Origin of the sequence: Mycoplana sp. MJR14 (assembly GCF_029210525.1) — a bacterium.
GTDB lineage: Bacteria > Pseudomonadota > Alphaproteobacteria > Rhizobiales > Rhizobiaceae > Mycoplana.
Map to the genome: position 1 here is coordinate 500234 of NZ_JARGEO010000002.1, position 56880 is coordinate 557113.

The 56880-nt window shown below is 67.5% G+C and carries 50 protein-coding genes, 1 pseudogene and 1 riboswitch (2 of these 52 only partly in view); of the genes and pseudogenes, 29 read left to right on the top strand and 22 right to left on the bottom strand.

The features are described from left to right. The 5 genes from P0086_RS06690 to coxB all read right to left on the bottom strand — a co-directional run. Positions 1 to 381, bottom strand: the 5' portion of a protein-coding gene (locus P0086_RS06690) for a cytochrome c oxidase assembly protein (RefSeq protein WP_112615304.1). Its footprint begins 222 nt before the window's first position; only the first 381 of its 603 coding nucleotides appear in the window; it begins with the start codon at positions 379 to 381; the stop codon falls past the left edge of the window. Positions 382 to 384: 3 nt separating this feature from the next. Further along, complete coding sequence (locus P0086_RS06695; protein ID WP_275783794.1) at positions 385 to 525, bottom strand: hypothetical protein; 141 nt, start codon at positions 523 to 525, stop codon at positions 385 to 387. Beyond that, positions 525 to 1469 (bottom strand): heme o synthase, encoded by a 945-nt coding sequence (locus P0086_RS06700; RefSeq protein ID WP_148151776.1) that lies wholly within the window; start codon positions 1467 to 1469, stop codon positions 525 to 527. Before P0086_RS06700 ends, P0086_RS06695 begins: the two co-directional genes overlap by 1 nt. Positions 1470 to 1556: 87 nt before the next feature. Then, positions 1557 to 3221: a cytochrome c oxidase subunit I gene (ctaD, locus tag P0086_RS06705; RefSeq protein WP_112606204.1), complete on the bottom strand. Its 1665-nt coding sequence runs from the start codon at positions 3219 to 3221 to the stop codon at positions 1557 to 1559. A gap of 18 nt (positions 3222 to 3239) precedes the next feature. Further along, positions 3240 to 4124, bottom strand: coding sequence for a cytochrome c oxidase subunit II (gene coxB / locus P0086_RS06710; RefSeq protein WP_112606207.1), 885 nt, complete (start codon positions 4122 to 4124; stop codon positions 3240 to 3242). 386 nt (positions 4125 to 4510) lie between these two features. Here coxB and P0086_RS06715 point away from each other — a divergent pair, with 386 nt between their 5' ends. After that, on the top strand, positions 4511 to 5044 hold the full coding sequence (locus tag P0086_RS06715) for an invasion associated locus B family protein (RefSeq protein WP_112593474.1): 534 nt from the start codon (positions 4511 to 4513) through the stop codon (positions 5042 to 5044). Between the two features lie 80 nt (positions 5045 to 5124). Here P0086_RS06715 and P0086_RS06720 read toward each other — a convergent pair whose 3' ends face one another. Continuing rightward, a complete protein-coding gene (locus tag P0086_RS06720) occupies positions 5125 to 6168 on the bottom strand; it encodes an aldo/keto reductase (RefSeq protein WP_275783801.1) in 1044 nt (347 codons plus the stop codon). Between the two features lie 130 nt (positions 6169 to 6298). Between P0086_RS06720 and P0086_RS06725 the strand changes: the two genes are divergently transcribed. From P0086_RS06725 to P0086_RS06735, 3 genes are all read left to right on the top strand, one after another. Continuing rightward, positions 6299 to 6853 carry a TetR family transcriptional regulator gene (locus P0086_RS06725; protein ID WP_275783804.1) on the top strand — a complete coding sequence of 185 codons (555 nt, stop codon included), beginning with the start codon at positions 6299 to 6301 and terminating at the stop codon, positions 6851 to 6853. A gap of 118 nt (positions 6854 to 6971) precedes the next feature. Then, the gene (tldD, locus tag P0086_RS06730; RefSeq protein WP_275783807.1) at positions 6972 to 8387 is read left to right on the top strand and encodes a metalloprotease TldD; all 1416 of its coding nucleotides are present in this window, start codon (positions 6972 to 6974) and stop codon (positions 8385 to 8387) included. Between the two features lie 123 nt (positions 8388 to 8510). Next, positions 8511 to 9545 carry a polysaccharide deacetylase family protein gene (locus tag P0086_RS06735; protein WP_275783810.1) on the top strand — a complete coding sequence of 345 codons (1035 nt, stop codon included), beginning with the start codon at positions 8511 to 8513 and terminating at the stop codon, positions 9543 to 9545. 45 nt (positions 9546 to 9590) lie between these two features. Here the strand turns inward: P0086_RS06735 and P0086_RS06740 are convergent, their stop codons facing one another. The 3 genes from P0086_RS06740 to pdxH all read right to left on the bottom strand — a co-directional run bounded on the left by P0086_RS06740 (position 9591) and on the right by pdxH (position 12242). Continuing rightward, on the bottom strand, positions 9591 to 10088 hold the full coding sequence (locus P0086_RS06740; RefSeq protein WP_112606218.1) for a hypothetical protein: 498 nt from the start codon (positions 10086 to 10088) through the stop codon (positions 9591 to 9593). 90 nt (positions 10089 to 10178) lie between these two features. After that, complete coding sequence (locus tag P0086_RS06745; RefSeq protein ID WP_162715013.1) at positions 10179 to 11402, bottom strand: DUF937 domain-containing protein; 1224 nt, start codon at positions 11400 to 11402, stop codon at positions 10179 to 10181. A gap of 216 nt (positions 11403 to 11618) precedes the next feature. Continuing rightward, positions 11619 to 12242, bottom strand: coding sequence for a pyridoxamine 5'-phosphate oxidase (gene pdxH / locus P0086_RS06750; RefSeq protein ID WP_112593480.1), 624 nt, complete (start codon positions 12240 to 12242; stop codon positions 11619 to 11621). A gap of 78 nt (positions 12243 to 12320) precedes the next feature. Here pdxH and P0086_RS06755 point away from each other — a divergent pair, with 78 nt between their 5' ends. The 4 genes from P0086_RS06755 to P0086_RS06770 all read left to right on the top strand — a co-directional run bounded on the left by P0086_RS06755 (position 12321) and on the right by P0086_RS06770 (position 15550). After that, on the top strand, positions 12321 to 12743 hold the full coding sequence (locus P0086_RS06755; protein ID WP_275783816.1) for an RT0821/Lpp0805 family surface protein: 423 nt from the start codon (positions 12321 to 12323) through the stop codon (positions 12741 to 12743). A gap of 174 nt (positions 12744 to 12917) precedes the next feature. Beyond that, complete coding sequence (locus P0086_RS06760; RefSeq protein WP_275783819.1) at positions 12918 to 14006, top strand: DnaJ C-terminal domain-containing protein; 1089 nt, start codon at positions 12918 to 12920, stop codon at positions 14004 to 14006. Between the two features lie 121 nt (positions 14007 to 14127). Further along, positions 14128 to 14946, top strand: coding sequence for an enoyl-ACP reductase FabI (gene fabI, locus P0086_RS06765; RefSeq protein WP_112606227.1), 819 nt, complete (start codon positions 14128 to 14130; stop codon positions 14944 to 14946). Between the two features lie 22 nt (positions 14947 to 14968). Then, the gene (locus tag P0086_RS06770) at positions 14969 to 15550 is read left to right on the top strand and encodes a histidine phosphatase family protein (protein ID WP_275783822.1); all 582 of its coding nucleotides are present in this window, start codon (positions 14969 to 14971) and stop codon (positions 15548 to 15550) included. Between the two features lie 52 nt (positions 15551 to 15602). Here the strand turns inward: P0086_RS06770 and P0086_RS06775 are convergent, their stop codons facing one another. Continuing rightward, positions 15603 to 15863: a DUF1344 domain-containing protein gene (locus tag P0086_RS06775; protein ID WP_112593485.1), complete on the bottom strand. Its 261-nt coding sequence runs from the start codon at positions 15861 to 15863 to the stop codon at positions 15603 to 15605. Between the two features lie 281 nt (positions 15864 to 16144). Between P0086_RS06775 and P0086_RS06780 the strand changes: the two genes are divergently transcribed. The 4 genes from P0086_RS06780 to P0086_RS06795 all read left to right on the top strand — a co-directional run bounded on the left by P0086_RS06780 (position 16145) and on the right by P0086_RS06795 (position 22388). Continuing rightward, complete coding sequence (locus P0086_RS06780; protein WP_275783825.1) at positions 16145 to 18841, top strand: EAL domain-containing protein; 2697 nt, start codon at positions 16145 to 16147, stop codon at positions 18839 to 18841. Positions 18842 to 18987: 146 nt separating this feature from the next. Further along, on the top strand, positions 18988 to 20085 hold the full coding sequence (gene aroC, locus P0086_RS06785) for a chorismate synthase (RefSeq protein ID WP_275783828.1): 1098 nt from the start codon (positions 18988 to 18990) through the stop codon (positions 20083 to 20085). A gap of 24 nt (positions 20086 to 20109) precedes the next feature. After that, positions 20110 to 21210 (top strand): 3,4-dihydroxy-2-butanone-4-phosphate synthase, encoded by a 1101-nt coding sequence (gene ribB, locus P0086_RS06790; RefSeq protein ID WP_112593487.1) that lies wholly within the window; start codon positions 20110 to 20112, stop codon positions 21208 to 21210. Between the two features lie 56 nt (positions 21211 to 21266). Beyond that, positions 21267 to 22388: a hypothetical protein gene (locus tag P0086_RS06795; RefSeq protein ID WP_275783831.1), complete on the top strand. Its 1122-nt coding sequence runs from the start codon at positions 21267 to 21269 to the stop codon at positions 22386 to 22388. 46 nt (positions 22389 to 22434) lie between these two features. On the opposite strand, the gene P0086_RS06800 is transcribed toward P0086_RS06795, so the two are convergent. Then, complete coding sequence (locus tag P0086_RS06800) at positions 22435 to 23628, bottom strand: winged helix-turn-helix domain-containing protein (RefSeq protein WP_275783834.1); 1194 nt, start codon at positions 23626 to 23628, stop codon at positions 22435 to 22437. 99 nt (positions 23629 to 23727) lie between these two features. Between P0086_RS06800 and P0086_RS06805 the strand changes: the two genes are divergently transcribed. The 8 genes from P0086_RS06805 (at position 23728) to dxs (ending at position 30986) form a co-directional block, all read left to right on the top strand. Further along, on the top strand, positions 23728 to 24408 hold the full coding sequence (locus P0086_RS06805; RefSeq protein WP_275783837.1) for an ABC transporter ATP-binding protein: 681 nt from the start codon (positions 23728 to 23730) through the stop codon (positions 24406 to 24408). After that, positions 24402 to 25007, top strand: coding sequence for an energy-coupling factor transporter transmembrane protein EcfT (locus P0086_RS06810; RefSeq protein ID WP_275783840.1), 606 nt, complete (start codon positions 24402 to 24404; stop codon positions 25005 to 25007). The genes P0086_RS06805 and P0086_RS06810 overlap by 7 nt, the downstream gene beginning before the upstream one ends. Positions 25008 to 25043: 36 nt before the next feature. Further along, the gene (locus P0086_RS06815) at positions 25044 to 25607 is read left to right on the top strand and encodes a biotin transporter BioY (RefSeq protein WP_112593492.1); all 564 of its coding nucleotides are present in this window, start codon (positions 25044 to 25046) and stop codon (positions 25605 to 25607) included. Between the two features lie 107 nt (positions 25608 to 25714). Beyond that, positions 25715 to 26641, top strand: coding sequence for a histone deacetylase family protein (locus tag P0086_RS06820; protein ID WP_112593493.1), 927 nt, complete (start codon positions 25715 to 25717; stop codon positions 26639 to 26641). Between the two features lie 2 nt (positions 26642 to 26643). Next, entirely contained in the window at positions 26644 to 26898 is a 255-nt protein-coding gene (locus P0086_RS06825; protein ID WP_112593494.1) for an exodeoxyribonuclease VII small subunit, read from the top strand. 477 nt (positions 26899 to 27375) lie between these two features. Continuing rightward, the gene (locus P0086_RS06830; RefSeq protein WP_112593495.1) at positions 27376 to 27771 is read left to right on the top strand and encodes a helix-turn-helix domain-containing protein; all 396 of its coding nucleotides are present in this window, start codon (positions 27376 to 27378) and stop codon (positions 27769 to 27771) included. A 106-nt stretch (positions 27772 to 27877) separates the two neighbouring features. Next, positions 27878 to 28801 (top strand): pirin family protein, encoded by a 924-nt coding sequence (locus P0086_RS06835; protein ID WP_275783846.1) that lies wholly within the window; start codon positions 27878 to 27880, stop codon positions 28799 to 28801. A 265-nt stretch (positions 28802 to 29066) separates the two neighbouring features. Continuing rightward, positions 29067 to 30986, top strand: coding sequence for a 1-deoxy-D-xylulose-5-phosphate synthase (gene dxs, locus P0086_RS06840; RefSeq protein ID WP_162702362.1), 1920 nt, complete (start codon positions 29067 to 29069; stop codon positions 30984 to 30986). 222 nt (positions 30987 to 31208) lie between these two features. On the opposite strand, the pseudogene P0086_RS06845 reads toward dxs, so the two are convergent. Beyond that, positions 31209 to 32990: pseudogene (locus P0086_RS06845) on the bottom strand (methyl-accepting chemotaxis protein); the annotation flags it as partial. Between the two features lie 349 nt (positions 32991 to 33339). On the opposite strand from P0086_RS06845, the gene P0086_RS06850 reads away from it, so the two are divergent. Beyond that, on the top strand, positions 33340 to 34092 hold the full coding sequence (locus P0086_RS06850; protein ID WP_148151808.1) for a TlyA family RNA methyltransferase: 753 nt from the start codon (positions 33340 to 33342) through the stop codon (positions 34090 to 34092). Next, entirely contained in the window at positions 34089 to 35339 is a 1251-nt protein-coding gene (locus P0086_RS06855; RefSeq protein WP_275783851.1) for a class I SAM-dependent RNA methyltransferase, read from the top strand. The genes P0086_RS06850 and P0086_RS06855 overlap by 4 nt, the downstream gene beginning before the upstream one ends. A 27-nt stretch (positions 35340 to 35366) precedes the next feature. On the opposite strand, the gene P0086_RS06860 is transcribed toward P0086_RS06855, so the two are convergent. Then, positions 35367 to 36206: a helix-turn-helix transcriptional regulator gene (locus P0086_RS06860; protein WP_112615338.1), complete on the bottom strand. Its 840-nt coding sequence runs from the start codon at positions 36204 to 36206 to the stop codon at positions 35367 to 35369. 102 nt (positions 36207 to 36308) lie between these two features. Between P0086_RS06860 and P0086_RS06865 the strand changes: the two genes are divergently transcribed. Further along, the gene (locus P0086_RS06865) at positions 36309 to 37199 is read left to right on the top strand and encodes an SDR family oxidoreductase (RefSeq protein ID WP_275783856.1); all 891 of its coding nucleotides are present in this window, start codon (positions 36309 to 36311) and stop codon (positions 37197 to 37199) included. Positions 37200 to 37254: 55 nt separating this feature from the next. Here P0086_RS06865 and P0086_RS06870 read toward each other — a convergent pair whose 3' ends face one another. From P0086_RS06870 to P0086_RS06880, 3 genes are all read right to left on the bottom strand, one after another. Further along, the gene (locus P0086_RS06870) at positions 37255 to 38004 is read right to left on the bottom strand and encodes a crotonase/enoyl-CoA hydratase family protein (RefSeq protein ID WP_112593503.1); all 750 of its coding nucleotides are present in this window, start codon (positions 38002 to 38004) and stop codon (positions 37255 to 37257) included. A 348-nt stretch (positions 38005 to 38352) separates the two neighbouring features. Next, on the bottom strand, positions 38353 to 40134 hold the full coding sequence (locus P0086_RS06875; protein WP_275783859.1) for an acyl-CoA dehydrogenase: 1782 nt from the start codon (positions 40132 to 40134) through the stop codon (positions 38353 to 38355). Between the two features lie 321 nt (positions 40135 to 40455). Further along, positions 40456 to 40938: a BA14K family protein gene (locus P0086_RS06880; RefSeq protein WP_112615346.1), complete on the bottom strand. Its 483-nt coding sequence runs from the start codon at positions 40936 to 40938 to the stop codon at positions 40456 to 40458. 173 nt (positions 40939 to 41111) lie between these two features. Here P0086_RS06880 and P0086_RS06885 point away from each other — a divergent pair, with 173 nt between their 5' ends. After that, positions 41112 to 42245 carry a GH25 family lysozyme gene (locus tag P0086_RS06885; RefSeq protein WP_275783863.1) on the top strand — a complete coding sequence of 378 codons (1134 nt, stop codon included), beginning with the start codon at positions 41112 to 41114 and terminating at the stop codon, positions 42243 to 42245. A 230-nt stretch (positions 42246 to 42475) separates the two neighbouring features. After that, complete coding sequence (locus P0086_RS06890) at positions 42476 to 44149, top strand: hypothetical protein (protein WP_275783865.1); 1674 nt, start codon at positions 42476 to 42478, stop codon at positions 44147 to 44149. A 157-nt stretch (positions 44150 to 44306) separates the two neighbouring features. Here P0086_RS06890 and P0086_RS06895 read toward each other — a convergent pair whose 3' ends face one another. Together P0086_RS06895 and P0086_RS06900 are read right to left on the bottom strand one after the other, a co-directional pair. Beyond that, positions 44307 to 45404, bottom strand: coding sequence for a hybrid-cluster NAD(P)-dependent oxidoreductase (locus P0086_RS06895; RefSeq protein WP_275783867.1), 1098 nt, complete (start codon positions 45402 to 45404; stop codon positions 44307 to 44309). Between the two features lies 1 nt (position 45405). Further along, the gene (locus P0086_RS06900; protein WP_275783870.1) at positions 45406 to 46650 is read right to left on the bottom strand and encodes an aromatic ring-hydroxylating dioxygenase subunit alpha; all 1245 of its coding nucleotides are present in this window, start codon (positions 46648 to 46650) and stop codon (positions 45406 to 45408) included. A 105-nt stretch (positions 46651 to 46755) separates the two neighbouring features. Beyond that, positions 46756 to 46953, bottom strand: a riboswitch (cobalamin riboswitch). A 385-nt stretch (positions 46954 to 47338) separates the two neighbouring features. Here P0086_RS06900 and P0086_RS06905 point away from each other — a divergent pair. Together P0086_RS06905 and P0086_RS06910 are read left to right on the top strand one after the other, a co-directional pair. Beyond that, positions 47339 to 49030, top strand: coding sequence for an arylsulfatase (locus P0086_RS06905; protein ID WP_275783872.1), 1692 nt, complete (start codon positions 47339 to 47341; stop codon positions 49028 to 49030). Between the two features lie 145 nt (positions 49031 to 49175). Continuing rightward, positions 49176 to 49787 (top strand): DUF6656 family protein, encoded by a 612-nt coding sequence (locus P0086_RS06910; RefSeq protein ID WP_275783875.1) that lies wholly within the window; start codon positions 49176 to 49178, stop codon positions 49785 to 49787. Positions 49788 to 49807: 20 nt separating this feature from the next. On the opposite strand, the gene P0086_RS06915 is transcribed toward P0086_RS06910, so the two are convergent. The 3 genes from P0086_RS06915 to P0086_RS06925 all read right to left on the bottom strand — a co-directional run bounded on the left by P0086_RS06915 (position 49808) and on the right by P0086_RS06925 (position 52801). Next, entirely contained in the window at positions 49808 to 50845 is a 1038-nt protein-coding gene (locus P0086_RS06915; protein ID WP_112606288.1) for an MBL fold metallo-hydrolase, read from the bottom strand. Between the two features lie 45 nt (positions 50846 to 50890). Next, on the bottom strand, positions 50891 to 51553 hold the full coding sequence (locus P0086_RS06920) for a peroxiredoxin (protein ID WP_275783878.1): 663 nt from the start codon (positions 51551 to 51553) through the stop codon (positions 50891 to 50893). A gap of 180 nt (positions 51554 to 51733) precedes the next feature. Further along, positions 51734 to 52801: a GGDEF domain-containing protein gene (locus P0086_RS06925; protein ID WP_275783881.1), complete on the bottom strand. Its 1068-nt coding sequence runs from the start codon at positions 52799 to 52801 to the stop codon at positions 51734 to 51736. Positions 52802 to 52985: 184 nt separating this feature from the next. Here P0086_RS06925 and P0086_RS06930 point away from each other — a divergent pair, with 184 nt between their 5' ends. Continuing rightward, positions 52986 to 53960, top strand: a complete 975-nt coding sequence (locus tag P0086_RS06930) for an L-threonylcarbamoyladenylate synthase (RefSeq protein WP_275784429.1) — start codon at positions 52986 to 52988, stop codon at positions 53958 to 53960. A 15-nt stretch (positions 53961 to 53975) separates the two neighbouring features. After that, positions 53976 to 55424 carry an FAD-binding oxidoreductase gene (locus P0086_RS06935; RefSeq protein WP_275783884.1) on the top strand — a complete coding sequence of 483 codons (1449 nt, stop codon included), beginning with the start codon at positions 53976 to 53978 and terminating at the stop codon, positions 55422 to 55424. Positions 55425 to 55454: 30 nt separating this feature from the next. Here P0086_RS06935 and P0086_RS06940 read toward each other — a convergent pair whose 3' ends face one another. Continuing rightward, positions 55455 to 56880, bottom strand: the 3' portion of a protein-coding gene (locus P0086_RS06940) for a DUF1217 domain-containing protein (protein ID WP_112606297.1). The gene runs 881 nt beyond the window's last position; only the last 1426 of its 2307 coding nucleotides appear in the window; the start codon falls outside the window, past its right edge — the gene reads right to left on this strand; the stop codon is at positions 55455 to 55457.

Genomic DNA, 56880 nt, shown 5'->3' on the forward strand with positions numbered 1-56880 from the left:
ATAGGCGCCGGTCGCCTCAGGCGTGACGTTGAACGTCGCCTGCCCGGTCGTCTCGACCGTGGAATTGTTGCGGGCACGGTAGTTCACCATGACCGTCTCGCCGATCCGCAGCTCAATCTCGCGCTGCACCGGCTCGAAGGTCCAGGGCAGGCCCGGGCCGGTATTGGCGTCGAAGCGGACCTTGATCTTCCGGTCCAGGATGACGGCGGAGGCCTGCTCGACGCGCTGCGTCGTGCCGCCATAGCCCGTCACCTTGCAGAACATCTCGTAGAGCGGCACGGCCGCATAGGCCATGCCGAGCATGCCGACCACGAAGGTCAGGCACACGGCGACGATCGTCCCGTTGCCCAGTTTCCGTGTCTTGCCTGCCCGTTCCGTCATCGTTCAGCCCATCGTTCCGCCGGCGATCTTCACCAGCGTGATGATGTAGAAGAGCACGACGAGGACCGCGAGCACGACGGCGAGCGCGATGTTGCGGCCCCGGCGCGACTTCTTCTGCTTGTCGTTGAGCGTCACCGTTTCCATCAGAGGCTCCATCCGGCTGCCATGAGGCCGTGATCGACCATCAGGCCGGCGAAGATGGCGAAGAGGTAGAGGATCGAATAGGCGAAGAGCTTCTTCGCCGGGACCATGCGGCTGTCCGCCTCGGGCATGCGCAGCACGCCGAGCGAATACCAGACGAGGACGGCGCCCATGGCGGCGGCAAAGATCCCGTAGCCGAGGCTGGCGAAGCCAAGACAGCTCGGCATGACGGAGATGACCGCCGTCAGCACGGCATAGATCATGATCTGGTGCTTGGTGGTCTTCTCGCCGGCGACGTTCGGCAGCATCGGCACGCCGACATCGGCATAGTCCTTCATCTTGAACAGCGCCAGCGCCCAGAAATGGGCCGGCGTCCAGAGGAAGGTGATCAGGAACAGCACGATGCTTTCGATCGACACGCCGCCGGTGACACAGGCCCAGCCGATCATCGGCGGGAAGGCGCCGGCGGCACCGCCGATGACGATGTTCTGCGGCGTCGAGCGCTTCAGCCACATCGTGTAGATGACGGCGTAGAAGAAGATGGTGAAGGCGAGCAGCCCGGCCGACAGCCAGTTGACGGCAAGGCCGAGGATCGCGACCGAGAATGCCGACAGCGTCAGCCCGAAGGCGAGCGCCTCGCGCGGCCGGATCCGGCCGGAGGGAATGGGGCGCTTGGCGGTGCGCGACATGACCGCGTCGATGTCGGCGTCGTACCACATGTTCAGCGCGCCGGAGGCGCCGGCGCCGACGGCGATGCAGAGGATGGCGATCGCCCCGATGAACGGGTTGATGTGTCCGGGCGCCAGCACCAGCCCGGCAAAGGCGGTGAAGACGACGAGCGACATGACGCGCGGCTTCAGGAGCTCGAAGTAATCGCGCGCGGTCGCTTCGGAGAGGACGAAATCCCCGCCACTGCCGGCCGCTTCGTGATGATCGATGATTGCCATTTGCCTGCCGCTTTTCCTGGCCGGGTCATCCGGCCTTCAAGGTGCGAGGCCGCCGCGAACCGGCGGCCTCCATAGTCGTTCCGGATCCTACTTGATCTTCGGAAGCTGTTCCCACTGGTGGAACGGCGGCGGCGAGGACAGCTGCCATTCCAGCGTGTTCGCGCCTTCGCCCCAGGGGTTGTTGCCGGCGATACGCTTCCTTGCAAAGGCCTCGAAGACGCCGAACAGGAAGATCAGAACGCCGACGCCCGAGATATAGGAGCCGTAGGACGATACCATGTTCCAGCCCGCGAAGGCATCCGGATAGTCGATGTAGCGGCGCGGCATGCCGGCGAGCCCGAGGAAGTGCTGCGGGAAGAACACGAGGTTCACGCCGACGAACATAACCCAGAAGTGCAGCTTGCCGATGAACTCGGAGTACATGTAGCCGCTCATCTTCGGGAACCAGTAGTACCAGGCTGCGAAGATGGCGAAGACGGCGCCGAGCGACAGCACGTAGTGGAAGTGGGCAACCACGTAGTAGGTGTCGTGCAGGGCACGGTCGAGGCCGGCATTGGCCAGCTGGACGCCGGTGACGCCACCGACGGTGAAGAGGAAGATGAAGCCGATCGCCCAGACCATCGGCGTGGTGAAGCGGATCGAGCCGCCCCACATCGTCGCGATCCAGGAGAAGATCTTGATGCCGGTCGGAATGGCGATGACCATCGTGGCGAAGACGAAGTAGCGCTGGGTGTCGAGCGACAGGCCGACCGTATACATGTGGTGCGCCCACACGATGAAGCCGACGGCGCCGATCGCGACCATGGCGTAGGCCATGCCGAGGTAACCGAAGATCGGCTTCCTCGAGAACGTCGAGACGATGTGGCTGATGATGCCGAAGCCCGGCAGGATCAGGATGTAAACTTCCGGGTGACCGAAGAACCAGAACAGGTGCTGGAACAGGATCGGGTCGCCGCCGCCGTCCGGCGCGAAGAAGGTCGTGCCGAAGTTGCGGTCGGTGAGCAGCATGGTGATGCCGCCTGCCAGGACCGGCAGCGAGAGCAGCAGCAGGAAGGCGGTGATCAGCACCGACCAGGCGAACAGCGGCATCTTGTGCAGCGTCATGCCCGGGGCGCGCATGTTCAGGATCGTGGTGATGAAGTTGATCGCGCCCAGGATCGACGAGGCGCCGGCGATGTGCAGGCCGAGGATGGCGAAGTCCATCGCGGGGCCGGGCTGGCCGGAGGTCGACAGCGGCGGATAGATCGTCCAGCCGCCGCCCGAGCCGTAGGCGCCGGCGGGACCCTCGACGAACATCGACAGGAACACCAGCAGGAAGGCGGGGACGACCAGCCAGAACGAGATGTTGTTCATCCGCGGGAAGGCCATGTCCGGCGCGCCGATCATGATCGGCACCATCCAGTTGGCGAAGCCGCCGATCAGCGCCGGCATCACCATGAAGAAGATCATGATGAGGGCGTGGGCGGTGGTGAACACGTTGAACATGTGCTTGCCGCCGTCGATGGCGGCATCGCCCTCGAAGCCGTAGACCATGGCGGCGAGGCCGTGAAAGATCTGGATGCCCGGCTCCTGCAGCTCGGCGCGCATGGCGACCGAGAGCGCGCCGCCGACGATGCCGGCGAAGATCGCGAAGATCAGGTAGAGCGTTCCGATGTCCTTGTGGTTCGTCGAGAGGAACCAGCGGACGAAGAACGAGGGCTTGTGGTCGTGATGGCCGTGGTGGTCATCGTGGGCAGCGGTTGTTCCGGCCATGGATGGCTCTCCCTTGAATTACTGCGCGGCGCTCTGGGCGACGTCGACGGACTTCTTCTCGCCGTCGATGGCTGCCATCAGAGCCTTGTTGGCCTCGCCGACATTGGTGGCAGCCGCAGCAAGCCAGGTGTCGAACTTCTCCTGCGAGACGACGCGGATCGCGATCGGCATGTAGGCATGGTCCTTGCCGCACAGCTCGGAACACTGGCCGTAGAACAGGCCTTCGCGGTCGGCCTTGAACCAGGTCTCGTTCATGCGGCCGGGGATCGCGTCGATCTTGACGCCGAAGGAGGGCATGGCGAAGGCGTGGATGACGTCGGCGCCGGTGACGAGCAGGCGGACATGCTTGCCGACCGGAACGACCACCTCGTTGTCGACGGCCAGAAGCCGCGGATAGGTGGCGCGGTCTTCCTTGCCGAGGGCAGCACGGTCGCCGTCCTGCAGCAGCAGGCTGTCGAAGGAGACCGGCGCTTCGCCGACCTGGTACTCGTAGCCCCAGTACCACTGGAAGCCCGTGGCCTTGACCGTCAGTTCCGGCTCCTCGGTCGGAGCGAGCTGCTTGGTCAGAAGCTGGAAGGAGGGAACGGCCAGAAGCAGCAGGATGATGACCGGGCCGATGGTCCAGATCACCTCGATTGCGGTGTTGTGGCTGGTGCGCGAGGGAACCGGGTTGGCGCCTTCACGGAACTTCACGACGACGACGATGAGGAGAGCGAGGACGAAGAGCGTGATCGGAACGATGAACCACAGAGTGTACTGCTCGAACCAGCGGATTTCTTCCATGATCGAGGTGGCTGCGGGCTGCAGTCCCTTCTGCCATTCGACCGGCTGGTCGGCCAGGGCGCCCGAGCCGAACAGCAGACAGCAGAAAGCCGCCAGCGCTGCAAAAACCTTGTTTCTCACAACATAATCTCCCCAAAGCGTTTGATAGGGATCAAACGATTGCCGCAGAATCCCCGCTATGCTGACTGCTTAAAATCACAGTTTCCCATTCGCCGCAACAGCCACAGGCCTTTGCGCATGCGGCATTTTTGCGCAAAATCAAGTCTGCGGCGCAGCCATCCAAAATTTTGCAGAATCCGCCGCCGGGAAGGCCGCGACCGATGCGGGAACGGGCCGATCCGCACCACCGTTGCCGTGCTGCCGGCGGCGGAACCGCGGCTAACGTTGCGGAAAGCGCGCGGGCGTCCAATTTCCGCCGTATAGACTGGAAAAGACGGCGGAGGGCTTTTCATTTTCGCCGCCGCTATTCAAGAATGACGCGTATGATTCGAGATTTCGAGGTTTTCATGGGTTCCCGCTCACCTTCGCGTCTGGCACGGACGGTTCGCGCGATCGCGGCGCTCGCCATTCTGGCGGCCGGCGCGCCGGCGCTGGCGCAGACACCGCAGGCTCCGGGCACGGTGAAGGCGAACCATGGCGCGTGGTCGATCGTCTGCGACCAGCCGGCCGGCGCATCCGGCGAGCAGTGCGCGCTGATGCAGAACGTGATCGCCGAGGACCGGCCGGAGGTCGGGCTTTCCGTCGTCATCCTGAAGACGGCCGACCGCAAGGCCAAGATCCTGCGCGTGCTGGCGCCGCTCGGCGTGCTCTTGCCGAACGGGCTGGGACTGAACGTCGACGGCAAGGACATCGGGCGCGCCTATTTCGTGCGCTGCTTCTCCGATGGCTGCTATGCGGAAGTCGTGCTCGAGGAAGAACTCCTGAAGACCTTCCGCTCCGGCGCCACCGCCACCTTCATCGTCTTCCAGACGCCGGAGGAAGGCATCGGCATCCCGGTCGACCTCAAGGGCTTCGGCGAAGGCTACGACGCGCTGCCGTAAGCGGCGTCGCCGAGGCTCCGAAGATCAAAGCGCGACCCGGCGGGCCGCGCTTTTTGTTTTCAGCGATCCTGTGGCGGCTGTCACCGCACCGGCACAGCCGGCCAGTCGATCAGTTCCGCCTTGCCGCCGGCGAGCACGCCGCTGGTCTTGCCGACGACCTCGAAGGGGAAGCCGAGCGGGATTTCGCTTGCCGCATCGAGGCGGGCGATCTGCGCCTCGGTGAGCTTCACGGTGAGCGCGGCGAGATTGTCCTCCAGCTGCTCGCGCGTGCGCGGACCGATGATCGGCAGCGTCACGCCCTTTTCGAGCACCCAGGCGATCGCCACCTGGCCGGCCGGCAGGCCGGTCTCTTCCGCGATAGCAAGCACCGCGTCGACGGTGGCCGTCTTGCGCGCGTCGCTTTCGCTGTGGATGACGGCGCCGAGGCCCTGCGCCCTGCCCTCCTCGCCCCTTCTGTACTTGCCGGTCAGGAGCCCACCGCCGAGCGGCGACCAGCTGACGGTGCCGAGGCCGAAGGCGGACGCCATCGGCAGGAGCTCGCGCTCGACCGTGCGCTCGACGAGGCTGTATTCCAGCTGCAGGGCCGAGATCGGCGCCCAGCCGCGGAGTTCGGCGAGCGTCGCCGCCGTCGCCACCCGCCAGGCGGGGAAGTCCGACAGGCCGGCATAGAGGATCTTGCCGGAGCGGACGAGTTCGTCGAGGCCGCGGGCGATCTCGTCGATCGGGGTGACGTCGTCGGGCATGTGCACCCAGAGAAGGTCGATGCGGTCGGTGTTCAGCCGCTTCAGGCTGGCCTCGACGGACTGCACCATCGCCTTGCGGCTGTTGCCGGTGCGCTGCAGGCCGGCGCCGTGGCTGTCGCCGAGCGAGAACTTGGTGGCGAGCACGACGTCGTCGCGGTCGGCGGCGATGAATTCGCCGGTCAGCGTCTCCGACTGGCCGAACTGGTACTGGTCGGCGGTGTCGATGAAATTGCCGCCGGCCGCGCGGTAGCCGTCGTAGATCGCCCGCGCCGACTGGCGGTCGGCGCCGTAGCCCCAGCCGGTGCCGAAATTGCCGGCGCCCAGCGCCAGTTGCGAAACGCGAAGGCCGGTGCGGCCGAATATCCGATAGCGCATGCTCATGTCCCTGATCCTTCCTGATCCGTGTGACTGGCTTCATTTTTAAATGACGATCGTCATATGTTGAATATAAATGACGAACGTCATATAATTTGTCAAGGGTGATGCAACAGCCATCCAGAAGGAGCGAAGGATGCGGCCGACCAAGGAGCAGGCGAAGGAAAACAAGAGGCGGATTCTGGAGACGGCGGCGCGGCTGTTCCGGGAGAACGGCATCCATGCCGTGGGCGTCGATGCGGTGATGAGCGGCGCCGGGCTGACGCATGGCGGCTTCTACGGGCACTTCAAGTCGAAGAGCGACCTGGCCGAACAGGCGCTGGCGGACGCGATGCAGAAGAGCCTCGAATCCGAACCGGGCACGATGACCTTGTCCGACTTCGCCGAGGCCTACCTCTCCGCCGAGCACCGCGACCATGCCGGCGCGGGCTGCGCCGTCGCGGCCCTCGGACCGGAACTGGCGCGCCTGCCGCCGCAGGAGCGCACGGCTGCGACCGACTATGTGCGCGCCCTGATCGCGCGGATAGAGGAACTGCAAGAGAGAAACGGCGGCCCGAAGGATCGGAAGAAGGCGATCGCCGAACTGTCGGGCCTCCTCGGCGCCCTGATCATGGCCCGCCTCGTCAACGACCCGGCGCTGTCGGACGAGATCATGGCGAGCACGCGCGAGACGGTGACCGGCATGGCGTGAAGGCACCGCCGCCGCGGCCCTCCTCCCGGACGTGCGTCCCCTCCCTGCGCCCCACTCGCTTGCCCTGCAGGGGGCGAGCCTCTACATAAGCTGCCAATTGCCAATGCAGGAGCAGCCCATGAACACCGACCTCACCTCATTGTTCGATGCCGACGAGGCAGCGGTGCGGGCGGTGCTCGCGCAGACGGTGAAGAATGCGGACGACGGCGAGCTCTACCTGGAGCATGCGCAGGCGGAATCGCTGACCTTCGACAACGGCCGGCTGAAGGGCGGCAGCTTCAACACCGACCAGGGTTTCGGCCTGCGTGCGGTGGCCGGCGAGGCCGTGGGCTACGCCCATTCCGGCGAGATGTCGCTGTCGGCGCTGAAACGCGCCGCCGATGCCGCCGGCGCGGTCACCCGCGGCCATACGGGCACCTATGCGGCCGCCCCCCAGGGCACCAACCGCCGGCTCTACGGCCCGGAGAACCCGATCGGCTCGCCGTCCTTCGAGGAGAAGGTATCGCTGCTGCAGCAGATCGACGCCTATCTGCGCGGCAAGGACGCCAAGGTGCGGCAGGTGACCGCCTCGATCTCGGCGAGCTGGCAGGTGGTCAACATCCTGCGCGCCGACGGCCACCGGGTCACCGACGTCCGGCCGATGACGCGCATCAACATCTCCGTGGTCGTCGGCGAAGGCGACCGGCAGGAAACCGGCTCCTTCGGCATGGGCGGCCGGCGCGGCTTCGGCGAGTTTCTCACCACCGAGAGCTGGCAGCACGGCGCCGACGAGGCGCTGCGGCAGGCGCTGGTCAACCTCGAGGCGATCGAAGCACCGGCGGGCACGATGGACGTCGTCCTCTCCTCCGGCTGGCCGGGCGTCATGCTGCACGAGGCGGTCGGCCACGGGCTGGAGGGCGACTTCAACCGCAAGAAGACCTCGGCCTTCTCCGGCCTGCTCGGCGAGCAGGTGGCGGCCAAGGGCGTCACCGTGGTCGACGACGGCACGATCGAGGCCCGCCGCGGCTCGCTGACCGTCGACGACGAGGGCACGCCGTCGGGCTACAACGTCCTGATCGAGGACGGCAAGCTGGTCGGCTACATGCAGGACCGGCAGAACGCCCGGCTGATGAGCATGAAGACCACCGGCAACGGCCGCCGCCAGTCCTATGCGCACACCCCGATGCCGCGCATGACCAACACCTACATGCTGTCCGGCGAGCGGACCCCGGAGGAGATCATCGCCTCGGTGAGGAACGGCATCTATGCCGTCTCCTTCGGCGGCGGCCAGGTGGACATCACCTCGGGCAAGTTCGTCTTCGGCTGCACCGAGGCCTACCTGATAGAGAACGGCAGGATCGGCGCGCCGGTCAAGGGCGCGATGATCATCGGCAACGGCCCCGACGCTATGCGGCGGGTGACGATGATCGGCAACGATTCCAAGCTCGACACCGGCATCGGCATGTGCGGCAAGGCCGGCCAGAGCGTGCCGGTCGGCGTCGGCCAGCCGCACCTGCGCATGGATCAGATCACCGTCGGCGGCACCAAGGCATGAGCCGCCCGGAATGACGCGCGGGACCCGGCACCGGGCCGTTAACGGTCCATACACCAAGATGCTCCATAAGGACGGTGGGGAGAACCGCCAACGGGAGCGCCGATGCCGACATTGAAAAATGTTATGCGCCGCAGCCTCAAGCACGCGGCCATAACCGGTGGACTGGAACTGTCGAACCTCGCCGGGCGGGCCGGGCTGATGACGTCGGCGCGCGGGCGCGGCGCCATCTTCACGCTGCATCACGTCCGCCCCAAGACCGAGCATGCCTTCGACCCGAACGCCCATCTGGAAATCACGCCGGATTTCCTCGACGACACGCTGCGGCTGCTCGCCGCCGAGGGCTACCAGTTCGTGCCGCTGCACCACATGGCCGCTCGCATGGCGATCGCCCGGCCGGACGAGCGCTTCGCCGCCTTCACGCTGGACGACGGCTACCGCAACAATGCCGTCCATGCCCAGCCGGTCTTCACCGAACACCGCGCGCCCTTCACCGTCTTCGTGACCGGCGGCTTCTGCTGCCGCACGCACAGCATCTGGTGGGAGACGCTGACCGAGCTGCTGCGGGCGCTGCCGCACATCGAGTTCGATTTCGGCACCGGTCCCGTAACCCTGCCGCTGGCGACGACCTGGCAGAAGGACGCGGCCTTCAACCGCTTCGCCGCCTTCATCCAGTCCGGCGATGAGACGAAGCGGGTCGCGAGCCTCGACAAGGCGGCCAAGGCGCACGGGATCGATCCGCTGCTGATCACCGAGCGGCTGATCATGCGCGAGCCGGAACTGAAGAGCCTGGTGCTCAACCCGCTCGCGACCCTCGGCGCGCACACCATCACCCACCGCGCGCTGGCGCGGCTGGAGGATCATGAGGCGCTGGAGGAGATGCAGGCCTCGGCCGAGCGCATCGAATGCATTACCGGCGTACGCCCGGTCGCCTTCGCCTATCCCTACGGCTTCGACGGCACGGTCACGGCGCGCGAGCACAAGCTGGCGGCCGAGGCGGGCTTCGAGCTGGCGGTGACCACCGTGCCCGGCACGCTCGACCAGCACAGCTTCGACACGCCGATGGTGCTGCCGCGCATCTCGGTGAACGGGCTCTACCAGAAGCGCAAATATGTGGCGGCACTCGCCTCCGGCATTCCCTTCAAGCTGATGCGCCGCTGACCGGCGGGCCGCAGCGGAGGCGAGCGGCCGGACCGGCAGCCGCCGTCAGGCAACCTTGAGGGCGCCGGAGAGCTCGGCCAGCGTCGCCTTCTCAGCATCGCTCACCGGCGTGCCGCCGAAGCCGAGGAACCCGCCCTCCTTCGCCGCTTCCGCCACGCTCTGGCTGATCTGCAGCAACCAGCTCTTGAAGCCTGCGGCGTCCGCCGGCGCCTTGGCGTCGACGATCGCGGCCGCCTGCCGGACCGCCTCGATGCAGCGCGTCTTGATCTCGTCGGGCTTGGCGCCCTTCAGGGCGGCCTGAAGGCCGTCGCGGGCGGCGTTGCGGTCCTCCGAACGCTCGAAGCCCTCGACGATCGCGGTTGCGAGCTGGGCCGGGCTGCCCTCCGTCTTGGCGCCGAGCAGCGCGCGGCTGCTGGCCATCCCCTCCTTCAGCATGCCCCAGAGCCCGCTCGGATCGGCGGCGGTGACCGCGATACCCGCGGCCATCACGCCCTGCATCACCTGGTTCCATTCCTCGGCAGTAAACGTCGACCTGTCGGCCATGGCTGAGCCTCCTTCTGTGTCGTCATCTCGGGAACGGGGCGCAAGGGCAGGGGCGCCGGCCAGCGGAGCCGGCGCCCCCCGATTGCCGCCTCAAGGCGCCAGTGCGGCGATCTTCGGCCTGAGCGCATCGATCGCCGGCTTGAGGACGTCGGACACGCCGGGGATCGCCAGCACCTTCTCGAACAGCGCGTCGAGCTGCGTCAGCGCCGGCTTGACGATGCCGGACAGCGCCGTCTTCTGCTCGGGCGTCATCTGGCCCAGCATGCCGCCGATCCGGTCGAAGGTCGACGATGCGGTCTGAAGCTGCGGTGCTGCGGCCTGCGCGGTCGCCGCATCGGTCACGCCGTTCAGCGTCGTCTGCAGGCCGGACAGCGCATCGGTCACCTCCTTGCCGACGTCGACGCCGCCGATCATGACGCCGCCGGCCGGCGCCGGCGTGGCCGGGGCCTCGGTCTGGGTGGGGGCTGCCGGCGCAGGTTCGGCCGGTGCCGGCTGGGCCGAGGGTTCGGGCGCCGGCTGGGTCTCGGTCTGGGCCGGGGGCGTCGGCTCCGGCGCGGTCTCGGCCACCCGTTCGGTCGGACGGCCGAACAGGTAGTAGAGGATCGCCAGGAGCGCGAGCGCCGCAATCAGCCAATAGAGCCAGTTGCTGCCGCTGCGGGTGGCGGTCGCTGCCGCCGCCGAGGTCTGCCGGGCGGCCGCGGACGCCGCAGCCGCCGAGCGGGCGGCCGCATCGCCGGTGGCCGCCGCTGCCGCGCGCGCCGAGCCGCCGAGCGAATCGAGCATGCCGGTGCCGCCGAGCATGTCCCGCAGGCCGGAGGGCAAAGCCGCGGCGATGTTGTCCTTCTCGCCGGCGAGCAGGCCGGCAATCCCGTTGGCGTTGAGATCGCCGCCGACCTTCTTGGCGATGCCGCTCATGACGAGGGGCGCCAGCATGCCGAGCAGCGAACTGCCGGCATTCGGCCCGAGGCCGGAATAGTTGCCGACCGCGTTGGCCAGCGTGCCGCTGGTGCTGCCGCCGAACAGCGACGAGAGCAGCTGCATGCCGCTCTGCGTCAGCGTGCCCGGGCTGCCGCCGCCCGAAAGAAGACCGCCGAGATTGTCGAGGACGCCGCTCTGCTGGCGCGCCGCGTCGGCGACCTTCTGGGCACCGCCCGGCTGTGCCGCGACGCCCGCCAGCCCGGCCAGCACCGCCGGCACGGCGGCCGCGACCCCGCGCTGGACCTTGTCCGTGTCGAGGCCAAGCGCTGCCGCGATGCGGGCGATCGTGTCGGGGGTCAGAAACTGCATGAGATAGGAAACAAGATTCGTGGCCATTCAACTCTCCTCCGCGTCAATGCCTTGGATTGAGTCTCGCCCTTCTATGCGTGCGTCCGCTTCACCACCGAAATACGCGCGCACGGTCCTCCCGACCATGGGCCTGCATCGCCTTCCTGCTGCACGAAAATATAGCACACCAATGGGAGTTGTATACTACGCCACCGTTGCCGGACCGGCCGCAGACAGCGGTCCGGCACGGGGCCCGCCCCTTCGTCAGGGGTACATCCGCACCTTTTCCCAGCCCTCGCCTTCGGCCGCGGTGCGGCGGAATTCCACCCGGTCGTGCAGGCGGAAGGGGCGGTCGTGCCAGAACTCGATCGATACCGGCCGGATGCGGAAGCCGGACCAGTAGGGCGGCCGGGGAATCTCGCCGATGGCATAGCGGGCGGTGTATTCGGCGACCGCCTTCTCCAGGGCGAAACGGCCTTCCAGCGGCCGCGACTGCTTCGACGCCCAGGCGCCGATGCGGCTGCCGCGCGGACGCGAGGCGTAGTACTCGTCCGCCTCGGCATCGGAGACGACCTCGACGGGCCCGCGCAGGCGAACCTGCCGCCGCAGCGATTTCCAGTGGAAACACATGGCCGCCTTCCCGGCACCCAGGATTTCCTGCCCTTTCTGGCTTTCGAAATTCGTGTAGAACACGAATCCGCGTTCATCGAATCCCTTCAAGAGCACCATGCGAACATTCGGCAGTCCTGAGGCATCCACGGTCGCAAGCGCCACGGCGTTGGGATCGTTCGGCTCGCTTTTTCCGGCATCTGCCAGCCACTTCGCGAACAGGGAAAAGGGCTCGCTTTCCTCGGTGAAGTCACCGGTTGTTAACTCAGTCTCGCTCATATTTGAATCCAATGCCGACTATCCGGCCCGTTCAGGCATGCGGGAGTTGAAGTCATAGCAAAGTCGCGACGGGAGACAATGACATTGTGGACGATGCGGTCACGGCTGCCCGTGCTGGCACTCTGCGCCCTGCCGCTTGCGGGCTGCATGGGCAGCGGGCTGGATTTCGCTTCCGACATGAAGGTCGACAAGGCGGTGAAGACGAGCGCCGTTCCCGGCCAGAAGAGCGACAACACCTCCGACGCCGCAACCGTGCGCAATGCCGTGTCCTCGGCGGATCTCGCCCGCAATGACGGCGGCCCGATTCCCTGGGCGAATGCCGTCTCCGGAAGTGCCGGCGTCGTCACCGGGCTCGCCGAGATCAGCGACGACACCGGCCGGACCTGCCGGGATTTCACCACGACGCTGCACTCCTATGCCGGCATCGCCAACTACGACGGGCGCGCCTGCGTCGGCGGCGACGGCATGTGGATGCTGACGCGCTTCGACCGGCAGGGCTGACGGCGCCCGGCCCGGCCCGCCTGCCGCTAACGACTTGTACACCATAGGCGACAGGCGACCTTTTCACGTAACCATCGGTTAGGGCGTTGCCCGCATCATCGATCCCCGCGGGTAAGAACAAGGCCCGGACAATGGGCCCCAAGGCCCCGAAGGGACTGAGGCAGGGACGGGTAGATGTTGATGCGTGATCCGTATGCGGTGCTGGGCGTCAAGCGCGACGCGGGGCAGGAGGAGATCAAGGCCGCCTGGCGCGTCCTTGCCAAGTCCGTCCATCCCGACCAGAACCAGGACGACCCCTTCGCCACCGTCCGCTTCACCGAGGCCGGCAGGGCCTACGAGCTCCTGCGCGACCCGGAACGCCGCAGCAAGTACGACCGCGCCCATCGCGAGGCGGAAGTCCGCCGCGAGATGGAGCTGCGCCGCATGGAACAGATGCGCCGCCAGCAGAGCGCCCGCAAGGCGCAGCCGGAGCCGGCGGCCGCCGCCGCCGAGGGCGCGGAAGACATGGTCTCGCGCATCTTCGGCGTCGATGCACGGCAGCAGCCCGGCAAGACCGCCAATCCCTCCGCGTCCGCACAGCCCTCCTCCGCGCAGCCCTCCGGTGCTTCGCCGCAGCGGCAGACCTCGGCGAAGGCACAGCCGGAACCCACCGCGGGCGAGACCGACGGCAGGGCGCCCTCCCCGCGGCGCACCGTTGCCGCCGCCGACATCTTCACCGGCATCATCCGTCGCATCCGCGGCTCGCGGGCGACGGTGGAGAAGGCGCCCGACCTCGCCCTGGACGTCACGGTCACGATTGCCGACCTTTTGAAGCAGGCGCGCGTGCCGCTCGACGTCAACGGCGAGACGCTGCGGGTCCATCTCGCCCCCGGCACCACCGAGGGCACGAGCATACGCCTGCGCGAGCAGGGCCACCGCATCAACGACCTCAGGCGCGGCGACGCCGTGGTGACCGTGCGCGTCGCACAGGGCCCGTTCCGGGTCGACGGCTTCGACCTGCGTGCGGTCCTGCCGGTGACGATCGAGGATGCCGTGCTCGGCTGCGAGACGAGCATCGAGGGTCCGGAGGGAGAGACGCTTGCGGTCACCGTTCCCGCCTGGTCCAGCTCCGACCAGGTGATCCGGCTGGAAGGCCGGGGCCTGTTCGATGCGGAGGGCGGCCGCGGTCATCTCCTGGTCGAAACGAGGCTGCAGCTGTGGGACAAGCCGGACGCCAAGATGATCGACCTGATGCGCAGCCTGCGCGAAGGCCTCTATCTGTGACGGTTTGATGAAATCGCACCCATTGTTACGGGCGCTAACAGTTCCTGAACCTGTCCTGCTTGAACCGGATAGCGGCCTATGCCATAGGCTCAAATCGAATTAAATCAGCAAGGGACATTCCATGGTTCAGGCATCCGGTCTGATGAGCGGGAAGCGCGGCGTCATCATGGGCGTGGCAAACAACCGCTCCATCGCGTGGGGTATCGCCAAGGCAGTTCGCGCGCAGGGTGCCGAAGTCGCCCTCACCTACCAGGGCGACGCCCTCAAGAAGCGCGTCGAGCCGCTCGCGGCGGAGCTCGGCGGCGTGCTCGCCGGGCACTGCGACGTCGGCGACGAGGCCTCGATCGACGCAGTCTTCGACAACCTCGAAAAGATGTGGGGCAAGATCGACTTCCTCGTGCATGCGATCGGCTTTTCCGACAAGGACGAGCTGACGGGGCGCTACGTCGACACCACCGCCGACAACTTCGCCAAGACGATGCAGATCTCCGTCTATTCGTTCACCTCGGTCGCACGCCGCGCCGAGAAGCTGATGACGGATGGCGGCTCGATGCTGACGCTGACGTATTACGGCGCCGAGAAGGTCATGCCGAACTACAACGTCATGGGCGTCGCCAAGGCAGCGCTCGAGGCGAGCGTCAAGTACCTGGCGGTCGACCTCGGGCCGAAGAACATCCGCGTCAACGCGATCTCCGCCGGCCCGATCAAGACGCTGGCGGCCTCCGGCATCGGCGACTTCCGCTACATCCTGAAGTGGAACGAATACAACGCGCCGCTGCGCCGGACCGTGACCATCGAGGAAGTGGGCGACGTCGGGCTCTACATGCTCTCCGACCTCTCCCGCTCCGTCACCGGCGAGGTCCACCACGCCGACAGCGGCTATCATGTCGTCGGCATGAAGGCGGTGGACGCGCCCGACATCTCGGTCATCAAGGACTGAGGCAGACGCCCGGAGCGACAGCGTGCTTGTCTACATGATCCGCCACGGCCAGACCGACTGGAACGCAGAGGGCCGGCTGCAGGGTCAGAAGGACATCCCGCTCAACGACACCGGTCGCCGGCAGGCGACCGGCAACGGCCTGGCGCTGAAGGAAATCCTCGGCGCGACGGCTCCCGACTTCGACTATGTCGCAAGCCCGCTCGGGCGGACGCGGGAGACCATGGAGCTCGTGCGCGCCGCGATGGGGCTCGACCCCCTCGCCTATCGCACCGACGACCGGCTCGTGGAGGTCTCCTTCGGCGACTGGGAAGGCTTCACCATTTCCGAACTCAAGCAGACGGTGCGCGACAAGGTCAAGGCGCGCGCGCGCTCCAAGTGGGATTTCATCCCGCCGGGCGAGGACGCCGAGAGCTACGAGATCCTGTCGTGGCGGGTGGGCTCCTGGTTCAACAACGTGGAGCGGCCGACGGTCTGCGTCAGCCATGGCGGCGTGTTCCGGGCGCTGTTCAAGTTCAGCGGCATGCCGCTCGCCGACGCCGCCAACGCGGCGATCCACCAGGACCGGATTCTCAGGATCGACAACAGCGGCGCGACCTGGCTGTGAGCGGCCCCCGGCCCGCCCCCTTCGGCGAGCTGCAGCTGCGAGCGTACGATCGTTACTGCACGATCTCCAGGTCGTCGATGACGCGCTTGCCGTCGACTTCGGTATAGAAGACCACGACCTTCACGCCCGGCTGCAGGCCTTCGAAATTGAACTCCTCCGGCGCCTGGTACTTCTTGCCGTCGTCGAGCGAAAGGCTCAGGGCATTGGTGTCGACACTGGTGATGGTGGCTTCCACGTCCGCGCTCTCGGCATGGGCGGCCAGCGGCGAAAGAATACCGGCTGCGGCCAGCAGCGCGGCGACTACAAAACGCATCGTCCTTGTCCTCTTTCGGAAATCGGTGTTCCTGCCTGTCACGCCTGAATGCCTCCCGAATATGGCGAAATTCGCCCCCGCGGCGTTCCGTGCGCTATTGGATGCCCGCAAACGGGGCGGCCATCAATCCCCCGGCACGACGATCCACGACCGAATTTCGGCACCTGAAGGTTGCGAGAAGGCGGAAGCGCCTATCAATCCTATCTTAATCGACGCTGCCTACTGTGCCGTGACGTTAGGGGACCGGGGCATTGATACAGCCGACTACGATTGGCCGACGATTGAGGACCATCGCCGACTGGGCCAGGCCGTCGATCCTGCCTGCCGCGATCGCCGCGACCGTCATCTTCGTTGCCGGCCACGCCTATGAGCGGCAGGGCGAACGGCTCTATCGCAACGAACTGCACGCCCGCGTCGCCAACGAACTGACGCTGATCAGCGCAAGGCTCGAAGGCGAGATCGACAAGAGCGTCTCGGCGCTGCGCGGACTGGCCAACATGTTCGCCGTGTCGCCGGAACAGGCGGCCGCCCAGTTCGACGTGCTGGCGCGCAAGCTGATGGTGCAGAACGTGCAGTTGCGCCGGGTGTCGGCCGCACCGGACGGGGTGGTCGCACAGACCTTCCCGCTGCCCGGCAACGAGCGCTACAAGGGCACCGACCTGAACCGCTTCCACTCGTTTCGTGCGGCCGCCGAGACCAACCGCGCCTTCGGCCGACCGCTGATGCTCGGCCCCATGCATCTGCCCGACGGCAGCCGCGCCTTCAACCTGTTCATTCCGGTGTTCGGCACCGACCGCGGCGCCTTCAACTTCTGGGGCTATATCGAGGGCGTCATCGACGAGCGCCGGATCTACATCGACGCGGGTCTCGTCACGCCTTCCGACGGGCGCAAGAGCGAGCACTGGAAGGGCAGCGCCACCATCAGCCTGTCGATCCGCGACGTCAGCGTCTCCGGCAACATCCAGGACCCCTTCTTCGGCGACCCGGAGATCTTCAACGGCGACTCGGTGCGCCGCACCGTCGACTTCCCGGGCGGAAACTGGGAGCTCGCCGCGATCCCCGCCACTGGCTGGGACACGCCGCGCGACAACGCCACCCAGGTCCGCCTGCTCACCGCCGGCGCCGCCCTGGTCATCATCCTGCCGATCTTCCTCACCGGCGGCCTCGTCAGCGAGCGGCAGCGCCACCTCGCCGGGATGCGGGCGCGCGAGACGGAGATCCGCGCGCTGTCCCAGCGGCTGGACCTCGCCCTCGAAGCCTCCAAGACCGGCATCTGGGAAATCTCGCTCGGCCGGCAGGAGCGCAACTGGGATCGCCGGATGTTCCTGCTGCACGGGCTGCCGCCCGGGGAGGCCCCGAGCAACGAGCTGTGGCGTTCGGTCGTCCATCCCGACGACCTTGCGGCCGCCGACCAGGCCGCCACCGCCGCCATTGTCGAACAGTCCGGCTATTTCTCGCAGTACCGGGTGCTGCTGCCCGACGGCGGTATCCGCCACCTTCGCAACGTCGGCTCGCTGCTGACGATCGACGGCGACGAGAAGCTGATCGGCATCAGCTGGGACGTCACCGAGGACGTGCTCCTGCATGACCGGCTGAAGGCGGCGAAGGAGGAATCCGAGCGCGCCAAGGCGCTGGCGGACGCCAAGAACACCGAGCTGGAGCTGGCGAAGAACCGCATCGAGCACAACGCCCTGCACGACCCGCTCACGGGCCTCGGCAACCGCCGCAAGCTCGACGAGCACCTGAACGCCGTGGCGATCCGCAGCGTCGCCGAGGACGTGCGGATCGGCATCCTGCATATCGACCTGGACCGGTTCAAGCAGATCAACGACACGCTCGGCCATGCCGCCGGCGACGCGCTGCTCGTCCATGTGGCGAAGATCCTCGGCGAGGCCGTGGCGCCGGGCGATCTCGTCGCCCGCATCGGCGGCGACGAGTTCGTGGTCGTCGTCTGTGACCGCAACAGCCGCGCCTATCTCTCGGCCCTGTCCCAGCGCGTGATCGAGCTGATGCGCCAGCCGATCGAATACAACGGCCACATGTGCCGCTTCGGGGTCAGCATCGGCATCGCCGTCGGCAGCGGCCGGCGGATCGCCACGCGCAAGCTGCTCGTCAACGCCGACATCGCCCTCTACCGGGCCAAGGCGCAGGGGCGAAACCGCCACGAGTTCTTCGACGCCGTCATCGAGGCGGAGATCGTCCGCAACAAGCGGATCGCCGACGACATCCTCAGCGGCATCGAGAACAACGAGTTCATCCCCTACTACCAGCCGCAGATCTGCGCCCGCTCGCTGGAACTCCTTGGCGCCGAGGCGCTGATCCGCTGGCGCCACCCGCAGAACGGCATCCTTCCGCCCAGCCGCTTCCTCGCGATCGCCGAGGACCTGAACGTGATGGCGACGCTCGATCGCATCATGCTGGAGAAGGCGCTGATCGACGCCAGCCGCTGGACCGCCAAGGGCATGCCGCTGCCCAAGATCTCGGTGAATGTCTCGGCCCGGCGGCTGCGCGACGAGACCCTCGCCGACAGCCTCTCCGGCCTCTCGATCCGGCCCGGGCAGATCTCGTTCGAGCTCGTCGAGGCGATCTTCCTCGACGAGACCGACGACATTGTCCAGAAGAACATCCAGCGCATCAAGGAGCTCGGCATCGACATCGAGCTCGACGACTTTGGCACCGGACACACCTCCATCGTCAGCCTCTTGAAGCTCCGGCCGAAGCGGCTGAAGATCGACCGGCAGCTCGTCGCGCCGATCCTGAGCTCGCGCCACGAGCAGGCGCTGGTGCGCTCGATCATCGAGATCGGCCGCTCGCTCGGCATCGAGATCGTCGCCGAGGGGGTGGAGACGATGGCGCATGCCGAGCTGCTGAGCGCGCTCGGCTGCGACCTGCTGCAGGGCTATGCCTTCGCCGCGCCGCTGTCGCGCGAGGATTTCCAGGCCTACGTGCTGGAACAGCGCTGGAAGGCGGCCTCCTGAGCCGATCCCACCGGACCTTTCCGGGGGATCGCCACTTTACCGCCAAGAAAGACTTCAACTTTGCCGCAATCGGCACTATGAGTGCGGCCGGAAGCACAGGCTGCCGCCGCCTGCGCCGCAAGACCGCTTGCATCAGGCAGGAATTCATGTCGCACAACACCTTCGGTCATCTGTTCCGCGTCACCACCTGGGGCGAGAGCCACGGCCCGGCGCTCGGCTGCGTCGTCGACGGCTGCCCGCCCGGCATCCGCTTCACCCTCTCCGAGATCCAGGCCTGGCTCGACAAGCGCAAGCCCGGCCAGTCCCGCTTCGTCACCCAGCGCCGCGAGGACGACCTGGTGCGGGTGCTCTCGGGCGTGATGACCGACGAGGACGGCGAGACGCTGGTCGCCACCGGCACGCCGATCTCGATGATGATCGAGAACACCGACCAGCGGTCCAAGGACTATTCGGAGATCGCCAAGCGCTATCGTCCGGGCCATGCCGACTATACCTACGACGTGAAATACGGCATCCGCGACTACCGCGGCGGCGGACGCTCGTCCGCGCGCGAGACGGCCGCGCGCGTCGCAGCCGGCGGCATCGCCCGCAAGGTCGTGCCGGGGCTTTCCGTCCGCGCCGCGCTGGTGCAGATCGGCAAGCACAAGATCAACCGCGACAACTGGGACTGGAGCGTCGTCGACAGCAATCCGTTCTTCGCCCCCGATCCGGCGATCGTGCCGGTCTGGGAGGAGTATCTCGACGGCATCCGCAAGGCCGGATCCTCAGTCGGGGCGGTCGTCGAGGTGGTCGCCGAAGGCGTGCCGGCCGGGATCGGCGCGCCGATCTACGCCAAGCTCGACCAGGACATCGCCGCCAACCTGATGTCGATCAACGCGGTCAAGGGCGTGGAGATCGGCAACGGCTTCGAGGCCGCCGGCATCACCGGCGAGGAGAATGCCGACGAGATGCGCATCGGCGCGGACGGCAAGCCGATGTTCCTGTCCAACCATGCCGGCGGCATCCTCGGCGGCATAGCCACGGGCCAGCCGGTGGTGGCGCGCTTCGCCATCAAGCCGACCTCGTCGATCCTGACCGAGCGCCGCTCGATCGACAGCGACGGCAACGAGGTAGACGTGCGCACCAAGGGCCGGCACGACCCCTGCGTCGGCATCCGCGCAGTGCCGATCGGCGAGGCGATGGTGGCCTGCGCGATCGCCGATCACTACCTGCGCGACCGCGGCCAGACCGGCCGGCTGAAATAGTTCCAGACGATCAGGAGGAGCGAGATGTCCTTTGACCAGAAGCGCGTAGTCGATGCCATCCGGGCGTTCGAGGCGGGCGAGATCGTCGTCGTCACCGATGATGGCGGCCGGGAGAACGAGGGCGACCTGATCGTCGCCGCGGTCCACTGCACGCCCGAGAAGATGGCCTTCATCGTCCGGCACACCTCCGGCATCGTCTGCACGCCGATGCCGCGCGAGGAGGCCAAGCGCCTGAACCTGGGGGCGATGGTGGCGGAGAACGATTCGGCGCACACCACCGCGTTCACGGTCTCGGTCGACTTCAAGCACGGCACGACCACCGGCATTTCTGCCGACGACCGGACGCTGACGGTGCGCAACCTGGCAAACCCGAACGTCGGCGCGACCGACTTCGTCCGCCCCGGCCACATCTTCCCGCTGGTCGCCCGCGAGGGCGGTGTGCTGATGCGCTCCGGGCATACCGAAGCCGCCGTCGATCTCTGCAAGCTCGCGAGCCTGCCGCCGATCGGCGTGATCAGCGAGCTCGTCAACGACGACGGCACCGTGATGCGGGGGCCGCAGGTGGAGGCATTCGCCGAGACCCACGGGCTGAAGCAGATCTCGGTCGCCGACCTGATCGCCTACCGCCAGCGCAAGGAGACGCTGATCGAGCAGGTCACGACCTTCGAGATCGAGACGCCGTTCGGCAAGGCGAAGGCCACCACCTACTCGCTGCCCTGGGATCCAATGCAGCACATGGCGGTCGTCTTCGGCGACATCCGCGACGGGGTCGATATCCCGGTACGCCTGCACCTGGAGAACGTCGGCGAAGACGTGTTCGGCGCGGGCCGGGCCATCGAGGGCATCATGAAGCGCATCGCCGAGCACGGCCGCGGCGTGATCGTCTATCTGCGCGAAGGCTCGGTCGGCGTCGGCGTGTCGCGGACGGCGCGCAAGGGCAATGCCGACCGTGAGGGGCACAGCGAGGCGGCCGCGCGCGAGCACGAATGGCTGGAAATCGGTCTCGGCGCGCAGATCCTGAAGGATCTCGGCATTGCCTCGATCCGGCTGATGGCGTCGCGCGAGCGGCACTATGTCGGGCTGGAAGGCTTCGGCATTCGCATTGCCGCAACCGACATCTGCTAGCGGTTCCCGGCCCCCTGGACTTTGCCCGAGAGCGTTCCGCCGACCCCAGAGCCTGCATGAAGCACGACCGTCCCCCTCGCCTGGTGATGCACATCGGTCCGCACAAGACCGCGACCACCTATATGCAGGCGAACTTCCACGACAATGCCGAGGCGCTCTTGAAGCGCGGCTGGCTCTATCCGTCGATCGGCGAGCGGGTGGGCATCGCCCATCACGACCTTTCCGACCACGAGGACCAGTTCGTCCATCGGAAGGGCCCGGCCTATGACGATTTCATGCGGGTGCTGCAGCGGGCGGACCGCGACGGGCTCGACATCCTCTTGTCCTCGGAAGGGTTCCGGCGCTGGAAGAAGCGGCACTTCCAGGCGATCGGGGACCTCATCGGGCGGCGCAAGCTGACCGTGGTCTACACGCTGCGCGACCCGCTCGACACGATCTATTCGTTCTGGGCGCAGAAGGCGAGCATGGGCTCGGCGCCGAGCCTGCCGACCTGGATGGAGAAGCCGCTGCGCAGTCCGGCGCGGGCGACCTTCATGAACCCGCTGCGCGAGATCCGGCCGGTCGCCGAGCTTCCGGGCGTCGACTACAAGGTTCTCCTCTACGAGGAGATCCGGCGGCAGGAGATCGACATCTACGCCTATTTCCTCGAAGTGGCGCTCGGCATCGACGACCTGAAGCCGACCAAGCCGTCCACCAACGAGCGGCTGCCGATCGAACTGACCGAATTCATCCGGCTGCTCGCCAAGGAGAGCAGCTTTCCGACCGGCAAGGCGAACAGCCGTCGTGCCGTCCATATCGGGCTGGTGATGCGCTTCCTGTTCAAGCCGGAGGAGAAGGCCCGGATCATCGAGACGATGGCGAAGGCCGGCACGCCGGCTCGCCGCACGCTGTCTCTGCCGCGCAAGTCGCGGAGGTTCACGGCGATCGAGCGGCGGCTGCTCCTGGTGCTGCGCGAGCGGATGTATCCGCGCCCGGCCGGAAAGACGCTGTTCGGCAGGCGGGTCGCCACCTTCACCTACTACGACGACGAGGCGCTGCGCGAGATCCCGGAGATCCGCGAGCTGCTGCAGGCGGCGCTGAAGAAAACGAAGAAGACCTACCCGCCGCTGGCCGCGCTCAACATGGGCAAGCGGCTGCTCGTCGGCTGGCGCCGGATCCGCAAGCGGGTACGGTTCTGAGCCTGCCGGCCGCCTCTCCTGCCGGCCGCCTCTCCGGCGCCCCGGCTCAGCCGTCCCGCCAGCCGTCGAGATAGCGGACATCCTCGACGCCGGTGAAACGGGAAAGGCGCGCCAGTTCCGCCTCCAGCCGCTCCAGCCGGCCCGCCGATGCCCGCACCCCGGGCTCCAGCCACAGTTTCCTGACGGTCAGCTCGCCCGCCTTGCGGTCCGCCTTCATGTCAATGCGGCCGATCAGGCGGTCGCCTTCCAGAAGCGGGAAGACGTAATAGCCGTACTGCCGTTTCGGCTCCGGCACGAAGACCTCGATGCGGTAGAGGAAACCGAACAGCCGTTCCGTGCGGTTGCGGTCGCGGATCAGCGGATCGAAGGGCGACAGCACCCGCAGCCGGCCCGGCGGTTCGGGGGCTGCCGCCATCAGGTCGGCGAAATCGGCAAACGCGTGCGACGGCCGGGGCTTGCCGCCGTCGACCGTCTCGACCCGGATCGGGCGCAACTCGTCGGCGTGCGCCTCCACCCAGGCCTTTGCCTCCTCCGGCGTGACGAGGTCCCAGAAGGCGGCGATCTCGCCGTGGGTGGCAAAGCCGAGACGCGTCAGTGCGCTGCGGCAGGCCCAGTCGACGAAGGCCTCGTGGTCGACCTCCGGCTCGTGATGGTGCTTCGGCAGCACGCGCTCTGCGAGATCGTAGACCTTCTGGAAATTCTCGCGCCGCGCGATCGCCACCTTGCCGGTGCGCCAGAGATATTCCAGCGCGGTCTTGCTCGGATGCCAGTTCCACCAGCCGCCGGATTCGTGCTCGGCCGCCTTCAATTCGCGCGACAGCACGGCGCCGCGCTCGGCGATGTGGCGATAGGTCTCCTCGAAGCTCGCGTCGAACCCCTCCCCCTGCCAGCGGCGCCAGCGCGACAGGATGGCGTCGTTCTCGCGGCGGAACTTGTGCTTCCAGTAGGGATAGAAGGCGCTGGGGATGATCGAGGCGTCATGCGTCCAGTTCTCGAACAGCTCGCCGTCCTTCTCGAGCAGGTCGGCGAGATGTTCGCGGCGGTAGGTCTGGTTGCGCGAGAACAGGATCTGGTGATGGGCGCGCTCGACGGTGGCGATGCTGTCGACCTGCACGAAGCCGATGTCGTGGATGAGCTGCAGCAGGCCGGGCTTGCCCAGCACGCGGCCCGGCGCCGCACAGAGCCCCTGCTTGGCGAGGAAGATCCGCCGCGCGTCACTGTTCTTCACGAGAATCGTCATGCCCGCATGATAGGCTTTTATTCCCACGGGTTCCAACCCGTTTCCTTCGCCCCGCGAAGTGGCTATAGCTCCGTCGGCTCGGCGGCGCGGGAGTGGCACTTGGACATCGAATTTTGCGAGGCATCGGTCAGTTTCGCCGGGCGGCCGGCGCTGCATCCGCTCTCGCTCAGGCTCTGCGAACGGCGCATCGGCATCATCGGGCTGAACGGCTCCGGCAAGACGACGTTTGCCCGGCTGATCAACGGCTTGCTGCGGCCGACGACCGGCGCGGTCACCATAGGCGGCCTCGACACCGTTCGGGACGAGGCGGCGGCGCGCGGCCGGGCCGGCTTCATCTTCCAGAACCCGCAACACCAGATGATCCTGCCGGTGCTTTCGGAGGACATCGCCTTCGGGCTGAAGAACCGCGGCCTGTCGAAGGCGGAGGTGGCGGCGCGGACGCAGGGCGTGCTGGAGCGCTTTGCCATCACCCACCTCGCCGGACGCCGCATCCACGAGCTTTCCGGCGGAGAAACGCAGCTTGCGGCCATCGCCAGCGTGCTCGTCACCGGCCCCGACATCCTCATCCTCGACGAGCCGACGAACCAGCTCGACCTGAAGAACCGCCGCCTGATCGAGGAGACCATCGCGGGCCTGCCGGAACAGGCGATCGTCATCACCCACGACCTGCCGCTTCTCGACGGCTTCGACCGGGTGCTGCTGTTCCACGAGGGCCGGCTTGCCGCCGACGCCGCCCCGGACGACGCGGTGCGGGCCTACCGGGAGATCGCCGGATGCTGACGGGGCTGGACATCGCCGGCGACACGCCGCTCCACCGGGCATCGGCGCGGCTGAAGCTGATCCTGCTGTTTACTGCGGCGGTGGCCCTCTTCCTCGTCCACAGCCCCTGGCTGCTGGCGGCCGCGGCCATCGCCGCCGCCGGCCTCTATGCCTCCACCGGCATCGGGCTTGCGGAGGGTGTGCGCCGGGTGCGGTTCGTGCTCTTCACCGTCGCCCTCGTCGCGCTTGCCAACTATGTCTTCCATTCCCTGGCCGAAGCGCTCGCCGTGCTGTTCCGCCTCGGCGCGCTCGTGCTTCTCGCCGCCGCCGTCACGGCGACCACGACGGTCTCCGCCTTCATGGACGAGATCACCCGTCTCCTGCGTCCGCTCGAACGCTTCGGGTTCGTCCGCGCCGCCGATGTCAGCCTGGCGGTCGGGCTGGTGCTCCGCTTCGTACCGGAGATCCTGGCGCGCTACGGCGACATCCGCGAGGCCCATCGCGCCCGCGGCCTTCGCATCCGGCCGCTCGGCGTGCTCGTGCCGCTGATCATCCTGACGCTCAAGGACGCCGATACGATCGCGATGGCGATTGACGCTCGCGGCTTTCGGCGGCAATAAACCGCAACGGAGCCCTGCCGAAGGAGGATTTGCAGCATGAGCACCAGAGACCTCGTCCTTGTCGCGCTGTTCGCCGCGATCATCGTGGCGCTCGGCCTCGTGCCTCCCTTCACGCTCGGCCTGATCCCGGTGCCGATCACCGCGCAGTCGCTGGGGGTCATGCTGGCCGGCTGCATCCTCGGCGCCAAGCGCGGGGCGGCGGCCGTCCTGCTCGTGCTGCTGCTGGTGGCGATCGGCCTGCCGGTGCTTTCGGGCGGGCGCGGCGGGCTTGCGGTCTTTGCCGGGCCGACGGCCGGCTACCTCGTCGGCTGGGTCGCCGGCGCCTTCGTCACCGGCCTGATCGCCGAACGGCTGGTGCGCGAGAGCCAGCCGGAGCTGGCGCAGCTGCTCAGCTTCCTCGCCGCGGCGATCATAGGCGGCATCGGCGTCATCTATCTCTTCGGCATGGCCTGGCTGTCCTATACGACCGGCAAGGCGTTCACGGAGATCGCGCTGGCCTCGCTCATCTTCATCCCCGGCGACCTGATCAAGGCGTTCGTGGCGATGCTGGCGGGCCGCGCCGTCCTCGCCGGCTATCCGCTTCTGCCGGCCCGCACCTGACACGCGCCGGCGCAGCAGAGGCAGGCGGCGCGGGTCATTGTTGAAAAGCGCATGACCCGGCGGCATTTCCCGTGGACCGCCCCCGGGACAAAGGGTAGCGTCTGACCATGACGACGATCCTCTTCGAGAATCCGATCTTCCTCGAGCACGAGACGCCGGAGGGCCATCCCGAGCGGGCCGACCGCCTGCGGGCGCTCAACCTCGCGCTCGAGCACGAGCGGTTCCAGCCGCTGGTGCGCAAGAAGGCCGAGAAGGCGAACGAGGACTTCGTGCTGCTCGCCCATCCGGAAGCGCACCTGCGCTCCATCATGGACGTGATCCCCGAGGAAGGCATCAACCATTTCGAGGCCGATACCTATGCGAGCCCGGCGAGCCTGCAGGCGGCGCTGACCGGCGTCGGCGGCGCGATCGCGGCGGTCGACGCGGTCTTTTCGGGCGAGGCGGACAATGTCTTCGTGGCGGCGCGGCCGCCCGGCCACCACGCCGAGAAGAACAAGGCGATGGGCTTCTGTTTCTTCAACAACGCCGCGATTGCCGCCCGGCACGCGCAGCGGGCGCACGGCGCCGAGCGCGTCGCCATCGTCGACTGGGACGTGCACCACGGCAACGGCACCCAGGACATCTTCTTCGACGACCCCTCCGTGCTGTTCTGCTCCACCCACCAGATGCCGCTCTATCCGGGCACGGGCGCGAAAGACGAGACGGGCGCCGGCAACATCGTCAACGCGCCGCTTTCGCCCGAGACGGGGAGCGACCATTTCCGCGAGGCGTTCAGAAGCCGGGTGCTGCCGCGGGTGGCGGACTTCAAGCCCGACCTGATCGTGATCTCCGCCGGCTTCGACGCGCACTACCGCGATCCCCTCGCCCAGCTTCACCTGGTGGCGGACGATTTCGACTGGGCGACGGCCAAGCTGATGGAGATTGCGGAACGTTCCGCGTCGCACCGGGTGGTCAGCGTGCTGGAGGGCGGCTACGACCTGCAGGGACTGGCCGAATCGGCGGCCACGCATATTTTCCGGTTGATGAGAGGCTGACCATGACATCGTCCACCCCCGCCGCGGACGTCTCCGCGCTGTCGTTCGAACAGGCCGTGGAAGAGCTGGAAAAGATCGTGGCGGCGCTGGAGCGCGGCGACGTCCCGCTCGACAAGTCGATCGAGATCTACGAGCGCGGCGAAGCGCTGAAGAAGCACTGCGAGGCGCTTTTGAACGCGGCGGAGAATCGGATCGAGAAGATCCGCATCGACCGCGCCGGAAACCCGCAGGGCGTCGAGCCGCTCGACAACGGCTGACACGCGCAAGGCGCAGGACGGCCCCGAAGTCACATAATCGTGACCTTGTGTCATCGGTGCCCCGCAGTCCCCGTTTCGATGCCTGAGCACGTCCGGGAGAGTGCCCGATTCCGGGCATTCCGGACGATCCCGCGGCCGTGATCGCGCAGCTTCCAGACCCCCGTTTCCGCTGCGGCAAAATTGCATATCGCAATTCGGGGGTCTTGCAAAATCCATCCGGAAATATCATTTAGTACCCACATATGGAGTCCCCTCATTAAATGGGTCGGCTCCATTATGTGGTGTGCCCGGGAAACCGAGCGCACGTTACAATTACAATTGTTTCGGGGAACTACAGGACGGCGGAAAAGGATGACTGCATTCGACAGAACCGGTGACCTCCCAGCCTGGATCGACAGCAAGGCACATCGTTCCGATCCGACCGTCACGACGATTTCACACCTCCCAATTGCCACAAGCCATTCACAAGGCCACAGCATGCTCTCTCATCATCATTCTTCCGAACGCCGCACCGTCGCCGCCCGCAGCGGCAGCCGTGAAATCCTGGATCGCGTCGGCGACAAGTGGTCGCTCTCCGTCATCGAAACGCTGAGCGACGGCGCCCTTCGCTTCAACGAACTCAAGAAGCTGGTGGACGGCATCTCCCAGCGGATGCTGACGCTGACGCTGCGCCACCTGGAGCGCGACGGCCTGGTGACCCGGACGATGTTCGCCACCATTCCGCCCCGCGTCGACTATGCGCTGACCCCGCTCGGCTTCAGGTTGTTGAAGCCCGTCAGCGAGCTCGTCGACTGGGTGCGCGAAAACAGCGACGAGATCGAGAAGGCGCAGCAGACCTTCGACCAGCAATCAGTCGCACAGCCGGCGGCCTGACGCAAAGGGTGACGCGAAAAGCCAGGGGCAATCGCGCGCAAGTGCCTTGCCACGGCCTGCCGGCTCCTGTTCACTGCCGGCAGACCGTCGCAAAGGAGCGAGCACGATGAGCTTTTTTCCGGGACCGGACCCCGTCGCAGGGGACGCAGCCGCCTGCAGCGCGCTGGAACACCTGATCATTCCGCGTACGAGCGATCTCGGCGGCTTCGAAGTGCGCCGGGCGCTGCCGACCGCCAGGCGCCGGCTCGTCGGCCCGTTCATCTTCTTCGACCGCATGGGACCGGCGCTCTTCAAGGCCGGCGACTCCATCGACGTGCGTCCGCATCCCCATATCGGCCTTTCCACCGTGACCTATCTGTTCGACGGCGAGATCAAGCACCGCGACAGCCTGGGGACCGAGATGGTCATCCGCCCGGGCGACCTGAACCTGATGACCGCCGGCCGCGGCATCGTGCATTCCGAGCGTTCGCCGGAAAACCTGCGCGGCCATCCGCACGGCCTCTCCGGCCTGCAGACATGGCTGGCGCTGCCCGACGGCCAGGAGGAGATCGATCCGGCCTTCGTCCATTCGACCCGCGAGGACCTGCCGGTGTTTGCGATCGACGGCATGCAGGGGCGCGTCATCATCGGCCACTACGAGGGCTATCGCTCGCCGGTGAAGGTCCCCTCCGACACGCTCTACACCGACCTGATGCTGGCGCCCGGCGCGAGCGCGCCGCTTGCCGCCGACTGGGAAGAGCGCGCGGTCTACGTGCTTTCCGGCGAGCTCGACGTCGCCGGCGACGTCTTCGGTTCCGACCGGCTGCTGGTCTTTCGGCCGGGCGATGCGATCACGCTCAAGGCGGGCGCGGGCGGCTGTCATCTTTCGCTTTTCGGCGGGGCGGCCCTCGGCTCCAGGCGCCACATCTGGTGGAACTTCGTGTCCTCCTCCAAGGAGCGGATCGAGCAGGCGAAGGAAGAGTGGCGGACGGGCCGCTTCGACATCGTGCCGGGCGACGAGAAGGAATTCATTCCGCTGCCGGAGACGTAGGGGCTCCTACCCCCCTGCTCCTGCTCCTGCCCCTGCCCCTGGCAATCGCGGGCTGGCGCTTCGCCCCGACAATGCCTACTTGTGGGGCCAGGAAGCATCGGCCGCGGCCGCGCGCAGCCGTGTTTCCTTGACGGCAATAAGCATCTATTCTGGCTGCAAGGTTGCAAACACCGCCGCATTCGGCAATGACAGGTAAGAGAGAAGTCCAGGTGGTGCAGCCCGTGCGACGCGCAGCAAGCCGCCGTTCCGCAACAGCGCATCAAGAGTGAAACAATTGCCAGCCACGCCACTGCTCGATCAGGTACATATCCCGGCAGATCTGAAGAAGGTGGACGATCGCGACCTGCCCCAGCTCGCAGCCGAGCTTCGCAGCGAGATGATCGACGCCGTCTCGGTGACCGGCGGTCATCTCGGCGCGGGCCTCGGCGTCGTGGAACTGACGATCGCGATCCACAAGGTGTTCGATACGCCGCACGACCGGCTGATCTTCGACGTCGGCCACCAGTGCTATCCGCACAAGATCCTGACCGGCCGCCGCGACCGGATCCGGACGCTGCGCCAGGAGAACGGCCTTTCCGGCTTCACCCGCCGTGCCGAGAGCGAGTACGATCCCTTCGGCGCCGCCCATTCCTCGACCTCGATCTCCGCCGGCCTCGGCATGGCGGTCGCTTCCGACCTTTCCGGCACGGAGCGCAACGTGATCGCGGTGATCGGCGACGGGGCGCTGTCGGCCGGCATGGCCTACGAGGCGCTGAACAATGCCGGCGCGCTGGACGCCCGGCTGATCGTCATCCTCAACGACAACGACATGTCGATCGCCCCGCCGACCGGCGCGATGAGCGCCTATCTGGCACGGCTCGCCTCGGGGCGCACCTACATGGGCTTCCGCGAACTCGGCAAGAAGATGACGGCCTATCTCGGCAAGTCGGTCGACCGGGCGATCACGCGCGCGGTCGAGCATGCCCGCGGCTATGTGACCGGCGGCACGCTGTTCGAGGAGATGGGCTTCTACCATATCGGCCCGATCGACGGCCATTCGTTCGAGCACCTGTTGCCCGTCCTGCGCAACGTGCGCGAGAACGCCAAGGGGCCGGTGCTGATCCATGTGGTGACGCAGAAGGGCAAGGGCTACGCGCCCGCCGAAGCGGCTGCCGACAAGTATCACGGCGTCAACAAGTTCGACGTCATCACCGGCGCCCAGGCGAAGGTGAAGCCGAACGCGCCCTCCTACACCGCAGTCTTCGCCGAGGCGCTGATCGAGGAAGCCGCCCACGACGACAAGATCGTGGCGATCACCGCCGCCATGCCGAACGGCACCGGGCTCGACAAGTTCGGCGAGATCCATCCCGCCCGCCTGTTCGACGTCGGCATTGCCGAACAGCACGCCGTCACCTTCGCGGCGGGCCTTGCGGCGGAAGGCTACAAGCCGTTCGCGGCGCTCTATTCCACCTTCCTACAGCGCGCCTACGACCAGGTGGTGCACGACGTGGCGATTCAAGGCCTGCCGGTGCGCTTCCCGATCGACCGCGCCGGCTTCGTCGGTGCCGACGGGCCGACCCATGCCGGATCGTTCGACACGACCTACCTCGCCTCGCTGCCCGGTTTCGTGGTGATGGCGGCGGCCGACGAGGCGGAGCTGAAGCACATGGTGCGCACGGCTGCGGCCTATGACGAAGGCCCGATCTCCTTCCGCTATCCGCGCGGCGAGGGCGTCGGCGTCGACCTGCCGGTGCGCGGCGAGATCCTTCAGATCGGCAAGGGCCGCGTCGTCAGGCAGGGCTCCAAGGTGGCGCTCCTGTCGTTCGGAACGCGGCTCGCCGACTGTCTCCTGGCGGCAGAGGATCTGGAGGCCGCCGGCCTTTCCACGACCGTCGCCGACGCCCGCTTCGCCAAGCCGCTCGACCACGACCTGATCCGCCAGCTGGCGCGCCACCACGACGTGCTGATCACCATCGAGGAAGGCTCCGTCGGCGGCTTCGGCAGCCACGTGCTGCAGTTCCTGGCACTCGAGGGCCTGCTGGAGACGGGGCTGAAGGTGCGGCCGCTGGTGCTGCCCGATCTCTGGATGGAACAGGCCAAGCCCGAGGCGATGTATGCGAAGGCCGGCCTCGATCGCGCCGGCATCGTCTCGACGGTGTTCAGGGCGCTCGGCCAGAAGGACGTCGGCGTCGGCGTCGCCGGCTGACGCTCCGGGCGCCACCGGCCCCCGCTGCTCGATTGCCGGCTCTTCCAACGCAATGAAAAAGCGAAACGGCGCGCCTGCGAGGGCGCGCCGTTTCATTTGCCGATCTGCCATCCCAAAGGACTGCGAAGCGAGCGGTCCGTCAGCGCCGTGCACCTTATCGGTCCACGGCGCCTTTCGTCACGCGGCGCGGCGCTGGGGCGCAACCGTGGCGGCGACGGCGGTGCCGAGCTTGAACTGCGTCAGCAGTTCGTTGAGGGCGGCAGCCTCCTGGGCGAGGCTGTGGCTTGCGGCCGTCTGTTCCTCGACCATCGCGGCGTTCTGCTGGGTGCCCTGGTCCATCGTGTTGACGGCGGTGCTGATCTCCTGCAGTCCGGTTGCCTGCTCGCGCGTGGCGACGACGATCGAGGCGACGTGGCGGTTGATCTCCTGGACTTCGCCGACGATCGTCTCCAGCGCCTTGCCGGTGTCGCCGACGAGGGAGACGCCGGACTGGACCTGTTCGCCGGAGGTGGTGATCAGCGCCTTGATCTCCTTGGCGGCCTTGCCGGAGCGCTGGGCCAGTTCGCGGACTTCCTGCGCAACGACGGCGAAGCCCTTGCCGGCTTCACCGGCGCGTGCAGCCTCGACGCCGGCGTTCAGCGCCAGCAGGTTGGTCTGGAAGGCGATGTCCTCGATGACGCCGATGATGTTGGAGATCTCGCCGGAGGACTTCTCGATCGCCTGCATGGCGGCGACCGCGTTGCGGACGATCTCGCCGGAACGCTCGGCGCCCTTGCGGGTGCGCTCGACGAGGCGGCCGGCCTCTTCGGCGCCCTTGGCGCTGTCGCGGACGGTCGAGGTGACCTCTTCGAGGGCTGCCGCCGTCTGCTCGACGGAGGCCGCCTGCTGCTCGGTGCGGCGGGCGAGATCGTCGGCGGCGGACAGGATTTCCGAGGCGCCGGCGTGGATCGCCGCGGCATTGCTGCCGACCGACTGCAGCGCGCCGCGCAGCTTGTCGAGCGAGGCGTTGAAGTCCAGCCGCAGGCGATCGAGGTGCGGGGAGAACGGCGTTTCGATGCGGTAGCTGACGTCGCCGTCGGCAAGGCCCGCAAGACCGGCGGCGAGCGCCTCGACGGCCTGGTTGATCTCGAGCGCCTCCCGCTTCTTCTGTTCATCGGTGTCGCGGCGCTGACGCTCGGCGTCGTCGCGCATCCGCTCGGTCTCGCCGGACAGGCGCAGCTTCTCGACGGCGGCCTGCTTGAAGACCAGCACGGCATTGGCCATGCGGCCGACCTCATCGCTGCGGTCGAGGGCGGGAACGTCGATGTTGTTGTCGCCGCCGGCGAGCTTGTCCATGGCGGCGGTCATGCCGACGATCGGCCGGACGATCGCCTTCGACAGGGTCCAGGCGAGGAGCACGGCGATCGCAATCGCCGTCAGCGCGCCGACGACGAGGGCGAGCACGAGGCCGGAATTGGCCGCCTTCTGCTGGGCCACCTGCTCGGCCGCCCATTCGCCGGCCTGCTTCTTGATCGTCGCGGCCGAGACGCGGAATACGTCGAGCTGGCCCTTGGACTGGTTGCGGCCGATCTCGATCACTTCGGAGATCGGCTTCTCGGTCGTCTTGCGCGCTTCGAGCTGCGGCACGGTCAGCTGCTCGTGGAAGACGTTGGCGGCCGAAAGCATGGCGTCGATCGACTTCAGCATCTCGGGCTGATCGGCGGCGAGCTGCTTGGCCTCGTCGATGGCCTTCAGCATCTTGTCGCGGTTCGCGAAAACGTCGCCATAGGTGCTGTCGCTGCGGAACAGCAGGAAGCCGCGCTGGTTGACGGCCTGCTCGAGCATCGCGTGCAGGGCGTTGTCGACGGTGTTGACCAGCCGTTCGGAGCGCAGCTGCCGCTCGGAGGCCTGCATCGCTTCGCGGGCCTTGACATAGACGATGCCGGAGACGGCGAGAAACACGAGGATGAGACCGGCGAACGTGACGCTGAGCTTGCCGCTCAGCGAGATATTCTTGAACTTCATGGTAGAACTCCTACTGAGCCGGCGCGGCAGGCAGTCGGGGTCGACCGCAGCCGTGCGCGAGCGTCATGGCGCTGAAAGACATGATTGGGGGACACAACGATGGGCGCCGATCATGGCACGCGGGAGGGAGTCGTCAGCCTCGAAAATCAATACAGGTCATAACCATCCTGCCTAAAAATTTGGTGAATCCGGCCTTTCACCGGAACGGGGTCTGCGTCATGGCGACGCACGGCGCGTGCAGGCTGCGGCGGGGTCCGGCAGGGGCGATGTCGAGGCCTGCCGGGCGCGTTCGGACAATTCCGCGGCCACCGGACTTGCCAGCGCGGCCGGCAGGCGTCATTGAGGGGCGATGTCCGACCAGGCCCCTTCCACCCGTCTCGACCAGCTGCTCGTCTCGCGCGGGCTCTTCGACAGCCGCTCGCGCGCCCGCGACGCGATCGCGCGCGGCACCGTGAGCGTCGAGGGCAGGACGGTGACGAAGGCGGGCGCCGCCGTCGGCGCGGATGCCGCGATCACGATCGACGATCCGGCGCAGGACTACGTCTCCCGGGCGGCGCTGAAGCTGGTGGCGGCGCTCGACCGGTTCGGGCTCGATCCCGCGGGGCGGGACTGTCTCGACATCGGCGCCTCGACCGGCGGCTTCACGCAAGTGCTGCTCGAACGCGGCGCGCGCCATGTCACGGCCGTCGACGTCGGCCACGGGCAGATGCATCCGCGCATCGGCGGCGACCCGCGCGTGACCAGTCTCGAAGGCCTGAACGCCCGCGCGCTCGCCGCCGGGCACATCGCCGGCCGGACGATCGGCTGCGTCGTCTCCGACGTCTCCTTCATCTCGCTGAGGCTGGCGCTGCCGCCGGCGCTTTCCCTCGCCGGACCCGGCGCCTTCTGCGCGCTTCTGGTCAAGCCGCAGTTCGAGGCCGGGCGGGCGGCGATCGGCAAGGGCGGGCTCCTGAAGGATCCTTCGAGCGGCCCGGCGATCGCCGCCGGCCTGGAGCGGTGGCTCACCGGCGAGATCGGCTGGGAAAGCCTCGGCATCATCCCCTCCCCCATTGCCGGCGGCGACGGCAACCAGGAATATCTTCTCGCAGGACGCAGGACATGAGCACGCAAACGGTGACCATCGACAGGCTCGGCAGCGGCGGCGACGGGATCGCTGGAGGCCCCGACGGGCCGGTCTACGTTCCCTTCACCCTGCCCGGGGAGACGGTGGCGATCGCCAGGGTGAAGAGCCACGGCACGGTGATCTCGACATCGGTGGCCTCGCCCGAGCGGATCGCGCCGGCCTGTCCGCATTTCGGCCCGGACGGCAGGAACGGCACCTGCGGCGGCTGTTCGCTGCAGCATGCCTCCGACGCGCTCTACCATGCCTTCAAGCGCGGGCTCGTGGTCGATGCACTGAAATCGAAAGGGCTGACGCCGGCGGTGGCGCCGCTGGTGATCGCCCGGCCGGCAGAGCGCCGGCGGGTGGTCTTCACCGCGCGCCAGACCGAGAAGGCGCTGCTGCTGGGCTTCAACCAGGCCGGCAGCCACCATATCGTCGACATCGGCGAATGTCCGATCAGCCGGCCCGGCATCGTCGCGCGGCTGGAGGCGATCCGGGCGATCGCGGCGGCGCTTGCAACCGACAGCCAGCCCTTCCGCGTCACCGTGCTGGAAACGCTGTCCGGCCTCGACCTCGCCTTCGAGGGCGTGCGCAAGCCGGGCGACCGCCAGCGCCGGGCGGTGACCGAATGCGTGCTGAAGCTGAAGGGCATCGCCCGCGTCACCCATGACGGCGAAATCCTGATCGAGCCGCAGAAACCGCTGCTCGATTTCGACGGCGTGGCGGTATCGCCGCCGCCGGGCGGCTTCGTCCAGGCGACGAAGGAAGCCGAGGACGCGATGGCGGCGCTGGTGCTCGGCCATCTTTCCAAGACGAAGCGGGTGGCCGATCTCTTCTCCGGCTCCGGTACCTTCGCGCTCAGGATCGCCCGGAACGCCCGGGTGCATGCAGTCGAGGGCGACGAGAAGGCGCTGCGGGCGCTCGATCACGCCGCCCGCCACGCGCAGGGCCTGAAGCCCGTCACCGTCGAGAAGCGCGACCTGTTCCGCCGGCCGCTGATGGCTTCGGAGCTGAAAGTCTTCGATGCCGTCGTGTTCGACCCGCCGCGGGCCGGCGCCGAGGACCAGTGTCGCGAGCTCGCCCGCTCGGGCGTAAAGACCATCGCCGCCGTCTCCTGTAATCCGGTGACGCTCGCCCGCGATCTTTCGATCCTGACGGCCGGCGGCTACCGCATCGCCGGCGTGACGCCGATCGACCAGTTCCTGTGGTCCTCGCATGTGGAGGCGGTGGCGCTGCTGCAGAAGTGAGCGTGGAACACCGGCGGCCCCTGCCGGTCACCGTTCGGCGCGGGGCGCGATGCGGCTGCCGTCGATCAGCGCCCTGACCCGCTCGGCATCTTCCGCCGTCGCCGGATTGTAGACGACCATGCCGAGATCGGGGCGGCCGTCGACCGAAAAGGCGGAATATTCGAAGGCGATCGGGCCGGCCGCCGGGTGATGCAACTGCTTGAGGCCCTCGCCATATCGGCGCACGTCGTTGTCGCGCCACATGGCCGCGAACTCGGGGCTCGACCGGCAGAGTTCCTCCACCAGCGCCTCGGCCTTTGCCGCCGCGCCGGCGCGCGCGACGTCGGCGCGGAATGCGGCCACGACGAAACGGGCAACGCCCTGCCAGTCGAACTGCGCCGCCCGCACGCGGGGATCGAGGAAGATAAGGCGGAGGATATTGCGCGCCTCCGGCGGCAGCGCGCCGTAGTCGGTGAGCACGACCGCGGCCGCCCGGTTCCAGGCGACGACGTCCCAGGTCGGCGTCTTCACCAGTGCCGGGCTCAGCTCGAACGCGTCGAGCACGCGCTGCAGCCGCGGCGTGACCCCTTCGGCCGCCGCGTAGCGGACCTCGGGCTGGCGCCCGAGCCCGACCAGGAACAGATGCTCGCGCTCGGCATCGGTCAGCATCAGGGCGCGGGCGATGCGGTCGAGCACGTCGGCCGACGGCGCGCCGCCGCGGCCCTGCTCCAGCCAGGTGTACCAGGTGGCGCTGATGTTGGCGCGCTGGGCCACCTCTTCCCGGCGCAGGCCGGGCGTGCGCCTTCGCCCCGACAGGCCGAAGGCCTTGGGGTCGAGCCTTGCGCGGCGATCCTTGAGGTAGAGCCCGAGCTGGTTTTCGGTCGTCACGGCCTGCGATCCTGTTGGTTATTATACCATGATAAAGTCACTACTTTACCAGCATATCACATCTGCCATGAGTGTCTCCATCATCAAGACGGAGACATTCACATGCGCATTCTTGTTACCGGTGCGACCGGTTTCGTCGGCTCGGCCGTCGTCGCGGACCTGATCGGCGCGGGCCACCGCGTCGTCGGCCTCGCCCGCTCGGAAGCGGGCGCTGCCACGCTTTCGGCGGCCGGCGCCGAAGTCCACCATGGCGACCTGCGCGATCCCGACGGCCTGCGCCGCGCGGCCGCCGCGGTCGATGGCGTGATCCATACGGCCTTCGACCACGATTTCTCGAAATTCGCGGAAAACAGCCGGGTGGACATGCAGGCGATCGAGGCGCTCGGGTCGACGCTGGAAGGCAGCGATCGCCCTCTGCTCGTCACCTCGGGCCTGGCGCGGCTGGCGCCCGGCCGCCTCGCCGTCGAGGCCGACCGGCCACCGGCTGCCAGCGCCGCCTATCCCCGCGCCTCGGAGGCGGCGGCGGCCGCGCTCGCCGCGCGCGGGGTGCGGGCTGCGGTCGTGCGCCTGCCGCCGTCGGTGCACGGCGCCGGCGACCACGGCTTCGTACCGTTCCTGATCCGGCTCGCCCGCGAGACCGGCGTGTCGGCCTATATCGGCGACGCCTCCAACCGCTGGGCGGCCGTCCACCGGCGCGATGCCGCCCGGGTCTTTCGCCTGGCGATCGAGCACGGCGGCAGCGGCGGTCCCTACCATGCGATCGACGAGGAGAGCGTGCCGTTCAGAAAGATCGCGGAGACGATAGGGCGCGGCCTGAACCTGCCCGTGGTGGCAAAGTCCGGCGAGGAGGCGGCCGCACACTTCACCTGGTTTGCCCATTTCGCCGAGATGGACGTACCGGCCTCGAGCGCCCACACCCGCGCCCTGCTCGGCTGGGCGCCGCGGGAAGCGGGCCTGATCGAGGATATCGCGACGGCAGGCTATTTCGGCTGAACCGCCGCCGCTGACGGCAGCCCGCCGAAATGTCGGAGGGTGGGGACCGCGCCGGTCACTTCCGCGCCATAAAGGCCTCGAAGGCGGCGCGGGCCTCGGCGCTGCGCAGCCGGACAGAGAACTGGTGCGCCTCCTCGTCGATCCGGCCGGCGACCTCCTCCCGGTCGCCGCGCATCAGGTCGCGCGCGGCCCGCAGGGCCTCGGGCGGCTTGGCGGCCAGGCTGGTCGCGATGGCCAGCGCCTCCGCCTCGGCCGCCTCGGCCACCTTCCAGACGAGACCGGCCGCATGCGCCGCCTCGGCGGTGAAGGCCTCGCCGGCGACGAGCAGCGCGAAGGCGCGCTGGTGGCCCATCAGCCGCGGCGCGATCAGGCTGGATGCGGCCTCCGGCACCAGCGCCAGATCGACGAAGGGTGTCCGGAAGACCGACCGCGGCGAGGCGACCGTCATGTCGCAGTGCAGGTGGATCGTCGTGCCGATGCCGATCGCCAGGCCGTCGACGCCGGAGACGATCGGCTTGTTGTGCGCGGCGAGCGCATGGAGGAAGTCGACCACTTCCCGGCCCATCGTGCCGCCCATGGCGACGGCGAGGAAATCGGCCATGTCGTTGCCGGCGGAAAAGCAGCCCTCCGAACCGAGCAGCAGGGTGGCGCGCACCGCCGGATCGACGTCGGCGCTGCGCATTGCATCGGTCAGCGTCTGGTACATGGCGCGGGTGATGGCGTTCTTCTTCTCCGGCCGGTTCAGCCGGATCACCTGCACGCCGGGAGCGGATTGCGGCCGCTCGATCAGGATGTGATCGCTCATGTCTTTCCTTTCTTCGCGGGCGCAAATCGCGCCTGGCGTATCGTTCCGTGTAGCCGCGCCGCCTCCCCCTCGGTGGGGCAGCGAAGCTGCAGGTGGGTGTGACCGCGGCAGGCGCTGCCGCCGGCATCGCGCGACCTGTCACCGCCACCGTGCGGCCATGGCGGCAAAATCACCCCACCCCGGCGCTTCGCGCCGACCCTCCCCCTCAAGGGGGAGGGTGCGGCTCCGCCGCTGCGATGCGCGCCCACCTCCCGTGAGGGCGGTCTGCCTTTCTCTCCCCTCCGGTCACACGAGGGTCAGTGAACTGCAGCGACCGATCCAGCGCGCGGGGGGGTACCTCCTCGCCGCCTAGCCCAGTGCCGCGCGGGCGGCCGCCAGGCTGGGGGCGCCGCGGACGACGCGGTCCTTCAGGGCGGCGGTCTCGGCCAGCATGTTCTCGGCGGCGAAGCGGCAGAGCGCGACGCGCTCGTCGCGGCGGCCGTCGCCGGCGTCGGCGAGCCCGCCCCTGGCGAGATAGGCGCCGGTCAGGGCCAGGCCGAACAACCGCTGGTAGGGCGTGGCCCCGGCCAGCGCTTCCGCCTGCCGCCCTTCGGCCATCGCCCTGTCGAGCCATTCGGTGGCCGATTCCAGATCGGCCAGGCTCGCCTCCAGCCGCTCGGCGGTCTCGCCGAAGGCCGGGTCGTTCGAGGCGCGGACGGCCTCGGCGATCGCGCGCAACTCGGCGACGAAGCCGCGCAGCTGCGCACCCTCCGACAGCGGCAACTTGCGGGTGACGAGGTCGATCGCCTGGATGCCGTTCGTGCCTTCGTAGATCGGGGCGATGCGGGCATCGCGATAGAGGCGGGCGGCCCCCGTCTCCTCGATGAAGCCCATGCCGCCGTGCACCTGCACGCCGAGCGAGGCGACGTCGACGCCGGCATCGGTGGCGAAGCTCTTGGCGATCGGGGTCAGGAGGCTCGCGCGCTCGGCCCAGTGGCGGGCCTCGTCGCCCTTTGTCGCATGGGCCATGTCGACCGCATGGGCGCAGGCATAGGTGATGGCGCGCACGCCCTGCGTCAGCGCCTTCATCGTCAGGAGCATGCGGGCGACGTCGGGATGCTCGATGATCGGGCTCATGCCCGAACCCTGCCACCCCGGCGCCCGGCCCTGGGTCCGCTCCCTGGCATAGGCAAGCGCCTTCTGGGTGGCGGCCTCGGCGATCGCCACCCCCTGCATGCCGACGGCGAGCCGGGCGTTGTTCATCATCGTGAACATGCAGGCGAGCCCCCTGTTCTCCTCGCCGACCAGCCAGCCGATCGCGCCGGGCTCGTCGCCGAAGCGGCCGTCGCCGTAGATCATCGTGCAGGTGGGCGAGCCGTGGATGCCGAGCTTGTGCTCGATGGAGTGGCAGTAGACGTCGTTGCGGGCGCCGAGCGAACCATCGGCGTCGACGAGGAACTTCGGCACCAGGAACAGCGAGATGCCGCGGGTCCCGGCCGGCGCATCCGGCAGGCGCGCCAGCACCAGGTGGACGATGTTGTCGGTGAAGTCGTGCTCGCCGTAGGTGATGAAGATCTTCTGGCCGAAGATGCGGTAGGTGCCGTCGCCGCGCCGCTCCGCCCGCGTCTTCATCACGCCGAGGTCCGAGCCTGCATGCGGCTCGGTGAGGTTCATCGACCCCATCCACTCGCCGGACACCATCTTCGGCAGGTAGGTGCGCTTGAGCGCCTCGGCGCCATGGGCCGCCAGCGCCTCGACCGCACCGATCGTCAGCGTCGGGCCGATCGCAAAGGCCATCGAGCCGCTGTTCCACATCTCCATCGTCGCGACGTGCAGCATGTGCGGCAGGCCCTGGCCGCCGAACTCCGCCGACGCGGTCAGCGAATTCCATCCGCCCGCGGCCCAGGCCCTGTAGAGCGCCGCCCAGCCTTCCGGGGTCCGGACCTGCCCATCCTCGAGCACCGCGCCGCGGCGGTCGCCGATCTCGGCCAGCGGGGCGATCTCATCGGAGGCAAAGCGCCCGGCCTCGACCAGGATCGCCTCGACGAGGTCGTCGGTGAGACCGTCGAGACGGCCCTCGGCCATGGCGGCAGATAGGCCGGCAACGTGGCGAAGGGTGAACGCGATCTCGTCCACCGGAGCCTTGTACATGTGATCCTCCCATTCCCCACCGTCGCCGTCCGTCATGGATGACGGCTGTCCGGTGCAATGCGCGGAAGATTATTTATTTTTACGTAAACGTCAATCGCGAATGACCGGCCGAATTCCTGTGTCCGACGGCCCCTTCGAAGTGGCGCGGGAGGGCTCAAAACCCCTTCCCAACCCCGGTCAGGCGTGTACATTAGACCCAACTGAATCGCGAGAGGGAATCGTCGAACCAGCCAGCATGCAACGAAAACGCCCCGGGACACCGGTCCCGGAGCGCGCGAAATTCATGACGCATGTGCCCGACCTGCAGCCGGAGCGCGCCGATCAGCCATAGGGCGAATAGCACTGCTGGCGCGGACCGCTATAGGGCTGGAACGTGTTGTCGAAAGCCCTGTAGGAGCGATAGCGGCTGTAGCACCACTGGGTGTGGGCGCTGCCGCCGCCCGAATAGACCGGGGCACGCGGGGCGGCGATCGCTCCGCCGATGATGGCGCCGGTGGCGAAGGCGGCCAGCGGGAACCAGTAGCCGTCGTGGTAGCGGTAACCCGGTCGGGCGTAACGATAGCCGCGGTGGCCGTTGTAGTAGCCGTGGCGGTAACCACGATTGTAGTCGCGGCGCGCCTCACGGCGATCGTGGCGGAAGTCGCGGCAATGCCGCCCCTCGCAGCGAACGAGGTCGACGCCGGCTTCGCCTGCCTGGACCGGCTGGACAGCCATCTTCGGCATGGCCTGACCGGTGGCGGGCAGGATGGGGCTGACGGCGAAGAGCATGGACAGGGCGATGGCGATGGATCTGGTACCGAGCATTTCCGGCATTCCTCCTATGGATTTCGGTATGACTGCATTGCGGGGTGAAACGCAAGAAAGTGGCAAAAGTTTCGTGAACATGTGAAAAATCCAACCGGGCGTGGCCGTTAACGGCGCGGTAACCATGGCCGCACACAATTCGGGGTTCGGAGGTTGTTGGCGGAGCGGAGTACATGACGGGTAGGACCGGACTGCCGGCGCTTCTGGCCGGCCTCGTGCTTTTTCTGACCGCGCCGGGGACGGGCGCTGCCGCGGACGTCGAGCCGTGGCGGGACAAGGAAAAGGCGATCGTCATCGACGCCTACGAGATGAACGAGATCGACTGGCCGGTGATGCTGACCGACAAGCGCATCGCAGGCTTCATCTCCAAGGCCTCCGATGGCCTTCCGGAAAGTTTCGACTGCAAAGGCGAGCACGACGGCGACACGGTCGCCCACTGCAAGACCATGTGGCGCAAATACGCCGTCAGCCGCGAGCTCTACGAGACACGGCGGCTGCTGGCCCGGGCGCACGGCCTGCTCTGGGGCGCCTATCATCTGGCCAGGCCCGGCAACCCGGTCGACCAGGCCAACCACTTTCTCGACTACGCGCGGCCCCGGCCCGACGAGCTGATGGTGCTCGACATCGAGGCGATCGATCCGAAGAAATTCATGTCGCTCGAGGATGCGCAGGTCTTCGCCGGCCATATCAGGGCGCGCACGGGGCGGTATCCGGTGCTCTACACCAACCATTCCACCGCCAGGCACATCGCGGCCAACCGCCACAAATACCGCATCCTGTCCCGCCTGCCGCTCTGGTATGCCCGCTACAAGCCCGGCATCCGCAAGGTCTTCCCGATGGGCAACTGGGACAACTACGCGCTCTGGCAGTTCTCCGCCGCGGCCAACTGCAACAAGCGCCGCTGCCCCTACCGGGTGAAGGGAACCCTCAACGACATCGACGTCAACGTGGCGCCGATGGATCGGGCGACGCTGACGAAGATCTGGGCCTTCGGGGACCTCCTGCCCGAGAAGCCGTTCGAGAACGGCAAGATGCCGCTCGACGACGTCATGACGGCCTCGATCGCCCGGGGTGCCGCCGCGGACGAGCCCAAGTCCCTGCCCGTAAAAGCCGTGGCGGCGTCCTATGCCGGCCTGCTCGCGTCGGCGGAAGCGACCGTTGTGGTCCGCAACCCCGCCCCGGCCAGCCCTGCAGCCGCTGCCGCTGCAGCCCCTGCCGCCGCTGCAGCCCCTGCCGCACCGCCCCAGATGGCCGACAGCCGCGTGTCGTCCGCGCCCACCGCCGCCCCGACGCTCGCCACGCCGTGACCGGGGGCTCCGCCCCTTCTGCCTTCCCGCACCTGCCCGCCAACATCGCCACACCTTGCAGAGCTGGCCAGACCTCGTGATTGCCCTTGCGGCGCGCGCCGGGCAAGGATGCCTGGCGCCGGTCGCGAAATCGCGCGCCGTGCGGCAGATTTCCATCCTTCGTTCAGCAAATCGGTATAGACAGCAAATCGGTATAGACAGGCGGCATCGCCCCTGCACATGACGAGCAGATGACGCAGAAGATCGTAGTCACCAGCGACCGCACGACCCCCGTCTCCGTACGCGCGAGCGATACGGAGCTCGTCGTCGATGCCGGCGTGCACATCTCCACCGCGTCGACCAGCCTGATCGCCACCGGCGCAGCGACCGACTGCGCCTTCTACATCAACGGCGAACTTCTTGCCGGCTCCGGCTTTGCCGTGACATTCGGCGACAGCGGCGTCGCCGACAGCGACAGCCTGTTCGTCGTCGGCAAGACGGGCAGGATCCACGGCACTTCGGGCGGGATGGAGATCCGCAGCGGCGGCCTCGAACTCGTCAACCACGGCACGATCGAGGCCGGGCAGACCACGCTCTCGATCGGCGGCGCGGCGACGAAGGTCACCAACAACGGCCTGCTCGCCTCCTCGGCGGGCGTCGCCGTCAAGGCGAGCGGAAAAGGCGAGACGCTGATCAACAACGGATCGATCTCGGCTGCGGCGAACGCGCTCGTCCTTGCCGGCGGATCGGTGAACCTGACGAACAACGGCGAAACGCTTTCGACCAGGGCGCATGCCGTCGTCACCTCGGGCAATGCCGCGATCGTGACCAACCACGGCACGCTCGAAAGCCTGCTGGACACGATCGTCTCGTCCGGCAGATCGGTGACGATCACCACGGACGGCCTCGTGTCGTCGACGAAGGGATCGGCGATCCTTGCCAGCGGCGCCGGCGCGATCATCACCAACAACGACGGCACCGTGAAGGCCGTGGCCGACGCCGTCGTCCTGACCGGCGACAACGGCAAGGTCACCAACAACGGCCTTGTCAGATCGTCCGCCTACGGCATCTCCGTCGATGCCGACAAGGCGATCGTCACCAACAACAAGACGATCACGGCCGCCGGCGGCGTCGAGGTCGACGGCAGCGGCTCCACCGTCAGCAACTACGGCACGATCACGGCGACGAAGGCAGCGATCGCGGCGATCGACTTTTCCGGCGCCGCCGCCGCGCGCTTCCACAATTTTGGCCTCCTGCAGGGCACCGGCACGGCCTTCCTCGGCGGCAGCGGCGTCCAGTCCGTGTTCAACAGCGGCACGATCAAGGGCGCGATCATCCTCGGCGCCGGCAACGACTATTTCGACGGCACCGACGGCAAGGTCACCGGCAGCGTCAAGGGCGGCAGGGGCAACGACGTCTATGTGGTCAGCGACGCTGCGACGAAGATCGTTGAACTGGCGAAGGAGGGCACGGATCTCGTCAAGGCGAGCGTCAGCCTCGCACTCGGCGCCAATGTCGAGCACCTGACCCTGACCGGATCTTCCAACACCGGCGCGACCGGCAACGGGCTCGCCAACCAGATCCACGGCAACGGCGGCAGGAACACGATCAAGGGCGGCGCCGGCGACGACATGCTCTGGGGCCACCGCGGCAACGACATCGTTGGCGGCGGCAAGGGTGCGGACCATTTCGTCTTCGCCAAGGGCGACGGCCGCGACACGATCACCGACTTCACGGCGGGCGGAACGAGCCACGACGTGCTCGATCTCTCCTCGCTCGACAGCATTGCGAGCTATGTCGACCTGACGAAGAACCACCTGCAGCAGGTCGGCGCCGACGTCCATATCGACGGCCGGAACGGCGACAAAATCGTGCTGCAGGACGTCAGCATCGCCCACCTCGACAAGGGCGACTTCCTGTTCTGAAGGGGGCGCGCTTTGCGGCGGCGACGCGTCCGCGACGCAAAACGTGCTTTATCGCGCAAGGACGTGCGCGGGTGGATGCCGGATCTGGTCCGGCATGACGGGGTCCCGGGTGGCGGGAAAGCGACAACGGCGCCGCCCGCCCGCCATTGATACGGCCTCAAGCCTCGATCTGCACGTCGCCGATCGGGCGGGAGCAGCAGGCGAGGATGTAGCCTTCGGCGATCTCGTCGTCGAGGATGCCGCCGTTGTGGTTCATCTCGACTTCGCCGGAGACCTTCATGACGCGGCAGGTGCCGCAGAGGCCGCCCTCGCAGGCAGCCCCGATGCGCACGCCGGCGGAACGGGCGGTCTGCAGGATGGTCTGGCCGGGCGGGCAGGACGCCTCCTTGCCGGCCATGGTGAAGGTGACGGTGGCGACGGCTGCGGCATCCGCCTCGCCGGGGCCGGCGCGCACGGCGAGCTCCTCGGCGGCCGGGGCTGCGGCCGGCTGGAAGCTCTCCTCGTGGTAGCGGGCCATGTCGAAGCCGCAGACCTTGAGCATGTCGCGCACGCCGCGCATGAACGGCTCCGGACCGCAGCAGAAGACGGTGCGGTCGCGGAAGTCCGGGGCCAGCAGCGCAAGCCGCGCGCCGTCGATGCGGCCGCGCAGGCCGTGCCAGCCGTCGCGCGGATTGCGGCCTTCGACGACGAAGCCGAGCGCCAGGTTCGGCATCTGCGCCGACAGGCATTCGAGCTCGTTGCGAAACAGGATGTCGTCCGGGGTGCGCGCGCAGGAGACGAAGGCAACGTCGGTCTGCGGCGCGCAATCGGCCATCCAGCGCGTCATCGACATCATCGGCGTGACGCCCGAGCCGGCGGAGATGAACAGGTACTTCTCCCCCGGATGGCGGACGAAGGAGAAGTCGCCGAGCGGACCGAAGGCCTTCAGCTGCATGCCGGGCTTCAGGTGATCGAACATCCAGCGGGTGCCGATGCTGTCCTTCTGCGCCTTGACGGTGACGGCCACCGAAAACGGCCGCGACGGGGTCGAGGACAGCGTATAGGTGCGCATCACCGGATCGTCCGGCGTCACCGGCAGCTCCAGCGTCACGAACTGGCCGGGCAGGTAGCGGAACCAGTTCTCGCGGTCGGAGCGGAAGGTGAAGGTCATCACGTCGGCCGTCTCGGCCGTGACCGCGATGCACTCCAGCAGGTGCTGGCGGTCGTTCCAGGGCTGGAGCTCGTCGAAGTGCCGGAACTGGCTTGCGATCGTCATCTTAGGCCACCCGGATCAGAGGCTGCTTGTCGCCCTGCAGGCGCTGCTCCATGAAGGTGCAGTACCATTCGACGAACTGCATCACGCCGCCCTCGTCGACCGGCGAATAGGGGCCGGGCTCGTAGGCGGGCGAGCGGATGCCGAAGGCGTTCTCCTCGACGATCCGGCGGTCCTGGTCGTTGGTCTCGGTCCAGACGTGGGTCAGTTCGTCGAGCGAATAGTCCACGCCCTCGACGGCGTCCTTGTTGACGAGCCACTTGGTCGTCACCTGCGTCAGCTCGGGGCCGAGCGGCAGGACGCGGAAGGTGATGGCATGGTCGGCCAGCACATGGTTCCAGGTCGTCGGGTAGTGGAACATCAGAAGCGTGCCGATGTGGCTCTCCTGCACGTCGCCGGACAGCGGCCGGCGGACGGCGCGGGCACCCGACATGGTGTAGCTCTCGGCATCGTCGATCAGCGGCATGCGGGCGAGGCGGAACTGGCCGGAGGGCGACATGCGGAACTCGCTCGGCAGGCCGGAGGCCTCGCATTTCGCCCAGTGGGCGGCGATCACCGGATCGTCCTTGGCGCCCTGCACGCCGGTGGCGCTCGGCGCCTCGGGATAGGTGCGGCAGAGCTCGGGATGGTTGGCCGCGCAGTGATAGCACTCGCGGTTGTTCTCCCAGACGAGCTTCCAGTTGCCCTTCTCGACGATGGTGCTCTCGAAGGCGACCTTGGTCTCGCCGAGGCGATGGCGGACGAGATAGGGCTCGGCGAGTTCCCGATAGGGCGCGAAGTCCGGCGCCTCGTCGGCGAGGCAGATGAAGATGTAGCCGCCGACCGTCTCGCAATGGACGGGTTTCAGGCCGTGCTGGCTCTTGTCGAAGTCTTCGGCCATGTGGCGGGCGAAGAGCAGCGTGCCGTCGAGCTCGTAGGTCCACTGGTGGTAGGGACAGACGAGCTTGGCGGACGCCCCCTTGTGCTGGGTGCAGACGCGCGAACCGCGGTGGCGACAGGAATTGTGCAGCGCGCGGATGACGCCCTGGCGGTCGCGGGTGACGACGAGCGGGTAGTCGCCGACCTGCAGGGTGAAGTAGTTGCCGGCCCGCGGGATCTCGCAGTCGTGGCCGACGAACAGCCAGTCGCGATACCAGATCGTCTCCAGATCGAGCTTGTAGTGGTCCTGGTCGATGTAGAACGCCTGATCGAGGCTGTAGCCCTCGCGCCGGTTCCTGATCTTGCGAAGTACGTCGCTGCGAATGTCCATTGCCGCTTCCTCAAAAAGCATTTGCTCGTCCGAAGCGGGCATGGGCAGTCGCGACCGTCGTGAAGACACGACTTCGCAGCGCCCCGGCTGCCCGCCGCAGCCAGTCACGTCATCTCTCTCCAAGGCTGGTTTCCGGGCTCGGGAGATGTCCTCTGCGGACCGCGCGGCGCCTTCCCGGACTTCTCCAGTGGCCTTTTGCCGCGATTTCTTCCCTTACCGTTGCGGGGGCAGCTCCGGATTTTCACCGGCTTCCCAATTATCCGCCCTCCCTAAAGAGGCAGCACCTTGAGCCTCTTCATCTAAGCGGAAAGGCGGGACGCCGTGCCGCTCAATTGCGACGTCGCCTTCCGCTTTGGCGACAGTGCGCGTCTTGCGATGCACAATGAAATAACGTTTTTATTTCAAATATTTGCCTCATCGGAAACCATCAGCAGATCAACAAATGTGCGACAAGACCGCAAAAGAGGCAGATAGTCTCTTTGCGTCACAACCGCGACCAGGTCGGGATCGGCCAGGCACCTCGGCAAGTGCAACCGGAACCGTTTCGTGGTAGCGTGACGTCGCGCGGCCTACCCGCGCCGGACCTCGGCGGAGGGCGGGGCCCCGCACCTCCGCGCATAATCGCCTCTGTGGCGACAACCAGCATATCCTCAGCAGCAAATGTCGACCTGTCACGGGAGGGTGAGCCATGGCCACCGATAGCGCATGTGACGACAGCAGCCGCACGCATGAAGGCAGCGAACCGGCCCTGAGCCGACGGAGCCTGCTTCTGGCAGGAACCGCGCTCGCCGCCGCCTCGACACTCGGCGGAACCGGGTCGCCGGCCCAGGCCCAGACCCAGACGCAGACCCAGACGCAGCCGGCTGCGCCGGCGAGCGGCAGGCCGCCGAACATCCTCGTCATCTGGGGCGACGACATCGGCATCTGGAACATCTCCGCCAACAGCCGCGGGATGATGGGCTACAGGACGCCCAATATCGACCGGATCGCCGCGGAGGGCCTGTCGTTTTCCGACTACTACGGCCAGCAGAGCTGCACCGCCGGACGCGCCGCCTTCCTCGGCGGCAACGTGCCGGTGCGCACGGGGATGACCAAGGTCGGCCTGCCCGGCGCGGCGCAGGGCTGGCAAATGACCGACGTGACCGTCGCCACCGTGCTCAAGGCGCAGGGTTATGCGACCGGACAGTTCGGCAAGAACCATCAGGGCGACCGCGACGAACACCTGCCGACGATGCACGGCTTCGACGAGTTCCTCGGCAACCTCTATCACCTCAATGCCGAGGAGGAGCCGGAGAACCGCGACTATCCGCGCGACCGGGTCCTGGCCAACGGCAAGACCTTCCTCGAGCAGTTCGGCCCGCGCGGCGTTCTGCACAGCTGGGCCAATCCCGACGGCACGCAGAAGATCGAGAACACCGGGCCGCTGACGAAGAAGCGGATGGAGACGATCGACGAGGAGACGCTGGCCGCCGCCAAGGACTTCATCACCCGGCAGAACCAGGCGGGGAAGCCCTTCTTCTGCTGGTGGAACGGCACACGGATGCATTTCCGTACCCATGTGAAGGAGCAGAACAAGGGGATCTCCGGGCCGAGCGGCGACGAGTACCATGACGGCATGGTCGAGCACGACATGCATGTCGGCGAACTCCTGAAGCTGCTCGACGACCTCGGCATCGCGCAGGACACGGTGGTGCTCTATTCCACCGACAACGGCCCGCACTACAACACCTGGCCCGACGCCGGCACGACGCCGTTCCGCAGCGAGAAGAACTCCAACTGGGAGGGGGCCTACCGCGTGCCGGCCTTCGCCCGCTGGCCGGGCCGGTTCCCGGCCGGAGAGACCCTGAACGGCATCGTCGCGCACGAGGACTGGCTGCCGACCTTCGCCGCGATCGCCGGCGATCCGGACATCAAGACGAAGCTCGCCAACACCGTCGAGCTCAATGGCCGCAGCTACCGCAACTACATCGACGGCTACAACCAGCTCGACTACCTGAGCGGCAAGGCCGACCAGTCGCCGCGGCACGAATTCTGGTACGTCAACGACGACGGGCAGGTCGTGGCGGCGCGCTACGACGACTGGAAGGCAGTGTTCCTGGAGAACCGCGGCCAGGCCTTCGGCGTCTGGCGCGAGCCGTTCACCGAACTGCGCGTGCCGCTGCTCTTCAATCTCAGGCGCGACCCGTTCGAGAAGGCGCAGCACAACTCCAACACCTACAACGACTGGTTCCTCGACCGCGTCTTCGTGATCGTGCCGATCCAGGGCATGGCGGCGCAGTTCCTGCAGACGATGAAGGACTATCCGCCGAGCCAGTCGCCGGGATCGTTCAACCTCAGCAAGATCGAGGCGCAACTGCGCGCATCGGGCGGCGGCGACTGATCGCTGCGGCCAGCGGATCCGGCCGCCGCGCGGCGGCCGGATTTCCGGCCGGTCAATCCGCAGGCCTGTGCTGCGGCGTAAGGGCGGCGTTAACCATAAGCGGGCATCATCCGGGCCAGACCGCCCTGCCCTCCGGAGCCCCGCCGTGCTGCCCACTCCCGCCCCGAAATTCAGATACTACGACGCCGTCGCCTACAAGCGGGCGCAGCGCGGCCGCTCGGTCGCCTACACGGACTTCCTGAGGACGGGGAAGCTGGAGCGGCGCGAGTGGAACGAGACGGAGAAGCGCTACCTCACCTATCGCGAGGTGGCCGAGGCCACCGGCCGCAGGCTGGAGCAGGCCGGCACGGTCACGCACGAGCGCATCAACGGCTTCCACCGCTCGATCCGCTTTCCGAAGCTGATCTTCCACCGCACGCTGGCCACGATGCCGCATCTCGGCTACTGCCACGTCACCGTGTCGAACTCCCGCCTGCCGCAGCACGAGGACGTGCAGTGGTCCTTCTACATGGCGAACTTCTATTCGGAGATCGGCGACGGGGAGCGCTTCTTCGCCGGCATCAGCCCGAAGTTCAAGCGCATGTACTTCGCCGTCGCCATCCGCCCGGCGGAGGCCGAGGGCCGGCTGGAGATCGACCGCAAGGTCGGCGAGGACGGCGTCCTCTTCCATACCCACGACCCGAAGGAAGCGATGAAGAACGTGCTCCTGCTCGGCGCCCGCAACGAGGAGCTGCGCAAGATCATCCGGGCGATCTGAGCCGGCATCGTTCCCGCGTCTCAGCGGACGATCGGGCCATCCGCCTTCTTCCAGGCGGCAATGCCGCCCTCGATGTGGCAGGCGCCGAGAAGACCGGCCGCCTGCGCCGCCTCCACCGCCATCGCCGAACGTTCGCCATAGGCGCAGTAGAAGACGATCCGCTTGCCGGTGGCGGCGGCGAGCTCGTGCAGGATGCCGCCCTCGCCGATGTTCTCCGTCAGGTCGGCATAGGGGGCGTGCAGCGCGCCGGGGATGCTGCCGTGCTTGTCGCGCTCGCTCTTCTCGCGCAGGTCGACGAGGGCGATGCCGGCATTGCCGTGCAGCGCCATCGCCTCCTTTGCGGTCAGCGCCCAGCCGCGGCGCGCGATCTCGTCCTGATGCAGGCCGACGCGGATGTTGGCGGGCACGGCCACGTCCATCATCTTCGGGTTCGGCAGGTTCAGGTTGTTCATCAGCTCGACATATTCGTCGACCGAGCCGACGCGCAGGCGCGGATTGAAATGCTTCTCCTCGCCGATGGTCGAGACGGTGTCGCCCTTGTAGTCGTGGGCGGGATAGACCAGCGTCTCGTCGGGCAACCGCAGGAGCTTGTTGAAGATCGAATCGTATTGCTGCCTCGGGTCGCCGTTCTGGAAGTCGGTGCGCCCGGTGCCGCGGATCAAGAGCGTGTCGCCGGTGAAGACCCGGCCGTCCATCAGGAAGGAATAGCTGTCGTCCGTGTGCCCGGGCGTATAGAGGACGTCGAGGCTCAAGCCCTCGATCGCGACCCGGTCGCCTTCGGCAACCCGCATCGACACCACGTCGGCGGCGGTCTGCTCGCCCATGACGGTGATGCAGTGGGTGCGGTCGCGAAGGGCGCCGAGGCCGGTGACGTGATCGGCATGAAGGTGGGTATCGACCGCCTTGACGAGCTTCAGGTCGAGTTCCTCGACGAGCTTCAGGTAGCGGTCGACCTTTTCCAGCACGGGGTCGATGATGAGGGCCTCACCGCCGCGTCGGCTGGCGATGAGGTAGGTGTAGGTGCCGGAAACGCTGTCGAAAAGCTGGCGAAAGATCATCGGTCTCTCCAATCGACATGCGTGCCTATCGGAAGCCGGTCTTCGTTATTTCCCCGGCTGCGGCACGATCCGGATATAGGGCTTGGGCGCACGCCAGCCGTCCGGATACTGCTTGCGGGCGTCCTCGTCGGACACGGAGCCGGCGATGATCACATCCTCGCCGTTCTTCCAGTTGACCGGGGTGGCGACCTTGTGCCTGGCGGTCAGCTGCAGGCTGTCGATGACGCGCAGGACCTCGTCGAAGTTGCGACCGGTGGTCATCGGATAGACGAGGATCAGCTTGATCTTCTTGTCGGGGCCGATGACGAAGACGTTGCGCACGGTCTGGTTGTCGGCCGGCGTGCGCACGGTCGGATCGCCGGAGACGGAGGCCGGCAGCATGCCGTAGGCCTTCGAGACGGCGAAATCCACGTCGGCGATCATCGGGAAGTTGGGCGCATGGCCCTGCGTCTCCTCGATGTCGCTCGCCCAGCCGGAATGGCGGTCGAGCGGATCGACCGACAGGCCGATGATCTTGACGCCGCGGCGGTCGAATTCCGGCTTGATGCGGGCCATGTAACCGAGTTCGGTGGTGCAGACGGGCGTGAAGTCCTTCGGATGGGAGAAGAGCACCGCCCAGCTGTCGCCGATCCAGTCATGGAACTGGATGGGACCGTCCGTCGTTTCCGCCCTGAAATCGGGCGCCAGGTCGTTGATTGCAAGTGTCACGGCAACCTCCTCTCGTTCGCGGCGGCCACCCGGGCGCGCCAGGAAAGACGCGCGCGACTGCGGGATGACCGCGTTCATCCGGGCAGGATCATTGTCACCAAATCTGACGATAGGCAATGTTAAATTGACGGCCCGCCCGACAACCATGGCGGGTCCGCAAGCTGCCTGTGGCGGGGCGGCTCAACCGGCCCTGTAGAGCATCCAGTCCTTGCCCTCGCCGCCGCCCTCGCTGTCGCGGTGGACGACGATGCGGTTGCCGCCGGCGGCCAGCGCCTGCTGCAGCGCCTTCTCGGCCAGGTTGACGAAGTCGAAGGCGTTTCCGGCCGAGCCCACCATGCAGACGCCGGCGGAAAAGGTCAGGCTGCCGAGGCTGCGCATGGTCTCGGGATGCTTCAGCGTCGCGGCGGCAAAGGCGGTGCGCAGCAGCGTCAGCAGCCGGCCGACCTCGACCTCCTCGACGGTGTGGAACAGGAAGCCGAAGCGGAAGCCGTCGAAGCGGCAGACGACATCGGTGGACGGCGTCGTGCGCTTGATCAGGGCGCCGTAGTGGCGGATCAGGTAGTCGTTCAGCGCCTCGACCTGGACCGGGGAGAAGCGCTTGCCGACATCGATCTCGACGACGGCCAGCGAGCAGGAAAGCGGCATGTCCACGTTCGCATAGACCTTGGCGACGGCCTTGTTGAACGCGCGGCGATTGCCGAGCCCGGTCGCGGCATCGGTGAACTTGGCGGCCTCGAAGGTGGCGAGATCGCGCTGGATGGCGTCCATGTTCTCTGACTGGGTGGCGACCCGCGCCTCCATCGCGGCATTGCGGGTGAACTGGCGTTCGGTCGCCTGCCGCAACCGCTCGATCGAGCTGCCGAGGGCGGTCTGGGCAGCCCCCTGGTCGGTGGAGAAGATCGCCTGCGAGGCCTCGCCGATCAGGCGGCCGTAGTCGCTGAGCGAGGTCTTCTCCTCCTGCAGCAGCACCATGAAGTTGCTCATTTCGTCGCGGACCGCACCGGCGGAGCGCTGCAGCACGGCTTCCTCGTGATGATGCGGGAGATACTTGCGGCCGAGTTCGTCCAGGGCGGCCTGGGTCTTGAACTTTCCGAGCGCGATGAACTCCCGCACCAGCTCCGGATTGGCGCCCGCATAGGCCTCGTAGACGAGCTCGTAGTTTCGCGGCAGACCGTCGATGCCCATCTGCTGCATGGCGGATGCGACGCGCAAGGCGATGTCGTTGGTCGAGGATCTCTTCTGGTTCATGTGTTCAGGCCCCACCCATCGTTTCCCCCCTTCTATCAGCGATCGGTTACGAACCATCTAACGCGGCAGCATATCAGGTGCACCCGGCGCGAATTCGACACGCAGGGCGTGCGGCGCTCATTCGCCCTTGGCAGGCACCGGCCAAAGGCGCTAAAGCGGGCCGGAAACGGCGCAGATGGACGAGATGGCAGAGATAGTCGATACGGTCGCGGATGCGGACCACGCCCTTGAGCGGGCGACCGAAGTGCTCGGCCGCGGCCTTCCCGTGGCGATCCCCACGGAAACCGTCTACGGGCTCGCCGCCGATGCGACCAATCCCGAGGCGATCGCGCGCATCTACGAGACGAAGGGCCGGCCGCGCTTCAACCCGCTGATCTGTCACGTCGCCGACCTTGAGATGGCCGAGCGCCACGCCGTCTTCGATCCGGTCTCGCGCAAGCTGGCCGAGGCGTTCTGGCCCGGGCCGCTGACGCTGGTCCTGCCCGTGCGGCCGGATACGCCGATCCATCCGCTGGCGCGCGCCGGGCTCGATACGGTCGGCATCCGCGTGCCGGCCGGCTTCGCCGGGCGGCTCCTGAAAGCGTTCGACCGGCCGCTCGCAGCACCCAGCGCCAATACGTCCGGGCGGATCAGCCCGACGCGCGCCGACCATGTCGAGGCCGACCTCGGCGGCGCGATCGAACTGATCCTCGACGCCGGCCCGGCCCGCGTCGGGGTCGAATCCACGATCGTCAAGGTCGTCGACGGGGCGATCCACCTCCTGCGCCCCGGCGGGCTCGAGGCGGGCGACATCGAGGCGCTGACCGGTCGCCCGGTCATCCGGCCGAGTGCGGCAGGGGCCACGATCGAGGCCCCCGGCATGCTCGCCTCGCACTATGCCCCCGACGCCGGCGTGCGCCTGAACGCGCGCGACGTCGCCCCCGGCGAGGCGCTGATCCGCTTTGGCGGCACGGCGCTGCCCGGCGAGGACAAGGCCGCGATCGTGCTCGACCTCAGCCCCGGCGGCGACCTGCGCGAGGCGGCGGCCAACCTGTTCGGCTACATGCAGCAGGCCGACGCGACCGGCGCCCGCTCGATCGCCTTTGCGCCGATTCCCGCGACAGGGCTCGGCGAAGCCATCAACGACAGGCTGGAACGGGCCGCCGCGCCGCGAAGCTGAAGCAGGAGTTGCAGCATGTCCATTTCCGCCCCCGCAGCCGGCCTCGGCGCTGACCTCATCGCCCGCTTCGCCGCGATCACCGGTGCCGCCCATGCCCTGACCGACGATGCTGCGATTGCACCCTATCTGGTGGAATCGCGCGGGCTCTATCACGGCACGACGCCTCTCGTCCTGCGGCCCGGCAGCGTGGCGGAAGTCGCAGCGATCCTGAAACTTGCGAGCGAGACGAAGACGGCGATCGTGCCGCAGGGCGGCAATACCGGCCATGTCGCCGGGCAGATCCCGCGCGAGGGACGCGCCGACGTGGTGCTGTCGCTGTCGCGGCTCAACCGGATCCGCGACGTCGACCCGGTCGGAAACGTCATCGTCGCCGATGCCGGCTGCGTGCTCGCCGACATCCAGAAGGCGGCGGAAGCGGTCGACCGGCTGTTCCCGCTGTCGCTCGGCTCGGAGGGCAGCTGCCAGATCGGCGGCAACCTTTCCAGCAATGCCGGCGGCACGGCGGTGCTCGCCTATGGCAACACCCGCCAGCTCTGCCTCGGGCTCGAGGTGGTGCTGCCGACCGGCGAGATCTGGGACGGCCTGCGGCGGCTGAAGAAGGACAACACCGGCTACGACCTGCGCGATCTCTTCATCGGCGCGGAGGGCACGCTCGGGGTGATCACCGGCGCCGTGCTCAGGCTCGTGCCACGCCCGGCCGGCCACGAGGTCGCCTTTGCCGGCGTGCGCTCGGTCGAGGCGGCGCTCGCCCTGTTCGACAAGGCCTCGCAACGCTGCGGCGCCGCCCTCACCGGCTTCGAGCTGATGCCGCGGATCGGCATCGACTTCACCACCCGGCACATTCCGGGCGTCCGCGACCCGCTGTCGACCCGGCACGACTGGTATGCGCTGATCGACGTCTCCACCTCCGATTCCGCCGAGACGGCGCGGACGATGGTCGAGACGCTGCTTTCGGACGCGATGGAGGCGGACCTCGTCCAGGACGCGGTGATCGCCGCGAGCGAAGAGCAGCGCCGCGCGATCTGGCACATGCGCGAGAGCATGTCGCCGGCGCAGAAGCCGGAGGGCGGGTCGATCAAGCACGACGTGTCCGTTCCGGTCTCCAGCATTCCCGCCTTCATGGCCGAGGCGGATGCGGCGGTGATGGCGATGATCCCCGGCGCGCGGATCTGCTCCTTCGGCCACATGGGCGACGGCAACATCCACTACAACATCTCCCAGCCGGTCGGCGCCGACAAGCAGGCCTTCCTCGACCGCTGGCGGGAGGTCAACGCGGTGGTGCACGGGATCGTGCTGAGCCATGGCGGGTCGATCTCGGCCGAGCACGGCATCGGCCAATTGAAGCGGGACGAGCTGGCCGCGGTGCGCGCGCCGATCGAGATCGACCTGATGGCCCGCATCAAGCACGCCTTCGACCCGGCGGGCATCATGAACCCGGACAAGGTGCTGCGCGCGGGAGCCTGACCCCCGCGCGTCCAGCCGCAGGCGCCGGCGTCAGATGCCGCCGGTGCGCAGCTGCGCCAGGCTCAGGAGCGTGTCGGCGCTGATGCTCTGCGATCCGCCGGCGAGGATGGTGGCCGCGGACGACGTCTGGGTGTTGTTCTCCAGATCGTAGAGGACCGCGAAGCGGACGATCATCTTGCTGACATATTCCGGATCCTGCAGGTCCTCCAGGTCCATCTGGCGCGTGATCATCTCGGCCTGGGCGTCGATGTCGGCATTGCCCACCTCGTCGGAGATGCTGAAGCTCGTCTTGAAGACCTCGTAGAGGGCGTCGTCGGCGAGGATGTCGTAGGCGCTCGTGATCGTCGGCGCCTTGCGTTCGAAATAGAGCGCCAGCCGGACGCCGGGGTTCTTCACGCCCTCGTCGGTCTCGATCGACTGGCGGACATAGTTGTCGATCGTCTGGTAGATGCCACGACGGGACTGGATCGCCTTCTCCTCAGGCCGCTCGACGAGACCGTCGGCATTGAAATTGAACGAGGCGACCATGGCGCGGTACTTGCGCTCGGCCTGCTGGTTGGCGAAGCTCGTCGGGTCGTCGAGATCGGAGGCGAAGATCTGCTCCATGAAGCCTTCGGGCACCGTCTCCGGATCGATGCCGTTGGCGTGCAGAATGACGTTGACGAGCCGCTCGTCCGCCAGAAGCTCCTCCACCGACGAGATGGACTGCATCTGGGCGGCGTAGTAGCTCGCCTCCTCCTCCGCCTTCTCCTGGTCCTCGTCCGTTCCGAAGCGGGACATGGCGGTGACATAGGCGCGGGTGACCACCTGGATCTCCGCCTCGCTCTGGGCCAGGGTCGGCGGCTCGATATTGCCGTCGGCGTCAAAATTGAACGCTTTCGCCAGCTCGATGTAGCGCTCGTCGCCCAGGCGGTTGGCGTAGCTCTTCGGGTCGTTGAGGTCGCTGAGCAGCACCTGCTTGATGCGGTAGGTGGATTCGGTGTCGGGATCGAGGCCGAAGGCCTGCAGGGCCAGGTCGTAGACGTTCAGCGAGGAGAAGAAGTCGTCGACGGTCTCGATGGCGTTGGCCTCGATCTTGTAGCGGCTGATCAGCTTCTCGTCGGCCTCGTCGTCCTCGTCGTTGTAGCGGCTCATATAGGCCGACCCGGTGGACGAGGTCTGCGCCGCCGTCTGCGCGGTGTCGCCGGCCGCGAGCGTGCCGTCCGCCTGGAAGTTGAACGCCTTGTTCAGCGCGATGTAGCGCGGATCGTTGCCGCCGAACGTCTGGATGTAGCCGGCCGGATCGTCCGGATCGTCGGTCAGGATGTTCTTCAGCGTCGCATCGACGACGGTGACGTCGTTCAGGTCGAAGGCGGTGCGGATGTACTCCTCGATGCGGCTGTCGGCGAGCAATTCGTCCACGGTGGTGATGGAGGGGATCGCCCGCTCGAAATAGTCGCGGTTCAACAGCGCGCCC

What these genes read in the sequence shown, in the direction of transcription:
- P0086_RS06905 (WP_275783872.1), top strand. Translation starts at nt 47,339, where the DNA reads ATGGCCACCGATAGCGCATGTGACGACAGCAGCCGCACGCATGAAGGC.
- P0086_RS06740 (WP_112606218.1), bottom strand. Translation starts at nt 10,088, where the DNA reads ATGGCCGACAGGTCGACGTTTACTGCCGAGGAATGGAACCAGGTGATG.
- P0086_RS06935 (WP_275783884.1), top strand. Translation starts at nt 53,976, where the DNA reads ATGTCCATTTCCGCCCCCGCAGCCGGCCTCGGCGCTGACCTCATCGCC.
- P0086_RS06835 (WP_275783846.1), top strand. Translation starts at nt 27,878, where the DNA reads ATGAGCTTTTTTCCGGGACCGGACCCCGTCGCAGGGGACGCAGCCGCC.
- P0086_RS06925 (WP_275783881.1), bottom strand. Translation starts at nt 52,801, where the DNA reads ATGAACCAGAAGAGATCCTCGACCAACGACATCGCCTTGCGCGTCGCA.
- P0086_RS06795 (WP_275783831.1), top strand. Translation starts at nt 21,267, where the DNA reads ATGAAGCACGACCGTCCCCCTCGCCTGGTGATGCACATCGGTCCGCAC.
- ctaD (WP_112606204.1), bottom strand. Translation starts at nt 3,221, where the DNA reads ATGGCCGGAACAACCGCTGCCCACGATGACCACCACGGCCATCACGAC.
- P0086_RS06760 (WP_275783819.1), top strand. Translation starts at nt 12,918, where the DNA reads ATGTTGATGCGTGATCCGTATGCGGTGCTGGGCGTCAAGCGCGACGCG.
- P0086_RS06880 (WP_112615346.1), bottom strand. Translation starts at nt 40,938, where the DNA reads ATGCTCGGTACCAGATCCATCGCCATCGCCCTGTCCATGCTCTTCGCC.
- P0086_RS06865 (WP_275783856.1), top strand. Translation starts at nt 36,309, where the DNA reads ATGCGCATTCTTGTTACCGGTGCGACCGGTTTCGTCGGCTCGGCCGTC.
- P0086_RS06720 (WP_275783801.1), bottom strand. Translation starts at nt 6,168, where the DNA reads ATGAGCATGCGCTATCGGATATTCGGCCGCACCGGCCTTCGCGTTTCG.
- tldD (WP_275783807.1), top strand. Translation starts at nt 6,972, where the DNA reads ATGAACACCGACCTCACCTCATTGTTCGATGCCGACGAGGCAGCGGTG.
- P0086_RS06885 (WP_275783863.1), top strand. Translation starts at nt 41,112, where the DNA reads ATGACGGGTAGGACCGGACTGCCGGCGCTTCTGGCCGGCCTCGTGCTT.
- P0086_RS06815 (WP_112593492.1), top strand. Translation starts at nt 25,044, where the DNA reads ATGAGCACCAGAGACCTCGTCCTTGTCGCGCTGTTCGCCGCGATCATC.
- P0086_RS06700 (WP_148151776.1), bottom strand. Translation starts at nt 1,469, where the DNA reads ATGGCAATCATCGATCATCACGAAGCGGCCGGCAGTGGCGGGGATTTC.
- P0086_RS06820 (WP_112593493.1), top strand. Translation starts at nt 25,715, where the DNA reads ATGACGACGATCCTCTTCGAGAATCCGATCTTCCTCGAGCACGAGACG.
- P0086_RS06695 (WP_275783794.1), bottom strand. Translation starts at nt 525, where the DNA reads ATGGAAACGGTGACGCTCAACGACAAGCAGAAGAAGTCGCGCCGGGGC.
- P0086_RS06825 (WP_112593494.1), top strand. Translation starts at nt 26,644, where the DNA reads ATGACATCGTCCACCCCCGCCGCGGACGTCTCCGCGCTGTCGTTCGAA.
- P0086_RS06850 (WP_148151808.1), top strand. Translation starts at nt 33,340, where the DNA reads ATGTCCGACCAGGCCCCTTCCACCCGTCTCGACCAGCTGCTCGTCTCG.
- P0086_RS06810 (WP_275783840.1), top strand. Translation starts at nt 24,402, where the DNA reads ATGCTGACGGGGCTGGACATCGCCGGCGACACGCCGCTCCACCGGGCA.
- P0086_RS06830 (WP_112593495.1), top strand. Translation starts at nt 27,376, where the DNA reads ATGCTCTCTCATCATCATTCTTCCGAACGCCGCACCGTCGCCGCCCGC.
- pdxH (WP_112593480.1), bottom strand. Translation starts at nt 12,242, where the DNA reads ATGAGCGAGACTGAGTTAACAACCGGTGACTTCACCGAGGAAAGCGAG.
- P0086_RS06855 (WP_275783851.1), top strand. Translation starts at nt 34,089, where the DNA reads ATGAGCACGCAAACGGTGACCATCGACAGGCTCGGCAGCGGCGGCGAC.
- ribB (WP_112593487.1), top strand. Translation starts at nt 20,110, where the DNA reads ATGTCCTTTGACCAGAAGCGCGTAGTCGATGCCATCCGGGCGTTCGAG.
- P0086_RS06735 (WP_275783810.1), top strand. Translation starts at nt 8,511, where the DNA reads ATGCGCCGCAGCCTCAAGCACGCGGCCATAACCGGTGGACTGGAACTG.
- P0086_RS06775 (WP_112593485.1), bottom strand. Translation starts at nt 15,863, where the DNA reads ATGCGTTTTGTAGTCGCCGCGCTGCTGGCCGCAGCCGGTATTCTTTCG.
- P0086_RS06915 (WP_112606288.1), bottom strand. Translation starts at nt 50,845, where the DNA reads ATGATCTTTCGCCAGCTTTTCGACAGCGTTTCCGGCACCTACACCTAC.
- P0086_RS06900 (WP_275783870.1), bottom strand. Translation starts at nt 46,650, where the DNA reads ATGGACATTCGCAGCGACGTACTTCGCAAGATCAGGAACCGGCGCGAG.
- P0086_RS06895 (WP_275783867.1), bottom strand. Translation starts at nt 45,404, where the DNA reads ATGACGATCGCAAGCCAGTTCCGGCACTTCGACGAGCTCCAGCCCTGG.
- aroC (WP_275783828.1), top strand. Translation starts at nt 18,988, where the DNA reads ATGTCGCACAACACCTTCGGTCATCTGTTCCGCGTCACCACCTGGGGC.
- P0086_RS06715 (WP_112593474.1), top strand. Translation starts at nt 4,511, where the DNA reads ATGGGTTCCCGCTCACCTTCGCGTCTGGCACGGACGGTTCGCGCGATC.
- P0086_RS06930 (WP_275784429.1), top strand. Translation starts at nt 52,986, where the DNA reads ATGGCAGAGATAGTCGATACGGTCGCGGATGCGGACCACGCCCTTGAG.
- P0086_RS06870 (WP_112593503.1), bottom strand. Translation starts at nt 38,004, where the DNA reads ATGAGCGATCACATCCTGATCGAGCGGCCGCAATCCGCTCCCGGCGTG.
- P0086_RS06755 (WP_275783816.1), top strand. Translation starts at nt 12,321, where the DNA reads ATGACATTGTGGACGATGCGGTCACGGCTGCCCGTGCTGGCACTCTGC.
- P0086_RS06800 (WP_275783834.1), bottom strand. Translation starts at nt 23,628, where the DNA reads ATGACGATTCTCGTGAAGAACAGTGACGCGCGGCGGATCTTCCTCGCC.
- P0086_RS06725 (WP_275783804.1), top strand. Translation starts at nt 6,299, where the DNA reads ATGCGGCCGACCAAGGAGCAGGCGAAGGAAAACAAGAGGCGGATTCTG.
- P0086_RS06875 (WP_275783859.1), bottom strand. Translation starts at nt 40,134, where the DNA reads ATGTACAAGGCTCCGGTGGACGAGATCGCGTTCACCCTTCGCCACGTT.
- P0086_RS06890 (WP_275783865.1), top strand. Translation starts at nt 42,476, where the DNA reads ATGACGCAGAAGATCGTAGTCACCAGCGACCGCACGACCCCCGTCTCC.
- P0086_RS06745 (WP_162715013.1), bottom strand. Translation starts at nt 11,402, where the DNA reads ATGGCCACGAATCTTGTTTCCTATCTCATGCAGTTTCTGACCCCCGAC.
- fabI (WP_112606227.1), top strand. Translation starts at nt 14,128, where the DNA reads ATGGTTCAGGCATCCGGTCTGATGAGCGGGAAGCGCGGCGTCATCATG.